Here is a 55,850-nt window from a genome sequence, read left to right as displayed (position 1 = left end):
CTTCCTTCTTTTTCTGACCCGGCGCCTTGCCCTCGTATTTGGCAAAGAAGGCATCGACGCCGTCCCAGTGCTCGCCATCCACCACGCCGGGGGCGATGGCATTCACGTTGATCCCGTGTTTGATCAGGTTCAGCCCCGCCGATTGGGTCAGGCTGATCACCGCCGCCTTGCTGGCGCAATAGACCGCCACGAGCGGCTCGCCCCGGCGGCCGGCCTGGCTGGCCATGTTGATGATCTTGCCGCCGGTACCCTGCTCGATCATCTGGCGCGCGACTGCCTGCATCGTGAACAGGGTGCCGGCGACGTTGATGTCGAACACGCGCTGGTAATCCGCGCGGATGATTTCCACGATCGGGGCGGCGGTGAAGATCGCGGCGTTGTTGGTCAGGATGTCGACCCCGCCCATCCGCGCCGCGGCGTCGGCCACGCCCGCCTCGATGCTGTCCTGCTGCGAGACATCCATTTCGACCGCAATCGCCTGCGGCCCGATCTCGCGCGCGGCCTTGCGCGCCTGCTGCACGTCGATGTCGGCCAGCGCTACCTGCGCGCCCTCGGCGGCATAGGCCTGGGCAAAGGCCAGCCCGATGCCCCGCGCCGCCCCGGTGATCAGGGCCCGTTTTCCAACCAGCCGGTTCATGCGATCCGCAGCCCCGCCGCGTCGAACCGGTGGATCTTGTCCTCCTCCGGCGTCAGATGGATCGTGTCGCCGTGACGCAGGCCGACCTCGCCGCCGGCGCGCACGGTCATCGGCTCGGCGAAGCCGTCCACATGGACGTGAAAGAACGTGTCCGAACCCAGATGTTCGGACACCCCGACCGTACCTTTCCACAGGCCCTCGCTGGGCGAGGCGGCAATGTGCTCGGGGCGGACGCCGATCGTGTGGGCGCCGTGTTTATCGGCCTCGGGGCCTTCGATGAAATTCATCTTGGGCGAGCCGATGAAGCCGGCCACGAACTTGTTGCGCGGCGCGCGGTACAGTTCGAGCGGCGAGCCCACCTGTTCAATCACCCCCGCCTGAAGGACCACGATCTTGTCGGCCATGGTCATGGCCTCGACCTGGTCATGGGTGACATAGATCATCGTGGTTTCCAGCCGGTTGTGCAGCTCGGAGATCTCAAGCCGCATGCCCACGCGCAGCGCGGCGTCCAGGTTCGACAGCGGCTCGTCGAACAGGAAGGCCGCCGGTTCGCGCACGATGGCGCGGCCGATGGCGACCCGCTGGCGCTGGCCGCCCGACAGCTGGCCGGGGCGGCGGTCCAGATAGTCGGTCAGGTTCAGAACCTCGGCCGCCTGTTCGACGCGGCGGTCCTGCTCGGCCTTGTCCAGCCCGGCCATGCGCAGCGGAAAGGCGATGTTCTTGCGCACGGTCATGTGCGGATAAAGTGCGTAGGACTGGAACACCATGGCCAGGCCCCGCTTGGCCGGTGGCACCGCGGTGGCGTCCTGATCGTCGATCAGGATGCGGCCGCCGCTAACGTCCTCTAGCCCCGCGATCAGGCGCAGCAGGGTGGATTTCCCGCAGCCCGATGGGCCCACGAACACCACGAATTCGCCGTTGTTGATTTCCAGATCCAGCGGCGGAATGACTTCCACGTCGCCAAAGCTCTTGCTGACTTTCTCAAGTACGATGCGTCCCATGTGTCTTTCCTTACTTCACGGCGCCGAAGGTCAGGCCGCGGACCAGTTGTTTCTGACTGAACCACCCAAGGATCAGGATCGGGGCGATGGCCATTGTCGATGCCGCGCTGAGCTTGGCGAAGAACAGGCCCTCTGGGCTGGAATAGCTGGCGATGAACGCGGTCAGCGGGGCCGCGTCGACGGCGGTCAGGTTCAGGGTCCAGAACGCCTCGTTCCAGGCCAGGATGAAATTCAGCAGCACGGTCGAGGCGATGCCCGGCACCGCCATCGGCGTCAGGATGTATAGGATTTCCTCTTTCAGCGTGGCGCCGTCCATGCGCGCGGCTTCCAGGATGTCGCCGGGGATTTCACGGAAATAGGTGTACAGCATCCAGACGATGATCGGCAGGTTGATCAGCATCAGAACCACCACCAGCCCGGCGCGGCTGTCCAGCAGGCCAAGTTGGATGAACAGCAGGTAGATCGGGTACAGAACCCCCACCGCCGGCAGCATCTTGGTGGACAGCATCCACAACAGGATGTCCTTAGTGCGCGCCGAGGGCACGAAGGCCATGGCCCAAGCGGCGGGTACCGCGACGATCACGCCCAGAAGGGTGGACCCGCCCGCGATGATGATCGAGTTCCACAGATACCGCATGTAGTTCGACCGTTCCTGAACCACGGCATAGTTCTCCAGCGTCCAGTCGAAGTTCAGAAAGATCGGCGGGCTGGCGATGGCCTGGGCCTCGGTTTTGAAGCTGGTCAGGATCGTCCAGAGGATCGGGAAGAAGATCAGCAGGCCGACAGCCCAGGCAAAGGCGGTGTTGATCAGCTTGCGTGGTGTGGTGACGGTGCGGGCCATGATGTCGTTCTCCTCACGCGTCCAGGTTTTTGCCGACGATGCGCATCAGGAAGATGGCGACGATGTTGGCAAGGATGATGGCATAGACCCCGCCGGCCGAGCCCAGCCCGACATTCTGGCTTTCCAGCACACGCTGGTAAATCAGGTAGGTCAGGGTGCGGGTGCCGAAGGCGCCGCCGGTGGTCACGAAGATCTCGGCGAAGATCGACAGCAGGAAGATCGTCTGGATCAGGATGACGATCGTGATCGCACGGCTCAGATGCGGCAGGATGATGAAAAAGAAGCGTTTCAGCGGTGGCGCACCATCCATTTCGGCGGCCTCCAGCTGTTCGCTGTCCAGCGACTGGATCGCGGTCAGCAGGATCAGGGTGGCAAAGGGCAGCCATTGCCAGGACACGATCATCACGATCGACGGCATCGACGCCTCGGACAGCCACGAGATTGGCTCGGCCCCGAAGAACCGCCACAGATGGGCAAACAGGCCGTTGACCGGATCCATGAACATGTTCTTCCAGACCAGCGCCGAAACGGTGGGCATTACGAAGAACGGGGCGATCACCAGAATGCGCACCACGCCCTGGCCCCACATCGGCTGATCCAGCAGCAGCGCCAGCAGGATGCCCAGCACCACGGTGATGGCCAGCACACCGCCCACGATCACCAGCGTCGCCTGAACGGCGGGCCAGAAGGAACTCGAGGTCACGAACCGGACGTAGTTGTCGAACCCGACCCAACCCAGGTCACCGCCGCGCAGCGGCAGGTATTTCTTGAAGGAAAAATACAGAGTCATCGTCAGCGGAACCAGCATCCAGCCCAGCAGCAGGACCACGGCGGGCGCCATCATCAGGCGTGCGACGGATCGGGAGTGTTGAGTTGCCATGACGCAAGACCTCTCTGTTCAGGCGACTTGTTGCCTGCGAGACTAACACGGGTTGTGGAAGGGGGAGAGCGGGGGACAGAAACCTGCCCACCCGCCGGGAGGAGGCCTCAGTACCCTGCGGCTTCCATTTCTTCGGCCGTGAAGGCCTGTGCCTTGGCCAGAGCTTCGTCAACCGACTGCTGTCCGGCATAGACCGCCGAGAATTCCTGGCTCACCTGGGTGGCGATGCCCGCGAATTCGGGGATGGCGACGAACTGGATCCCGGTATACGGCGTCGGCTTGACGCAGCAGTTTTCCGGATCGGCCGCAAGGATCGACTTCAGCGTCATCTGCGCGAAGGGGATGTCCTTGTAGTCGGGGTTCTCGTACAGCGAGGTGCGCGCACCCGGCGGAACGTTGGCCCAGCCCTCGTTCTCGGCAACCAGTTCGATGTATTCCTTCGAAGTGGCCCATTCGATGAACTGCTTGGCGGCGTCCTCTTTCTGGGTGCCGGCCGGAATGGCCAGGGCCCAGGCCCACAGCCAGTTGGCGCGCTTGTCAACGCCTTCCGAGTTCGGCGCCAGAGCAAATCCAACCTGATCGGCGACAGTCGAGTCGTCGGGGTTGGTCACGAAAGACGCGGCAACGGTGGCGTCGATCCACATGCCGCATTTGCCCTGCTGGAACAGCGACAGGTTTTCGTTGAAGCCGTTGGTGGCATACCCGGCGGGGCCGGATTCGTTCATCATGTCTACGAAGAAGGTCAGCGCCTCTTTCCACTCGGGCTGATCGAACTGGGGTTTCCAGTCTTCGTCGAACCAGCGCGCGCCGAACGAGTTCGCAGTCACGGTGATGAAGGCGCCGCCCTCACCCCAACCGGCCTTGCCGCGCAGGCAGATGCCGTTGATGTCGTTGTCGCGGTCCGTCATCGCAGCCGCCGCTTCGCGGATGAACTGCCAGGTCGGCGCCTCGGGCATTTCCAGACCGGCCTTCTCCATCAGGTCGGTGCGGTACATGATCATCGAGCTTTCGCCATAGAACGGCGCCGCATACAGCGTACCGTCGTGGCTGAGGCCGCCGCGCATGGCGGGCAGGATGTCGTCCACGTCGTATTCCGCGGACATACCGTCCAGCGGCACAAGCCAGCCGTTCGCGCCCCAGATCGGCGTTTCGTACATGCCGATGGTCATGATGTCGAACTGGCCGCCTTTGGTCGAGATGTCGGTGGTCACACGCTGGCGCAATACGTTCTCTTCCAGCGTGACCCATTCCACCTCGTGGCCGGTCGCTTCGGTGAACTTGTCGGTGTATTTCTGCATTCGGATCATGTCGCCGTTGTTTACGGTGGCGATCGTGATCGTCTCTGCAGTTGCGGCGCCGGCGGTCAAAGCCGCTGCGCTTGCCGCCCATAGAACGGATTTCAGGTACATTCTTTCCTCCCTGGTGTCGAATTACCTGGAGGAAAGCATCACGAATTATTTGGCGCGCGTCAACTAAAATTTTACGCGCGTAAAAAAGGTGTCGAAAATCAGGCCGAACTCCGCAGTATCAGACGTGCGGGAAACAGGGTTTCGGTGCGGGCGCTCAGCCGCCCACCGGATTCGACCAGTTGCGTCAGCGTCTCGACGGAGCGATTCGATACTGCGGTGTAGTCATGCGCCGCGGTGGTCAGCGACGGGCAGGTGAACTTGGAAAACGGATGGTCGTCATGCGAGGCGACGCGCAGGTCGCAATCCTCGCCCAACCCGACCCGCAGGCCCTTTTCATAGCAGGCCGACAGGAACCCGATGGCCAGCCGGTCATTGCTGCACAGGATGGTGCGCGAGGGCAGGCTGGGCTGATCCAACAGCTTGAACGCGCCCTGACGGCCGATTTCCTCGAACCCCCAGCCGCGACCGTCGACCTTGATCACCTGCGGCTCAAAGCCCAGGCTCTCCATTTTTTTGATGTAGGCGATGCGGCGTTTGTTGGCGTTGGGGTTGGCGGGGTGCCGCATCTCGAAGAACGCGGGCGGTTCGCCGCTGCGGCACAGGTAATCGACGGTCTGTTCGATGAAGCTCGCGTTGTCCGACCCGACAAAGGCTGCGCCCATGCCTTCCAGGTTGCTGTCGAACAGGATGGTGGGGATGTCCTTGCAGAATTTCTCGATGAACGACCGGTCGGAATCGCGTCCCAGCGGTGCCAGCAGCACGCCCGCCGGTTTCAGCGCGCGCAGGCTGTCGAGGATCTCGGCCTCCTGCGCGGGGTCGCCATAGGCGCTGTAGAGCGTCGGACGGAACCCGGCCTCGATGCATTTTTCTTCGATGTTGCGGGCGATCTCGGCAAAGAACGGGTCGGCCAGATAGGGCACCACGATGCCGACATTCTTGGTCAGCTTGCGGTTCTGGTTCATGGCAAAGATGTTGGGGCGATAGTCGAACCGCTCCAGCGCCTGCTCGATCCGTTCGCGGGTCGACCGTCGGACGCTGTCGGGATCGTTGAAATATTTCGATACCGTCGGGCGCGAGATCCCGCTGACCGCCGCAAACTCCTCCATGTTCCGGATTTTTCTGGGTGCCATGCCTTGCCTCTGGCGCGGGGCCAGGCCCGCGCCGCTCTGAATTTGTCGCTGTTTTACCTTTTCTTATCGCGCGACAAATTTCAACGGCAGAGTTCCAGAACGGCCATTCCGGTCAGATCAGCATCTCGAGCCGGGCGTCGGGGAAGCGTTGCAGAACCGGCGCGATCCGGTCGGCGGGCAGCAGGCACAGCGCGGTCGACAACCCGTCGGCCAGCGCCGCGTCAGGGGCCGAGACCGAAACCGCCCGATGCCGGACCGGCTGACCCTGCGGGCCCAGAATGTGGCCATGACGCCCGGCCAGCTGTGTCGCATCAGGGGCCGAGGTCGCCACCGCCCGGTCGCGCAGTTCGATGCGCCGGGTCACGCCCTCGGGGCCGGCCAGGCCGACGCGCCAGTCCGACCCGTCGGCGCGGGTGCCGATGGCGGCTATCTCGCCCATGTCGACCAGCACATCGGTCAGCCCCTGCGCCCGCAGCAGCGCCGCGATCCGGTCGGTCACGGCGCCCTGCGCGATGCCATTCAGCGTCAGCGCCGAACGGCCCGGATGGGGCAGGCGGATGCCGTCGGCCGAGACCGAAACCCCCTGCCAGCCGACCAGCGCCCGGGCCTGCGCCGCTTCGGCATCCGTCGCGCCGGTCGCCAGCGCCATCCACAGCGGTTGAACGGTCGGGTCGAACGCACCGCCGGTCGCGTCGTGCAGGGCGGCGCTTTGGGCCAGCACCTGCAGCAGCTCCGGCGCCGGGGCGGGCAGGGTGCCGTCCCGGTTCAGGCGGCTCAGCTGCGAGTCCGGCCGGTACAGGCTGAAGATATTCTCCAGACGGTCCAGTTCGGCCTCGAGCGCGGCGATGATCGGTTCGGCCTGCGCGTCACTCAACCCGACCAGTTGCAGGCTGGCGGGTGCCCCCAGCGCGGTGCCGCGCCAGCGGGCAACCGGTGCGGCGCGCGCCACGGTCGGCAAGGCGGCGCAGGCGGCCGAGATGGTCAGGAAACGGCGTCGGGACAGGCGGGTCATGCGGGTGTCTCCAGGGATTGGGTCAGATCGACGGGGCCAAGCGCCGCGTCGTCGGGAATGTCGGTCAGGGGCAGGGCGGTGCCGCCATAAGTTTCGATGAACCGCGCGGCGGCGTCCGGCGTGGCAAAGGGCACGATCTCGGGCGCGCCCATGCCGCCGGCCACGCCGGCGCCCACCACGAAGGTGGCCTGATCGGCGGCGACCCAGTTCGAGATTCCGGGCTCGTGCCAGCTGGGGGCCGCGCCCATGTCGCTGACATAGACCGCGGTGATCTCGGCATCCCGCTCGGGGCTTTTTAGATAGGCCACCATGTCGCGCACCTGGGCAAAGAACAGCGGCGCGGGATAGCCTTCCAGATGGATCTGCCCCTTGGGCCCGCCGTGTTCGGCCACGTTCATCTGGCAGAAATAGCTGAGCGCGGTTTCGGTCAGATCGACCGGATCCGGCGGGGCGGCGGCCTGTTCTTCCTTGCAGGCCGCCAGCGCGATCAGCGCGATCAGGGCAAGGCGTGTCATGGCTCGACCCTCCGGAACGCCAGCCGTGCAAGGGCAAAGCCCAGAATCGGCCAGACCAGCAGCGAGGCGGGCGCCGCCCAGACGGGCAGGGCCTGCGCCGCGCCGGTCATGCCGGACGCCATGGCCACACCCTCGGTCGCGGCGATGTTCCACAGACGGAAAGCGTCGGCCGGGTTGGCCACCATCACCCAGGGAAAGACGGATTGGGTGAAGACGCCGCCCTTGTCCATGACGACGGCTCCCAACAGCCCAAGATCATAGAGGACGACGAAGACCAGCCAGAGCCCGGCCGACAGACCTGCCGCCGCCGTTGCGCCCCTCGCCAGGGCAGACAGCAGGTATCCCAGCGCCAGAAACACGGCACCCAGCAGGATCGAGGTGACGATCAGCCGGCCAAGCGCGAACAGGCTGTCCGCGCCCGCGCCGCCGAACCACGCGGCGACCGCCCCGGCGGTGCCGAAACCGACCGTCATGGCAAAGGCCAGCGCCGCCAGATGGGCGGTGAATTTGCCCAGCAGAATTTCTCCGCGCCCCGCCGGATAGGACAGCAGCAGCGACAGGCTGCCCCGGTCCACATCGCCGGCGATGGCGTCAAAGGAAATCATCAGCGCCAAGAGCGGCGCCAGATATACCGACAGCGTGGTCATCGAGGCGACCGACACCGTCAGCATGTCGACCCCCAGCGTGCCGGTGGGCGCGCTGCCGGCAAAGGTCAGGGCCAGCGCGAACAGAACCATGATCAGCGTCGCCACCAATAGCCAGCGGTTGCGGCGCAGGATCAGCATCTCGGTGCGGGTGATGGCAAGGAAACGGGTCATTGCAGCGCCTCCCGAGCATAGTGGCGATAGAGATCTTCCAGCTTGGGCGGGGTCATTTCCACGTCGGCCACGGCATCGCCCAGCCCGGCGATGCGGCGCAGCGCCTGCATCTTGTCGGCGGGCGAACACAGCAATTCGACCGAGGCGCCGTTGACCCGGTTGCCGCCCAGTTCGGCGGCCAGCGCATCGGCATCGGCGCGGGCGCGGACCCGCAGCCGGATCGGCAGCCCGGCCAGCGCCGACAGGTTGGCCAGCGTGTCATCGGCCACCATCCGGCCCTTGCGCATGATGGCGATGCGGTCGGTGCGGGCCTCGACCTCGGTCAGGGCATGGCTGGCAATCAGCACCGCGGTGCCCTGCGCGGCCAGCTCGTCGATGATGGCGTACAGGTCCTGGCGCGAGATCGGGTCCAACCCCGAGGTGGGTTCGTCCAGCAGCGCCAGTTTCGGCTGGCCCAGCAACACCTGCGCAAGGCCCAGCCGCTGCCGCATCCCCTTGGAATAGGCACCGATCCGGCGGTCCATCGCATCACCCAGCCCGACACGGTCCAGCAGGGCGGGCACGTCGGCTTTTGTGCCTGACAGCTTGGCAAACAGGGTCAGCTGCTCGCGCCCGGTCAGGGCCGGGTGGAACGAGACCGCCTCGGGCAGATAGGCCGTGTCGCGGCGCGCCTGCGCGCTGCCGGGGGCGGCGGTGCCGATGCGGATCGTGCCGGCCTGGATGGGCGTCAGACCCAGGATCGACTTGATCAGGGTGGATTTTCCGGCGCCGTTGTGGCCCAGCAGCGCCACGCGCTGGCCGGGCTCGAGCGTCAGGGAGATATCGCTCAGAACGCGGGTCTTGCCGCGATCCTTGCAGACCGTTTCGATGGTCAGGGCCTTATCCGTCATGAGGCACCTTTTTCATGGCTGGGGGTTGAGGGGCTTGCATCAAGGGGTGGCTGTCGATCACGCCGCCCGGCAGCAGCGCCGGAAAGGCCGATTGCGACCAGCGCACCAGCTGCACGGCGGGCGAGCCGAGCAGCAGCTTGGCTGCGGGTTGGGTCCACAGCACATGGTCCATGCTATCGTTGGGGCGATAGGGGGCGTCGGCGATGCCGTCGCCGTTCACGTCATAGGCGGCAAAATCGGACCAGTAGTTGCCGCGGCCGTCCTCCGACCACTCGACCCATTTGGTCGAGACGTATTTTACCTGTGTCCGGTTGCCGACAAAGGCGTTGCCGACGATCCGGTTGCGTTCGCTGCCGGCGGTGAAATGGATCCCGATGCCGCAGCCTTCGAACCAGTTGTCGGTGAATTCGTTCTTGTTGGAATTGTACAGAAAGGTGCACTTCTCCTTGGCGCCTTTCACCACGTTGCCCGAGATCACGCTGTCATTGGCATAGTTCAGCATGACCCCGTGTTCGCGGTCGCCGACCGAGACATTGTTGATCACCTGCACGTTCGAGGTGAACATCACCGCATAGCCCAGATCGTTGCCGATTGAGACATTGTCGCTGACGATGGAATCGTCGGCATACATGTAGTGCACGGCAAAGCGCAGGTCGCGGAAACTGTTGCCGATGAAGGTGTTTTTCTTCGACGAGTTCACGAAGATCCCGTCGCGGCCAAAGCGGATGTCATTGCCTTCGACCACAGCGCCCGGCGCGTTCCAGACATAGACCCCGTTGCCGCGGTCGTTCATCCGGCGGTCCTGCCGGCCCTCGATCCGGTTGCCGCGCACGATGCTGTCATCGGCACCGTGGATATCCACGCCATACAGATTGTCCAGCAGCACGTTGTTTTCCACCACGGCGGCGCGGGCCGTCTTGGTCAGCTGGATGCCGCTGTCGATCTCACCATGGTCCGATCCCGACCCGATCACGGTCAGGCCGCGCAGGGTGACGCCGGGCCCGGTCACGGTGATGACGCTGCCGGTGCCCTGGCCGTCGATGGTGGCCTGGCCCTGCCCGTCGATGGTGACGGGCCGGTCCAGAACCAGGTGTTCGGCATAGACGCCGGGGCTCAGGCGGAGGGTGTCTCCATCCGCCGCCTGCGCCAGTGTCTCGGTGATGGCCCCCGCCCGGTTGGGCACGTCCCAGTCCGCCGCCCAAAGCGGCGAGCCGAGCAGAAGCGGGATGAGCAGGGGCCAGCGCATGGGTCAGGCTCCTTGCGGTTCGACCAGCATCCGGCCGCGCATTTCCATGTGGAGCGCGTGGCAGAACCACTGGCAATAGAACCAGTGCACGCCCGGACGGTCGGCGGTGAAGGTGATCGATGCGGTGGCCTGCGGCGCGACCTCGAAGGCGATGCCGTAGTTGCCCAGGCAGAAGCCGTGGGTCACATCGTCCACGTCATCCAGGTTGGTGACGTAGATCGTGACCTCGTCGCCCTGTTTGACGGTGAACTTCTCGAGGCTGAAGGTCGGGGCCTGCGAGACCATGTAGACCCGCACCTTGTTGCCGTCGCGGATGGGCTCTTCGGCGCCTTCCTCCAGATCGACGCCATCGGCCTCGGCCTGTTTGCGCGCATCTTCCCAGGTCGGGTCGTTGCGGTCCCAGACGTTGACCGGGTTGACGATGTCGCGGCGCACGATGATCGAGTCATGCGGCTCGGCGAAGGTCGGGCCGTCATGCACCACCTTCATCTCGTCGGTCGAGATGTCGATCACCTGCTCGTTCTCGGGCTTGAGCGGGCCGGTGTTCAGGAACCGGTCCTTCGAGAACTTGTTCATCGAGATCAGCCACTTGCCGTCGGCCTCTTTGGTCTCACCCATCGAGGTCGAGTTGTGGCCCGGCTGGTAGTGCACGTCGACCTTCGAGATGATCGGGTCCACGTCCTCGCCATTGTAGGCGCGGATGGCCTTGTCGATGTTCCATTTGACGATCTGGCTGTCCAGGAACAGCGTGGTGAAGGCGTTGCCCTGACCGTCATAGGCGGTGTGAAGCGGGCCAAGGCCCAGTTGCGGCTCGCCCACGATGCACGACCGCGGATCGGCGTCGCTTTCGAACAGCGCGTCCAGCTTGGTGACGTCCATGATCGACACGGTCGGCGACAGCTTGCCGTTGATGCAGACGTGTTTGCCGTCGGGCGCAGTGTTGATGCCGTGCGGCGAGTTCGGGATCGGGATGTAGCGGGTGTATTTCTTGTTCGACCCCTTGCGCCCGTCCAGAACCTTGACGCCCTTGATCTCCTGATAGTCGCCCGCGGCGATGCCGGCCTCGATTTCCTTGAGGTTGAAGACGACCACGTGGTCCATCTCGCTCTCGGTCATCTCGGCCAGGTTCATGCCCATTTCCGAGTTGTACGAGGTCGAGAAGGCGTATTTGCCCTGATAGTCGCAATCGGTGTTGTCGAGGTTGCCCGACACCATCACCTGCCAGGCGATCTCCATCGTGTCACCGTCGATGGCGGTGAAGATGTTGACGTATTGCGAGGGATCGTCCAGCACGCTGCCGTCGTTGATCAGCGGGGTTTCGTCCTCGCCATTGGCAAAGACATAGCCGGTGCGCGGGAATTTCTGCGGGCGCAGACCGTGGATCGCCTTGGCGTTGGGGATCTCGATGATCTTGTCGCATTTCATCACGTCGCAGCGCACGCGGGCCACGCGGGTGTTGGCCTTGTCGTTCATGAACAGATAGCGGCCGTCATAGGTGCCGTCGGTGAACGACATGTGCGGGTGGTGCAGGTCGCCGTTGTCATAGGTTTTCATGCCGCGCTTGGCCAGGAACTCCTTGGTTTCCGGCAGCAGGCCCTCGGTCAGGATCTTCAGCGACTCGTTGGTCTGGCCCCAGCCGGTGGCCGAGCAGCGGTTGAACACCGGTACCCGCATCAGCTCGCGCATGGACGGGAAGCCCATGATGCGCAGCTCGCCGGTCTGGCCCGAGGACCAGAAGCCGTAATATTCGTCCAGCTCGCCGGGGGCCAGTTCGACCTTGGCGGCGGCGCTGGCCTGTTTGGCGGTCATCAGCGTGCCGCCGACGCCCAGCCCGGTTCCGGCCAGCACGGCCCCGGTGGCCGAGGCCCCCAGCAACCCGCGGCGGGTGATGTTCAGTTTGGTGTCATGATCCGACATGATCGTTCCTCCTTTTAGGAAACGGTTTGCGGTTTGGCGTTCGGATGGTTCGCCGGTGGTTGTCCGAGGGGGGTCTTGAGTTTGACCGACCCGGTCTTGGCCCGCCGTTTCAGCTGGCGGATGACGACGGGACATTTGCTCTCGGACTGGTAGAGCACCTGACAATGCAGGCAGGTGACGCACTCGTTCGGGTTGATCTCACCGGTGGGGTGGATGGCCTGAACGGGGCATTCGTTGGCGCAGGTCTGACAGGGGTTGCCGCAATCCTTGTAGCGGCGTAGCCAGTCGAACATGCGGATACGGGCGGGGATCGCCAGCGCCGCGCCCAGCGGGCACAGGTAGCGGCAATAGAACCGTTCGATGAACAGACCGATCATCAGCAGACCCACTGCAAAGACTACGAAGGGCCAGTCGCGCATGAATTTCAGGATGATCGCGGTCTTGAACGGCTCGATTTCGGCGTATTTCTCGGCCAGCGGGATCGACACGATGCTCAGGCCGAACAGCGCCAGGAAGATCATGTACTTGATCGGCCACAGGCGCTCGTTCAGGCCCCAGGGCAGGGTCCATTGCGGGACTTTCAGCGCGCGGGCGATCTTGTTTGTCAGCTCTTGCAGGGCGCCGAAGGGGCACAGCCAGCCGCAATAGGCCCCGCGTCCCCAGAACAGCAGCGCGGCGGCCACGGCGAACCATTGGATGAACACCAGCGGGTCCAGCAGGAAGGCATCCCAGGTGAAACCGCTGCGCAGGCTGCCGGCCAGCGCCATGATGTTCACCACGCTCAGCTGCGCATTGGCGTACCAACCGATGAAGAACAGCGTCATCGTCAGGAACCCGATGCGGAACCAGTAGAAGACCCGTGCGTTCATCGTGGCGTGGAACTGGAAGAAGAAGGTGGCCGTCAGCACCAGCAGCATGGCGCCCAGCACGGCGATCTCGAACTGGCGGTCCTTCCAGATGCGCTGCCACAGGGCCGACTTGGCGGCGGCCTCGCCGGTGGCATCGTCCACGACCTTGGGCGCGGGAGCGACCGGCAACAGGTACTGTTCGGGCAGCTTGTAGCCCAGGTCGAAGGTTAGGAAGGTCTTTTCCACCGCGCCGATGGCACGCTGCACCAGCAGTTGCAGGCGGAACGGTTCGGTCGGGTCGAACTCGGCATCGGCAGGGATCTTGAAGATGTCCAGCTCGGTAAAGCTGGGCGCATCCTCGGCGGCCACCGTGCCCAGGCGGCGATGCTGACGGTCGAAGAACCGCACCGAATTGTCGCCCTGGATCAGTTGGATCCGGTCGAAGATCCCGCCGCGCACATAGCCCGAGCCCTTGAAGCTGTACTTGCCACGGCCCAGCACCAGGATGGCGTGTTCGCCCTCGTCCAGCCAATTGACCAGGTTCTGGTACTCGGCCTCGCCCAGCAGCGACTTGCCGATCGAAGGCACCGAGACCAGCGCCACATGCATGTCGATGAAGGTGTCCTCGGGGTTGCTCTTCTCGGGGCGTTTGATCGCGCGCTGGTCGCCGGTGGCCTCGAAGGCGGCGTTGACCTGACCCACGTCCAGCGTCAGCCGCCGGATCGAGCCGTCGCCCGAGAGCGTGGCCCAGTCATGGGTGTCGGCCTTGGCCATGTCGACTTCGCGCTTGGGTCCGTCCGCCTGAACCTCGGACAGCCCACCCAGACCCATGGCACGGGCCACCTTGATCCCGGCGCGCACGACGCTGTCGTCGATGACCATCACCGTCACCGTCGCACCCGAGATGATGTCCAGATCATGCCCCTCGCCGCCGGTCTCGACCTCGCGCTTGAGGTCCAGCCCGGCATAGCCTTCGGTCAGCTCGACCATGCGCGCGTTGGGAATGCCGATCAGAACGATGGGTTCGGAATGTTTGACCAGCTTGACGCCGGTCAGCACCGCATCACCGTCGATGGCGGCGACGACGTGAATGGGCTTGCCGGAATAGCCGGTGGTGCCCACGAAATCGGATGTCAGGAAGGCCCAGGCGACGGTTTCACCGCCCTTCAGCACCGGGGCCACCGGCACGTCGTCGCGGACCGGACCGATGGCATCGGCACCGGGCGCCAGTTCGGCGGGTTCGATCTCGGGCAGGAAGCTGGCCAGGCTGTCGGCCCGCGCGCCAAGCGCCAGCAGGCAGAACAGGACAAGGGCCACAAGGAAATGGGCTGCGCGGGTCACGACCACGGCGCACCTCCTTCAATTCGGGTTGACGCCATGGACGCGCGCGGCGCGCGTTCGGTTCTGATTTCGGGCGCGGCCGGGGGGGCGCGGGTTTCGGGCCACAGCCGTCGGGACTCGTACGGTTCGATCAGATCGGGAAATTTACACCGTGTGATCTGTACAAATTCGGGCTGCTGCAGCTGCGGCAGGTCCGGGACCGGTGCCGCCGCCGCAATTGCGCACAGGGCGCAATCGGCACATTTCGGGCAGGGCGCGGTCGGGTCGCCGGTGTCGTCTTCCAGGTCCACCTGGACCCAGACCGCTCCTGCCTCCGAGCAGATCTCCATCCAGGTGCCCTGGCCGGGACTCGCCAGCGCTGGCCCAAGCACCTGCAACATTAAAAGAAAAATGCCCGCCAGCCCGGCTGCCACGCGTGTCGCGCGGACAGGGAGGCTGTGGTTTTGGCGGGCGGCGGGCATGGAGACTCCGACTCGGATTTGATGTTGCCCGAGTCGTAAGGGATCGCGGATACCGGCTACTTGACTTCGGTTAGGCGCCGCGAAATTCCGGCCTTGCTCAGCCCTCGGCCTCATCCATCAGCCGCCGCACCCAGCGCCCCGCCAGCCAGCTGGCCGGAACCCCAAGGGGCACACACCAGATCAGCGCGGCCACCGGTGTCACGGCGCCGAACCCCAGCGCATGGGCGATCAACCCGGCCAGAAACAGGTTGATGGCGACGGTCAGCGCCGTCGCCGGATACAACAGAATGGCAAGTTTCCAGACCGGCCAGCGCCCGTCAGTGGCTGGTGCCTTCCGAGAAGGTGATCTTGTTCCAGACATTGTATTTCCCCGAAGGTTTGCGCATCGGCAGGCGTTTGATTTCCTCGAGCGTCTGCGCGTCATAGACGATCACCGCGCCGTCATCCTCCCAGATTGACACCAGCGCATGGGCGCCGTCGCGGGTGAATTCCACATGCGCCACGGTCTTGCCCGGCGCAGGCCGCAGGGTTTTGACGATCTCGAGGCTCTGCTTGTCGATCAAATGCATCGCGTCCTTGTTGGGGCCGAAGAACACGTCGGCCCAGACATAGGGCGAGTTCTCGTGGCTGCGCATGAAAAAGCCCGGGCCTTCGGTCTCGATCCGCCTGATCGTTTCCCAGGTGCCCATGTCGATGACCGAGATGGTGCCTTCGGTCAGGTGCGGCGTCGCCATCACCGTGGTGCCGTTCCGTTCCCAGGTGATGCCCGAGCCCAGATGCGGCATGCCGGGCAGGTCCAGATCCGCCACTTTCTGCCCGATAACAAGGTCGATCACCTGACCGCCCTTGCCATCGCGCGACGCGCCCATGACGTATTCATAGCTCTGGTCGAAAAAGAAATCGTCCAGATAGTCGGGCGTGGTGATCTTGCGGACGGGGAAGGGGTCGGGGTTCTTGAACTGCCCCTCGATCCGGAAATCATGGCCCAGCCCGAATTGCGGCGGGTTGTCGCCATAGAACACTTCCCAGATCTCGGGCACGTCCTTGAGCGCCAGCACGAAGCTTTCGCGCGGCGGGGCCTGGTACACGGCCGAGACCCGGCTGGGCTTGCCCTTCTTGCCCTTGACCTCGACCACCCTGGCCACCGACAGATCCTCGGTCGACAGCAGGGTCAGGCTGTTGGGCAGATAGTTCGCAACGGCCAGCCACTTGCCGTCGCCCGACATGGCGATGTTGCGGCTGTTCAGGCCGGCGCGGATGCGGCCCACCTGTTTCAACGCCCAGATGTCGTATTTCTGCACCCAGCCATCGCGCGACATGATGAATACATAGCGCCCGTCGGGGCTGAACTTGGGGCCGCCATGCACGGCAAAGGGGGTCTCGAACCGGTCCAGAACCTCGAAGGTGTCGCCGTCCAGAACGCTGACATGGTGATCGCCGGTTTCCACCACCAGCGTGATGTTCATCGGGTCGCTGTCCCAAACCGGCGCATCGACCGGTGCGTAATCGGCATCCAGAGTACGGCTGGCCATGATCTGTTCGGCATCCCATTCGGGGTCCACCTCCAGCGGAGATTTCAGCCAGCCCGCCAGTTCCTCGATCTGCAGCGCGTCGAGTTCGTGTGCGAAGGCGGGCATTTGGGTGGCCGGACGCCCCTCGGCGATGACGGCGGCTACGCGGGGGCCGCGCATGCGTTTGAGCGTTTCGGGGATCAGCGCCGGGCCGACGCCGCCCAGCCGCGCCTCGCCATGGCAGCTGGCGCAATGTTCGGCGTAATCTGATTGAGCATCCGCCCAAGCCGTTCCAGCTAGCAACACCGAGCACAAAGTACCGAATTTGAGTGCCTTAAAAGAACTGATGCGCCGGATCATGGCTTTTCCCCCGGAAAGGCGTGACCTGCAGGCGCTCGCCCGCGCCGTCCACGCCGATTTCGTCATTGGTCAGGTAGCAGGCCGGGTCTTCGGCCCACGGATCGCCGGTCAGTTGCAGGGCCCGGATGCGGGTATTGCCGCCGCAGACATCCTGCAACCGGCAGGTGCCGCACCGCCCCTTCAACGGGCGCGGCCGCGTGCGCAGCAGGGCCAGCATCGGGTCATCGCCGGACCACAGCTCGGAGAACGGAGTGAGCTTGACGTTGCCGACCGTGTAGTCCGACCAGTAGGTATCGGGATGGACGCGGCCCAGATTGTCGATATTGGCCACGCCCAGACCGCTGGAATTGCCGCCCCAATGGGCCAGATGTTCGCGCACATGCGCGACGGTATCGGCGTCGAACCGGGCGGCGGCCCAGTTCAGGAAATACCCGGCATCCGCGTCGTTGTTGCCGGTCACGATGTCCAGCGGGCGTCCGCCCGAGGCGGCCTCCCATGCGCGGTTCAGCAACAGGTCAAGCCCCTGCCGGGTGCGCTGATGTTCCGCGTCCTCGCCCCGGTTCTTGTCGCCGCGCCCGGCATAGACCAGATGCGAGAGATAGAACTTGTCCACCCCCTCGTCGTCGCACAGTTTCAGCAGGTCGGGCAGGTGGTGCTGGGTGCCTTCGGTCAGGCAGAACCGCAGGCCCACCTTGATGCCGCGCTTCTTGCATTCGCGCACACCGCGCAGGGCGTCATCAAAGGCGCCCTCGACCCCGCGGAACCAGTCATTCGTGGCCCCGATCCCGTCGAGCGAGATGCCGACATAGTTGAAACCCACGTCGGCGATCATGTCGGCCGTTTCGTCGTGGATCCGCGTACCGTTGGTCGACAGGGCCAGCATCGGCACCAGCTGTCGCGCGCGTCGGGCGATGTCGAAGAAATCAAACCGGTCCAATGGCTCCCCGCCCGAGAGGATCAGGGCCGGGACGCGAAACTGGCCCAGATCCTCAAGGGTGACCATGGCTTGCTCGTGGCTGAGCTCGCCCGGGAAGGCCACATCCGCAGACACGGTGTAGCAATGGCGGCATTTCAGGTTGCAGCGCCGGGTCAGGTTCCAGATCACCACCGGCTTCACCGGTCCAGAGCGACGTTTGCGCACCGGCGTTGGGTTGACCAGCTGCTGCATGTATTCGGTCAGGCGGAACATCGGTCTCAGCCTTTCGTTTTCAGGCGCAGCCCGGTTTTCTTCAGGATGCGCGTGGAATAGAGGATGTCGCTGCCCCGGCAGGCCGATCCAAGGATTGCGGCGATCTGGCCGCGTTTCTGTTCGACCTCATCGGGCGAGCTGCCGTGAACCATGGCGAACAGGTTGTAGGGCCAGTCGGGCAGAGCGCGGGGCCGTTCGTAGCAATGGGTGACAAAGGGTAGCGCTCCGATTTGCGCGCCGAGTTCGCCGATCAGGTCGTCCTGCACGTCCCAGACCGTCATGCCGTTCGATGTCATGCCCAGCTTGTAGTGGTTGGGGGCCGCGGCGATCCGCCGGATCACCCCGCGCGCCTTCAACGTGGCCAGCCGATCCAGCAGGGCGGCTTCCTCGATCCCCAGATCGTCGGCGACCTGCGCATAGGGCGCGGGCACCAGGGGCAGCCCGCCTTGGAGAGCCTCGATGATCCGTCTGTCGGTTGCGTCGATCATGCTGCCACCCGGAAGCCGATGAAAAATTCCTGCAGTTTCGGGAACCGGTGAACCGTGAGTCCCGTCTTGCGTTCGATCGCGTCGGCCGTGGCGGTGATCGCCTCGGGCGTTTCGGTCGCCAGAACGAACCACATGTTCAGCCGGTGCGTGCGTTCATAATTATGCGCCACCTCGGGGTGCGCATTGATTTTGGTCAGGACGGTTTCAAACTCGGCCTCGGGCACAGCCATGGCGCACAGGCAGAAATCCCCTCCCATGGCGGCGGCGTCGAAGAACGGGCCGAACCGGGTGATGATCCGGTCGGTCTTCATCCGCGCCAGCCGGTCCAGCAGGTCCTGCTCGGTGATCCCCAGTTCGGCCGCCACGTCGGCATAGGGGCGGGGGGTCAGCGGCAGGTCCTCCTGCAGGCGGTTCAGCAGGCGGCGGTCGGTGTCGTCCAGCGGGGTCATGCGGCGGCCTCATTTGGTTTGATCAATGCGCCGGTCTGTTTGAAGCAGCGGGTCGAGAACAGAACCTTGTGCGCGGCGCCCGCCAGTTCGGGCAGGGCGGCGGCGCCGGCCAGGATGCCCCGCGCCTCGGAGCGCGACCGGGCGTGGATCATGGAATAGAGCCGGTAGGGCCACACGCCCTCGACCGGCTGGCGTTCATAGCAAAGGGTCACGCCGGGATGCGCGGCCAGTGCGGGGCCCGCGTGGTCGATCCGCTCGGCGGGCAGGTCCCACACGACCATGGCGTTGGCCGACCACCCCAACGCCCGATGCCGCACGATGACCCCAAGGCGTGAGATGACGCCTGCTTTGTGCAACCCCCGGATACGGTCCATCACGTCTTCGGGGGCCCGGTTCAGGGATTGGGCCAGCGCCGCGTAGGGGTCGGCCATCAGCGGCAGCCCCGCGCTGAGCGCCTGCAGGATGTCGCGGTCGCCTTGCCGCAGAACGCTCCGGTCGACCGTACGCGGCCGAGGCACGCGGCGCGAACAATCGGACATGCGAAAACCCAGATCGACGTTGAACGGGCGGACCAGACGCAGATCCAGCACGCGCAGCCCGGTGCGGTCGCTGATCCGGGCCAGTGTGGCATCCACATGCGCCCGGTCGGGGCCGGTGGCCACGAACCACAGGTTCCAGTCATCCTCGCGCTGGTAATTGTGGTTCACGCCCGGTTCGGCGTCGATCAGGGCGGCGATCTGTTCCACCTTCTCCTCGGGCGCGGCGACGGCGGCCAGGGTGCTGGCCGAGGCCACGCCGGGCGCGACCGTCGCGCCGACGCGGGTGATGCGCCCGGCGGCGCGCATGCGGTCCAGGCGGTCGATCACTTCGGCCTCATCCAGCCCCAGCGCCGCGGCCAGCACTTGGAACGGCCGGTCGGTGACGGGAAAATCGCGCTGCCAGTCATCCAGCAGCCTTCGGTCGATCGGGTCGGTGATATGGCACATCGCTTACAGCCCCGTTCTGTGCGCACGCGCGGTGAAGAAGATGCCCGAGGGGCTGTCGGCCGGGATTTCCCGCAGCTTTTCAAAGCTGTGGGTGTCATAGACCATGATCTTGTTGGCATCGCGCACGCTGATCCAGACCTCGTGCCCACGCGGGGTGAACTCCATGTGCAGCACCGCCGGGCCGGGTTTGAACTCGTGGATGACCTGTTTGCTGACCGTGTCGATCACCTGGATCGTGTCGTTCAGCGGGTGGGCGAAGTTCACCCAGACCTGCCGGCCGTCGGGCCGCGCCATGGCAAAGACGGGCTGGCCATACGTCTGGGTGCGCCCGGTTTCCGTGAGTGTGTCGGCATCGACCCAGAGCACCTGGTGATGGCCGACGGCCGGCAAGACGAATTCGGCGCCCGTATGCGCCCAGCCTTCCAGATGGGGCATCTTGTAGACGGGCATCTCTTGTTGGCCGCGCCCATATCCGGGCAGTACCCGGATCGGTTCGGGGGTGTCTGCCCACAGGTCCAGCGCGGTCAGCCCGTCCTGCCCGAACAGGCCGGTGATGTAGGTGCGGCCATTGGCGGTGATCAGCGCGTCATAGGGGTTTTTGCCCATGTCGGTGATCTTGATGATCTGCGGGTCGGTGCCGCGCGCGAAATCGGCGATCCAGGTTTCGCCCGTATCCCACATGGTGAACACGAAACGGCGGCCGGGCGCATCGACCAGGCCGATGGTCTTGCTGCCGGTGGGGATGTCGGCCACCAGATCCAGCGTGTCGGCGTCAAAGACGTGCACCCCGCCGGGTTCATAGTTCGACACCGCCACCAGCGTGCCGTCATCAGAGATCGCCCCGCCGATGGCGTTCCCGGCCTGCACGACGCGCTTGGCGATTTGACGGGTCACGATATCGACCTTGGTCAGCCCGCCGTCGCGCCCGAACACATAGGCGAAGCGTTCGTCGGGTGAATAGACCAGCGAGGCATGGGACAGATCGCCCAGCCCCTCGATCCGGGCCAGCGCGGCGCGGTCGGACTGATCGACCAGCAGGACCGAGCCGGCGGCCCGTTCGATCACCAGCCCCAGGTCTCCGGTGGCGGTGGGTTCGGCATGGGCTGCGGTCATCAGCAACGAGGCCGCGAGGCCAAGGACAAACTGTTTCATTGGGCCTCCGGTTTCAGCAGATAACGGGCGATCCATTCGGCCTCTTCCTCGCTGATGAGGGGCCGCCACGGCGGCATGGCCGTGTCGGGGATGCCGTCCAGGATTACGCCGGTCAGGATTTCGGGGTCATAGTGCTGCAGGTTTCCGGCTCGCAGATCGGGGCCCAGCCCGCCTTTCAGGGTCAGGCCGTGGCAGGACCCGCAATCCTGATGCACCAGACGTTTCAACGCGTTGGGGTCCAGCGTGTCGGCGGCAAAGGCCGAGGTGGCCACCAGCACGGCGGCGGTCAGCACCGCGCGCCCGGGCCAGTCCCGGCGGGCCGGTTCAATGGGCAGAGTCCTAGCCATGAGCGTGCTCCAGCAACTCGGCAACCGGCCGTTCGGCATAGAGCGACACGACCTTGCCGATGATGAACAGGGTAGGGGCGGCCAGACCGGCCGCGCGCACGTCGGCGGCGACACGGTCCAGACGCGAGACAAGGCGGCGCTCGTCCGGGGTGGTCGCCTTGCCGACGGCCAGGACGGAGGTCGATCCCGGCAGGTTCTCGGTCATCAGGCCCATGGCGATCTGGCCGATATTGGCGACGCCCATGTAGATGACCAAGGTGGTGTCAGGGTCCGCCAGGCGCTTCCAGTCGAGGTCCAGCACCTTGTCGGCCTGACGATGGCCGGTGACATATTGAACCGAGGTGGCCAGCCCGCGATGGGTCAGCGGCACGCCGGTCGAACAGCTTGCCCCCTGCGCCGCGGTGATGCCGGGCGCGTATTCAACCGCAATGCCATGGTCCATCAGAAACGCCGCCTCTTCCGAGCCGCGGCCAAAGATCATCGGATCGCCCCCCTTGAGGCGGGCAACCCTGTGGCCCGCGCGGGCCTGTTCCAGCAGGATCTGGTTGATCCGGTCCTGCGGCACGGTATGGCATTTGGGCGCCTTGCCCACGGGGATCAGCCGCGCACCGGGGGCGTGCATGGCCAGGATCTCCTCCGAAACCAGACGGTCGTAGACCACCACATCCGCCTCGCGCAGCATACGCAAGGCGCGCAGGGTCATCAATTCGGGGTCTCCGGGTCCGGCGCCGATCAGAAAAACCTTACCGCTCATGGTGCAATCTCGCTTGGTCTGAATGTCATCGGGACCCGGGTGTTCCGGTCGGTTCCGAGCGCGGACAGAGCGGCGGATCGGGACGTTGCTGGGATGGCCGGGCGTGTCATGGCCGCAGACTGGCGCATTCGCAAAGAGGCCTCCTTGACATAAGTTAAGGAGCGCGGGATTTGCGCCCGCGCTCCTTTAGTTTGCCTGTATGTCTGCCTGCGTTCAGGGCTCGACGGTGACCATGCCGACCATGTTCTGCGTTTCCCAATGCGGGCCGCACAGATAGTTCTGCGGGCCGGGTTCAAGGAACGTCATCTCGACCGATTCCTCGGGGAAGATGCGGTCGGATTCGGGCTGGCTGCCGTCCTTCAAAAGCACCGAATGGCTGGTGCGCTTGTCCACGTTGACCCAGCGCACCGTGGTGCCGGGCTTGACCGTGATCTGGGCCGGGCAGAAGTGGTACTTGTACATCAGCACCACCTCGGCATCCAGCACGGCGTCGGAAGGATCGCCGAAGAGTTCGACATAGCTTTCCTCGGCCTCGGCGCAGATCTGGTCGGCTTCATCGGCTAGGGCTGGCAGAACCATCGCTAGGGTCAGGACTGCGGTCAGAAGGGGCTTGGTCGTCATGGTCGCGTGTCTCCTCGGCCGTGGAAAAGGGGCCGTATCGCCGGCCCCTTTTCGTTACTGTTTGACCACGTTGATGTCCGCGCTGTCGTCATCCAGCGCGAGGCTGGTGTTCAGCGTGACGTGGTGGAACCGTGCGGCCGAGTGGTCATCGTGGATGGCAAAGCCCACCGTGTAGGTCTTGCCCGGCTCCAGCGGCACGTCGCCCGGTGCGCCCGAGTTCAGCGGCCGCGAGAACACCACCGTCCACATGCCGCCCGACAGGCTGGCCGAGGCCGAGATCTCGCCATCGTTGACCACGCGCTGTTCCAGCAGATAGCCGTTGGTGGCGCTGCCATCGGCATAGACGCGCATCAGGTCAAGGAAAGTGCCGTCCTGCAGGTACTGCGCGATCTGTTCTTCGGCCTGTAGCTTGTCCCAACCGCCCAGCGGCTTGCCGCGCCGGCCTTTGACTTCGACCTCGGTGCGGCTTTCGCTGATGTACTTGGTGACGGTGTCCTTGGCCGTCAGGCGAGCGGCCACGTCCGTGTTGGCGGCGATGGTTTCGGCATCGGGCGCAAAGGGCATATAGGTGTTGTCGGCGTGGCACGAGGCCCAGCACCCCACCTGTTCGCCCAGCTCGATCCCGGTGCCGGTGATCATCATGGCGACCTTGATCGGGTTGTCCGGGTCCATCTTGCCGCCGTCGACGAAGGGCGCGGGATTGTGGCCCGCATCCGCCCATTGCAGCCGGATATACAGGTTTTCGTCGTCATGCGCGGCCTGAACCGTAGCGTCGATCACCCCGCGCTTGCCGGGGATGGGGGTCGGTTCGAGATCACCGCCAGCGACGATCTTGTTGCCGATCGCGTCCAGCTCCTTGGCGTGGCAGGTCGAGCACTGGTCGCCACCCTTGGTCAGAGGGCGTGCGCCACCGTGGGTCTTGCCGTTCTGCACCCATTCGAACGAAGCCTGTCCCGGATAGAACAGTTTCAGATCGGTGCTGGCCACGGCGTTCCAGTCGATGTTGCCACCAACGTCGCTGCCGCCCGAGGCCGCGGCGTCGGTTGCTGTGCCATCGGCCTTGGCGCGTTCCTCGGCCAAGGCGGTGTCGACCGCTGCAGCGATCTGCGCCTGCACCGCCTCCTGCTGGGCTTTGCGGGCGGCTTTCTCGGCTTCGGCCTCGGCGGCCTCCTTGGCTTCGATCCGCTCCAGGCTGGCCAGGTATTCCGGCGGGACCGGACGGGCGAAGGCCGGGTTCGGGGCTTCGAGCTCTTCCAGAAAATCTTCGGGTGCGCGGTCACGGATGTTCGAGTGTGCGATACCCTTGTGGCAGTCGATGCAGGTCTGGCCCACCTCCATCGCGTTCAGGTGCTGCTGCCGCGCGCGTGGCTTCTGGAACTCGGGCATCATCGACTCGAAATCGTGGCAGTTGCGGCACTCGCGCGAGTCGGTCTTTTTCATCCGCTGCCATTCGTTCATGGCCAGATGGATGCGCTTGGCCTCGAATTTCTCGGGCGTGCTGATCGAGCCAACCATCTTGCCGTACAGCTCTCTCGAGGCTTTGATCTTGCGGATGATCTTGTGCGTCCAGTCCTTGGGTACGTGGCAGTCCGAACAGACCGCGCCCACGCCCGAGCGGTTCACGTCATGGATCGTGCCCTTGTACTCGGTGTAGATATAGTCGCGCATCTCATGGCACGAGACACAGAATTTCTCGGTGTTGGTGGCTTCCATGGCGGTGTTGAACCCGCCCCAGAAGATGATGCCGGCGACAAAGGCCGCGGCGATGCCGGCCACGGGCATTCCCCACAGGAAATACCGGCGCCAGATCGGTTTTTTCTTTTCCGGTTCGGACTGGGTCATGTCCAGGCTCCGTTTTGGCTGTCATGTCTGGCCTTGGATTTCAGGCCGGTTGGAATGGTGGTTGGGATGCCGGGCAGGGCGCCGCGGACAAACGTGGAAAGGGCGGGCGAGGGGCCCGCCCTTTCCTGTGCTTGCTGCCAACCCGTCAGGTGACGTGGTTCGAGCGGTTGTAGACGTTGAACTTGCCGGTCGGCGCATAGAGCCCGTCGATGCGGCCGATCTCTTCCAGCGTCTTGGCGTCGAAGATCACGATCTGACCGTTGGGTTCCTTGGAGTCAGACAGGTTCCACTTGGAGACCCAGACCTCGGTGCCGTCGGCATTGAATTCAAAGTGAACGGCGGCACTGCCTTCGTCTTCGGTGATCTGGATCGTTTTCACGATCTCGCCGGTCTCTTTCGAGATGACTTGCACCGACTGCTGGATTTCCGGCTCGGGGTGTTTGGTCTGGTCAGCCCAGATGTAGTCCGAGTTCGGGTGGGTGCGGACAAACAGGCCGGGGCCGTCCGTCTCTACTTCGTAGCAGACCTTCCAAGCCTGATCCGGGTGGCCTTCGGGGTCGTTGCCCCAAACGGTCACGGTACCCACACCCAGGTGGGTCGTGCCGGCAACCGGTCCACAGTTCGGATCGACCCAGTTTGCGCCCGGTCCGGGGTGCGGCAGGGCGGCGGTGTCGATCATCGCCTCCAGCTTGTGGGTCTCGGTATCGACGACCACCATTTTGTTCGACGCGTTCGCGGCGATCTGAAAATAGCGGCCCGTCGGGTCAAAGAAACCGTCATGCAGGAACTTGGCGCTGTCGATCTTGTCGATGCGCAGGTTGTCGAGGTCCGTGTAATCGACCTGCCACAACTGGCCCAACTCTTTCACGGCGACGATCCAGGTCGGTTCGTTCGGTGTCGTGTAGATCGCGGCCACGCGGCTTTCTTCGACATAGTCGCCGTCCACGTTCACGCCGCGGGTCGAAACGACCTTGAGCGGTTCCATGGTTTTGGCGTCAACGATCGCGAAGTGCGGCGGCCAGTAACCACCACCGATGACGTATTTGCCATCGCCGGAAACTGCGACGTCGCGGGCGTCATAGGCGATCTTGACCTCAGAGACCAACATCTTGTCCGGAGTCTGCCAGAGGTCGATTTTGGTCATCTTGCCGTCGCGACCCATGGTGTACCAGAAACGGCCGGGATGTTCCGGTTCGGTCAGGCTGTGGTGTTCGGACGCTTTCAGAACGTGCACGGCATAGCCGGTGGGGATGTGGGTCAGCACCTCTTTGGTGTCGCCGTCGATTACGGCCACCTTGCCCACGTCACGTTCGATGACGACGAAGAAGTTCTCCCAGTTGCGACCATGCAGAGGCTCGGTCGGATAGTCTGCCTCTTCGACATAGACCTTGCGGGTCGCCTTCATCTGCTCCAGCGACATTTCCGGCGGCTTGGGCGGATCCATCATGATGTAGGTCGCCATGTCGCGGATCTGCTCCTCGGTCATGATGTCCGAGAAGTTGTTCATACCGCCTTCGGTGCCCCACGCGATGATCTTTTCAAGTCGCTCCTGGCCCAGTTGCAGGGTGCCGCCTTCGGTCACGGTGCCGTCGGCTGCGGTTTTCTTCCAGTGTGGCTCGAGGTTCTTGCCGGTGGCGCCCTTGCGCAGCACGCCGTGGCAGCCGGCACATTGTTCGAAGTAGAGCTGTTTCGAAGCCTCGAAGGCTTCGTCGCTCAGGGTTGGCTCTTCGGCGAATGTCGGAGCAGCGACGCTGCCCAACAACATGGCCAGACCGACCCTGAAGGCGCGGCCGGTGGTGTAATGGCTGATTCCAAGTGACATGATCACTCTCCGTTTGCTGGTGAGGCAGGCCGGACACTGCGCCGGGACGGGCGTCTTCTCCTTGACGAAAGTCAACGGAGGGGGCGTTCAGACGGAAATGGGGCCGAAAAAAGCCATGAAAATAAGTGCTTTTTGGGGTCATGTTTTCGCCGACGCTTGATTTTGGTTAAGGGGCGCGGGCCCAGCGGTTGCTAGTGCTTGGCCATCGAACAGCTTGGCCAAGGAGAGCAGGCATGCCATCGGCAATCACGCGCGTTATGGGTGAGGGGTTCCGGGTCTTTTTTCTGTTTGCAGGTCTTTACGGCGTGTTTGCCGGTCTGGCCTGGGGAGGGTGGCTGGCAACGCTGGCCGGGGTCGAAATGTGGACCGAGGCGCCCTATGCCATGAGCCCGCCGATGTGGCACGCGCACGAGATGATTTTCGGCTATGCCAGTGCCGCAATGGGCGGGTTCTTTCTGACCGCCGTTCCCAACTGGACCGGTGCCCCTGAGGCGCGGCGTTTGTTTATTGCCGCTGCAGCGGCGCTGTGGTTGGCCGGGCGCGTGGCGCTGTGGTTTTCGGGCGTGATCGACCCGGTGATTGTCGCGGTGCTCGATCTCGCCTTCGTGCCGGTTCTTGCGGCCAAGATCGCCACCCAGCTGATCCGGCGACCAAAACCGCAGAACATGATCTTTCTTCTGTTGCTGGCCTACATCTGGGTGTCCAACCTGTTGACCCATCTGGACTGGATCGGTGTGACGGTCGGAACCCTCGATGTCGGTCTGCGTACAGGACTGCTGGCCTTGTGTTCCATGATCTCCATTCTGGGTGGTCGGATCACTCCGGCCTTTACGCGCAACGCAATGAAGCGCGCAGGCGTGCTCGAAGCTGAGTGGCCTGTCAGTCGCGATTGGATGGAAAAAAGCAACATGGTGCTGGCCCTGCTGCTGCCCGCTGTGATGCTGATCTTCGGGGCCGGGCACGCGGTCGCGATTTTGGCGCTGGTCCTCGGAGCGATACAGGGCTTGCGCCTGTCAGGTTGGCGGGGGGCTTGGGCTGTCCGGCAGCCGATTCTGTTTGCGCTGCATCTGGCCTTGGGGATGCTGGGCCTTGGACTGGTTCTGTGGGGAATGGGCTTGTTGGGCCTCGGCAGTGAACTTGGTGCGCTGCATGTGTTGGGCATCGGCTGCGTCGGTGGCATGACGCTGGCGGTCATGAGCCGCGCGGCGCTTGGCCATAGCGGACGGGCGCTGGTCGCCCCCGCGCCGGTGGTCGTCGCCTACGGAGCTATGGCTCTGGCTGCGATTCTGCGCTGGATTGGGTCCGGGTTGGACGCGCAATTCTTGACTGCCATGCTGGTTGCCGACGGGCTGTGGATCAGCGCGATGGCGCTGTATGTGGTGGCGATGTGGCCGGCCTTGGTGGGTCCGCGTGCGGTACCGTCCTGAGCGGCTCAGGTCCGGTCGATCAAAGGTCGCGCGTTTTTGACATGCCGATGGATCATGTGCCGCGCACGCTTGCCGGTTTCGGGAATGGGCCGAGCGGCGATCGGGACATGATCCGGGTCGTCAAGCTCGGGGAAAATCTCGAAGATCTCGTCTCGGGCATCGCGGCCAATGCTTTTGAGTGCTTCGGGCCCGGTGTACAGGCTTTCCGACGGAGCCCCTTCGGCGGTCACGATTTCATGGCGGTCGAACAGAATGTGGTAGTACGTCACGCTGCTGACGGTTTCATCGGCATGAACGCCGGGAACGCCGACCAGCTTGTGGGCTGGGATCAGCACCTCTTGGGCGTCGAACATGCGCACGGCAATCGCCGAGCGAACCAGCATCCGGTGCTGCGGAGAGACCCGCAGGTCACGCCGCGGCAGGCCGGCCCCCAGCGCTCCGGCTGACACGCAGATCGGACGCAGGCGTGGGTTGGCCTGCAAATCGATCGACGTCAGGATGCGCGAGCCGATCCAGCGAATCGGTTGCGGGCCGTGATCGAGCGTCAGAACCAGGTCGCCTTCGGCCAGATCTTCTATCGCCTTGGCGCCGGTGGGTGTTTCGATCAGCGTACCGGCGGTAAAACAGGGCACGTCGACAATGGCTGTGGGATCGGTGGTGTCCGGAGCGTTTGAAGGGGTCACATTCGAACGAATGAAGGAATAGGCGGTACCGGGTACCAAAGGTTCGGACGTGATGTATCCGACAAGATTTCCTTCAACCTCGACCCGGAAAACATCGATCGTACCGCCGCCCGGTTTGGTCAGGGCATAGGATTCTTCCAGATAGATAGCGCCGGAATCAAAGGTGGTTGATCCGTCAAGGCTGGTGACGACGCCTGTCTGTGTCAGGTCATCGCCGACTTCGTTGTTGAAACGGTCGCCGTTGAAATCAGTTCCGTTGTCCGGATCTCCGTTCACGAGCGTTCCACCGGCCGCGTCGGTTACGTCAAATACCCGGCGATCGGTGTTCGGATCATAGCCTGAACTCAGAGTGATGGTACCGGAGTTAAACCCGGTAAAACTAAGTGAAATCACCCCTGGCGCGTAGCCGATATAGGAATAGTTCGCCATCTCTTACTCGTTCACTCGCTCAATCAAAGACACCGGAACAGCACATCACGGATCCGGAAACTCCATCTGACTTCGCACCCTGATAACAGCGGTTCAAGGCGATTTCGGGGCATTTCACGCTTATTTTAAGGGAATGTAGCCTATTGGCCGTGTGCCAGGACAGAGTCTTGACTTTCGTTAAGGCGGCAAACCGCCCATCCCGCCATTGTCCCCCCACCAGCAAAGCGGCGCAAAGGAGAGCGCAATGCGAGAAGTCATGACCAAGAGCATGGCCCGCAACATATTCTATGGCGGGTCACTGTTCTTCATCTTAATCTTTCTGGCCCTGTCGGCCCACTCACACCTGTACATCGTCAATTCGCCGAACTCGGCGAAGCTGGATGAGAGCGTGATCCGGGGCAAACACGTCTGGGAAAAACACGCCTGCATCAACTGTCACTCGATCATGGGTGAGGGTGCCTATTTCGCCCCCGAGGTCGCCAACGTGATGACCCGCTGGGGCGTTCTGGACGACCCGGAATCGGCCTTTGAATCCCTCAAGGGCTGGATGGAGGCGCAACCCACCGGCATTCCCGGTCGCCGGCAGATGCCAAGGTTCAACCTCAGCGACGAAGAGATCCGTGATCTGGCCAACTTCCTGATCTGGACGGACAACATCGACGCTCAGGACTGGCCCCCGAATGACGCGGGCTGAGAAGGGAACGGAGCAATGAAATACGAATCCCAAAAAGTGGCCTATGCCTATTTCGCATTCGCAATGGGCCTGTTCGCGATCCAGGTGATCGGCGGTCTGCTGGCCGGCTGGATCTATGTATCCCCCAACTTTCTGAGCGAGCTTCTGCCGTTCAACATCGTGCGGATGCTGCACACCAACGCGCTGATCGTGTGGCTGATCACCGGCTTCTTCGGCGCGGCCTATTTCCTGATCCCCGAAGAGGCCGAGCGCGAGATCCACTCGACCAAGCTGGCCTATATCCAGCTTGCGATCCTGATTCTGGGCACGCTGGGCGTGGTGGTGACCTATGTCTTCAACCTGTTCGAAGGCAACTGGCTGCTGGGTAAAGAGGGGCGCGAGTTCCTTGAGCAACCCAAATGGGTCAAGGCCGGCATCGTCGTGGCGGCGCTGATCTTCCTCTACAACGTGTCGTTGACCGTTCTGAAGGGCAAGAAGACGGCCATTACCAACATCCTGCTGCTGGGCCTGTGGGGTCTGGCCCTGTTGTTCCTGTTCGCCTTCTACAACCCGGGCAACCTGAGCCTCGACAAGCAGTACTGGTGGTATGTCGTCCACCTGTGGGTCGAAGGCGTGTGGGAGCTGATCATGGCCTCGATCCTGGCCTACCTGATGCTCAAGCTGACCGGCGTTGACCGCGAAGTGGTCGAGAAATGGCTGTATGTCATCGTCGCCGCCGCGCTGTTCTCGGGCATCCTGGGCACCGGCCACCACTATTACTGGATCGGCACGCCGGGCTACTGGCAGTGGATCGGGTCGATCTTCTCGAGCCTCGAGGTGATCCCGTTCTTTGCGATGATGGCCTTTGCCTTCGTCATGGTCTGGAAGGGCCGTCGGGACCACCCCAACAAGGCCGCGCTGCTGTGGTCGCTGGGCTGTGCCACGCTGGCCTTCTTCGGTGCCGGTGTCTGGGGCTTCCTGCACACGCTGCACGGGGTGAACTATTATACCCACGGCACGCAGATCACGGCGGCACACGGGCACCTGGCCTTCTACGGCGCCTATGTCTGCCTCAACCTGGCGATCTTCACCTATGCGATGCCGATCCTGAAGAACCGGGATCCGTACAACCAGGTGCTGAACATGGCCTCGTTCTGGCTGATGACCGGCGGCATGGTCTTCATGACCTTCGTGCTGACCTTTGCCGGCACCGTCCAGACGCACATGCAGCGCGTGGTGGGTGACTACTACATGGATGTGCAGGATCAGGTCGCGATCTTCTACTGGATGCGCTTCGGCTCCGGTCTGGTCGTGGTCATCGGTGCGCTGCTGTTCATCTACTCGATCTGGGTTCCGCGCAAAGAGGTCATCGAACCCGGCGTCGCGGAAACTCCTGCGGAGTGATGGATATGGACGGCTCCATGAAACTGGGAACGGGGGCGGCAGACGCCCCCTTCTACCTGCCCCAGGGCGACGAATGCGACGTGTTCGCCGCCGCCTATACCAACAAGCTGCCGGTCCTGCTGAAAGGCCCGACAGGTTGCGGCAAGACCCGCTTCGTGTCCCATATGGCCGCCAGTCTGGGTCGGCCGCTCTATACCGTGGCCTGCCACGACGACCTGGCCGCCGCCGACCTGATCGGGCGCTACCTGCTGAAAGGCGGCGAGACCGTCTGGGTCGATGGCCCCTTGACCCGCGCGGTTCGCGAAGGCGCGATCTGTTACCTGGACGAGGTGGTCGAGGCGCGCAAGGACGTGACCGTGGTGCTGCACCCGCTGACCGACGACCGGCGCATCCTGCCGATCGACCGCACCGGCGAAGAACTTGAGGCCGCGCCCGGCTTCATGCTGGTGGCCTCGTACAACCCCGGCTATCAGAACATTCTGAAAACCCTCAAACCCTCGACCCGGCAGCGGTTCATCTCGCTGGAGTTCGATTTTCCTTCGCCTCAGTTGGAGGCCGAGGTGGTCGCGCAGGAAAGCGGACTGCCACTGGACCGCTGCAAGCCGCTGGTGCGGCTGGCGGGCAAGCTGCGCGGGCTCAAGGGTCAGGACCTCGAGGAAGGCGTATCCACCCGCCTGGTCGTCTATGCCGCGACGCTGATCGCGCAGGGCATGTCCACCGACCGCGCCATCCTTGCCGCCATGATCGAACCTCTGACCGATGATGAGGATATCAAACGCGGGCTCCTCGATCTTGTCACCGCCGTCTTTGGGTGAGGCCGGCGATGGTCAGGATCGACTTTGAGCCATGGGAACCCGAAGAAACCATCGGGAAACTGTGGCACACCCTTGCCAGCCGCCTTGATGCACCAGAGGTGCACGAAGGAGCCGCGGTCGACCTGTCGCAGGTCGCGGGGCGGCTGGTCGTTCTTTTCCGGGGGCTTGGGGGCAGTCCGGGCGTCGAGCTGCGCCCGGTGTCGCCCGAGCTCTCGCGCCACCGGCTGGGCTGGCGGCGCAAGCTGGCCACCGAGGCCGAGTTGATCCCGCGCGCTAGTTTTGACGGCGAGGTCCTGCGCCTGCCCGACCGGCTGGCGGTGTTTCCCGCGCGCGAAGCCAACGGCGCGCTTTACGTCTGGCTGGCGGCGGTGGCCGCCCATGCCGGAACCCGCATCGACGAGGACGATCCCCTGCGCGCCGATCTGCGCGCCCTGCAGGCGGCCCGCGCGATGGTCGCCGCAACGCTCGAGGACGCGCCGGGTCTGCGCCCGCTTTACACCGAGCTGTGCAAGGGTGTGCTGTATCAGCGTGACCTGCCCGGCCTGCCTCCGGCCGAGGCCGCCGTCGAGGGCCTGATCCGCTGGATGCTGGGCGACCCGGCCCCCCTGTCCGCCCGCGCCCAGGCCTACGACGCCCTGGGCGACGACGTGGCCGCCCCGCGCGGGTACCAGCCGTTTCGCCCGGTGCCCCTGTGGCCCGAACTGCGCGCGGTCGCCTTTTCCGAACACACCGAGGTCGAAAGCCGCGACACCGACGGCCCACCCGAGGAATCGGGCGAAAAGACCCACCGCGCCCGCCGCCGCAAATCCGACCAGGCCGAGCGGCAGGACAGTCTGATCCTGCACAAGTTCGAAGCGATCCTCAGCTGGGCCGAATTCCTGAACCTCAACCGTCGTATCGACGATGACGATCCGGACAACGCGAAAAAGGCCGCCGATGATCAGGACGAAATCGGGCTGGGTCAGATATCGAAGGCGCCGCCGACGCGGCTGAAGCTTCATCTCGATCTGGCGCCCGAGGACGTGAACCGCGAACGCCTTTCGGGGCGCGTGCTGTACCCGGAATGGGATGTGCGCACGGGGCAGTACCTTCCCGATCACGTCAACGTTCTGACCTCGGATGCCGAGATCCGCGAGGATGCCGCCGAGTTCGGCAAGGACCCGGCCACCTCCCGCCGCATCCGGGCGGTCAAACGCCAGTTCGAGGCGCTGCGTCCCGGCCGGGTGATGGCCCGCGGCCATCTGGACGGCGACCAGCTGGACATCGAGGCCGCCGTGCGCAGCGCCGTGGACCGCCGCGCCAATGGCGAGGGCAACGAGCGCATCTGGATGCAATCCCGTCCCGAGGCGCGCGACTTGGCGGTGTCGATCCTGCTGGACATAAGCCGCTCGACCGAAAGCGCGGTCGCGGGGCGTGCGGTGATCGATATCGAACGCGAGGCACTGGCGGCGCTGGCCTGGGGCCTGAACGCCTGCGGCGACGATTTCGCCATCCACGCCTTCAGTTCGCTGAAACGCCAGCGGGTCTATGTGCTGCGCTGCAAAAAATTCAATGAGCCCATGACCGCCACCGTGGAACAGCGCATCGCGTCGCTGCGGCCGGGCCATTACACGCGGCTTGGGGCGGCGATCCGTCATGCCTCGGCCGATCTGGCGGCGCAGGCGCGCAAACGCCGGCTGCTGCTGGTGATCACCGACGGCAAGCCCAACGATCTGGACCACTACGAGGGTCGCCACGGCATCGAAGACACCTGCATGGCCGTGCGCGAGGCGCGCCGGGCGGGGCAGTCGGTCTTTGGCGTCACCATCGACAAGACCGGTAAAAGCTGGTTCCCGCGCATGTTCGGGCAGGGCGGGTTTGCGGTGATCCCCGACCCCAACCGCCTGACCATGGCCCTGCCGCAGATCTATCGCCAACTGGTCGGCGCATGAGCGATACGTCCCTGATCGACGAGCTGCCCGGCGAATTGCTGATGTGGGTTCTGATCGTCTCGGAACTGTTGGTGTTCGGGGCCGGGCTGATCGCCTTCATGGGCGTCCGCCTGACCGACCCGGCAGGCTTTGCCGAGGCGCAATCGCATCTCTACCGCACCGGGGCCGCGCTCAATACGGGGGTTCTGGTCACCTCGGGTTTTTTGGCGGCGCAGGCGCTGTGCTGGCGACAGGCGGCGCGCCGCGGCGCCGCGCGGCTGGCCCTGATCGGCGCAGCCCTGCTGGGCGTGGTTTTCCTGATCATCAAGGGCGCGGAATATGCCGGCAAGGCCGCGCAGGGCATCAGCTACGAGACCCACCCGTTTTTCCTGTTCTACTACCTTCTCACCGGGTTCCATGCCGCGCATGTGCTGGCCGGGGTCGCCATTCTGCTGCTGGTCGCCTGGCGCGACGATCCCCGCAATATCGAGGCCGGCGGTCAGTTCTGGCACATGGTCGATCTGGTCTGGATCCTGCTGTTTCCGGTGATCTACCTGTTGGGGTGACGCGATGCCGTGGTTTTTCTTTGCCCGAGACACCCATGCGGATCGCCTGACCCTCGCCTGGGCCGGCCTGATCGCGCTCAGCCTGGCCTCGGCCCTGCTGACCCTCATGCCCGTTGGGCCTCGGCTGGTCGGGGGCGGCATTCTGCTGCTGGCCTTGTTCAAGGCCCGCATCATCCTGGCGCGGTATCTCGACCTTGAACGCAGCCCGGCCTGGCTGCGGGGCTTCACGATGGTGCTGAGCAGCTTTGCGGCACTGATCTTCGCGCTCTATCTGGTCTGAGGCAAAAAGAACCGCCGCGCACAGGGGCACGGCGGCTTGCCAGTTCAGGGACAGAAATCTATTGCGCGGCCATCGGCATCCGGGCGATCTGGCACCGTTGCCACAGCGCCGAGAGCGCGCCGACCAGATGGTCGATATCGGCATCGGTGTGCACGGGTGAGGGCGTGATGCGCAGCCGCTCGGTTCCTTTGGGCACGGTGGGATAGTTGATCGGCTGGATGTAGATGCCGAACTCTTCCAGCAGCGTGTCCGAGATGAACTTGCACTTGACCGGGTCGCCCACCATCACCGGGATGATGTGGCTGGGGTTGGGCAGATGCGGGATGCCCTCGGTGTCGAGCCGGGCGCGCACCTGGGCCACGCGCGCCTTCTGCAGGTCGCGTTCCGCATTCGATTGTTTCAGATGCCGGATCGAGGCCGCCGCCCCGGCGGCGATCGCCGGGGGCAGGGCGGTGGTGAAGATGAAGCCGCTGGCAAAGCTGCGCACGAAGTCGCACAGCGCACCCGACGCGGCGATATAGCCGCCCACAACGCCGAAGGCCTTGCCCAGCGTGCCCTCGATCACGGTCAGACGGTGCATCAGACCCTCGCGCTCGGCGATGCCGCCGCCGCGGGGACCATAGAGGCCGACGGCATGGACCTCGTCCAGATAGGTCATGGCGCCGAATTCATCGGCCAGGTCGCAGATTTCCTTGATCGGTGCGATGTCGCCATCCATCGAATAGACTGATTCAAAGGCGATCATCTTGGGCGCCTCGGGGTCGGCGGCGGCCAGCTTGGCGCGCAGGTCGTCCAGATCGTTGTGCTTCCAGATCACCTTCTGCGCCCGCGAATGGCGGATGCCCTCGATCATCGAGGCATGGTTCAGCGCGTCCGAGAACACGATCAGGCCGGGGATCTTTGCCGCCAGCGTCCCCAGCGCCGCCCAGTTCGAGACGTAGCCGGAGGTGAACAGCAGCGCCGCCTCTTTCCCGTGCAGGTCGGCCAGTTCGTGTTCCAACAGGACGTGGTCATGGGTGGTGCCGGAAATGTTGCGGGTGCCGCCCGCACCGGCGCCGCAGCGGTCCAGCGCATCATGCATCGCCGCCAGAACCGACGGGTGCTGGCCCATGCCCAGATAGTCGTTCGAACACCAGATGCGCACGTCCCGTGCCGCCGCGCCATCGGTCTGGCGGGCATTGGGAAAGGCGCCGCATTTGCGCTGCAGGTCGATGAAGACACGATAGTTGCCCTCGGCCTTCAGGTCGCTGAGGCTCTGGCTGAAAAAACGCTCGTAATCCATGTCTCGATCTCCCCGGAAAACTGGCTGTTGGCAGGCAGACTATGGGCGCGCGCACGCCGGGAACATGACAATAGTCAAGCGACGCCGGGAAAAGGGTGGTGCGCGGCGCGCGGGTTTGGCATAGGCTGGCGCAGGGATGGATGAGCCGGGTTTTCGGCCGGACAAAAGGGGATGCCTTCGTGGCGCATGAAGCACAAAAAGCCATTGCGCGGCAGTCGCTGCTGCTCAAGAGCCTGCCGGATCAGCATGTCGAAACTCTGCTGAGCCACGCGATCTGGCGTCAGTATGACCGTGGCGAGACGATCTTTGTGCAGGAGGAAAGCGCCCAGGCCGTGCATGTGGTGCTGGCCGGATGGGTCAAGCTGTTCCGCATGTCGCCCACCGGGGCCGAGGCCGTGGTCAGCGTTTTCACCCGCGGCGAAAGCTTTGGTGAGGCGGTGGCGCTGCGCAACGTGCCCTATCCGGTTTCGGCCGAGGCTGTCTCGGCCTGCGAGATCATGCACATTCCCAGCCCGGTGCTGATTTCCTTGATGAAGACCGATCCCGAAATCGGGATCTCGATCCTGGCTTCGACCTTCACACATTTGCATTCGCTGGTGTCCCAGCTGGAACAGCTCAAGGCCCAGACCGGGGCGCAGCGGGTGGCCGAGTTCCTGCTGAACCTGTGTGACTGCGACGAAGGCGCCTGCGAAGTCGAGCTGCCTTATGACAAGATGCTGATCGCCGGGCGTTTGGGCATGAAACCCGAAAGCCTGAGCCGTGCGTTTTCGCGGCTCAAGGCGGTGGGGGTGAAGATCAACCGCAACCACGCGGAAATCTCGGACATTCCGCAGCTGCGCGACTATGCCGACAGCGACCCGGCCGACAATTGGGGGCGCTGAACGCGCCCGGTCAAAGCCGCAACCCGTCCTCTCCGAACGTCAGTGCATTGGCCGGATCATAGTCGATGCCGACCTGTGTTCCCGGGGACACCTGATGCTGACCAAAGGCCCGAACGGTAAAAGGCTTGTCAGTACCGATATCGACCAACACGTTGGTATCTGCGCCAAGGTTTTCCACGTGAACGACTGTGCCCGAAAGCGGACCCGACTGCCCAAGGCGAGCGTATTCAGGGCGAATGCCGATGAGTTGCCGGCCAGATCCACCGATCCGATCGGCGGGCACGAAATTCATCGCGGGAGACCCGATGAACTCGGCCACGAACCGGTTGGCGGGGTTGTTGTACAGCTCCATCGGGCTGCCGATCTGTTCGACCCGGCCGTCCCGCAACACGACGATCTTGTCCGCCAAAGTCATCGCCTCGGTCTGGTCGTGGGTCACGTAGATCATGCTGGCGTCGATCTGGCGGTGCAGGTTTGCGATTTCGACCCGGGTGTTCAGGCGCAACGCGGCATCCAGGTTCGACAGCGGTTCATCGAACAGGAACAGTTTGGGGTTGCGCACGATCGCGCGGCCGATCGCGACGCGCTGGCGCTGACCGCCGGACAACTCGGCCGGGCGACGTTCAAGATAGGGATCCAGCGACAACATGCGGCTGGCTTCGGTGATGCGGCGCGCGATTTCGTCCTTGGGATGCCCGGCCTGCTTCAAGCCCAGTTCCATGTTCCCCCGAACAGTCAGATGCGGATACAGCGCATAAGACTGGAACACCATTGCGATGCCGCGCTTGGCGGGTGGGACCTCGTTGACGGTCTGGCCATCGATTTCGACCGTTCCCGAGGTCGCCTCTTCAAGCCCCGCAATCACGCGCAGCAGGGTGGACTTGCCGCATCCCGAGGGGCCTACAAAGACCACGAATTCGTTTTCCTCGACGGTCAGATCGATGTTTTTCAGCACGTTTACCTGTCCGAAGGACTTGCACACATTGGTCAGTTTCAGGGCGGTCACGTCACGTCTCCTTCAGGTCGACCGGCTGGCCGGATCGAATGCTTTGGTCGGCGGCAAGGCAGATCCGCAGGGATTGCACCGCGTCATTCATATGGCGGGTCAGGTCGATGTCCTGCGCGATGGTTTGCAGCATGTAGGCTTGTTCGGCGTCGCACAGTTCCTGGTGGCCGGGTTCGCCATCCATCTCGATCAGGGTGTCGCCGCTGGCTTTGTGCACCAGAATGCCGCCTACCTTCGTGTGGCCGTCCACATCGTCGGATGCGCCCTTGTTGCCCTCGGTTATGGAAACCGCGCCATTGGGTGAAACGATGTCTTTCACGAAGAACGCCGTTTCGGACATCATAGGACCCCAACCAGCCTCGTACCAACCAACCGAGCCATCTTCGAACACCACCTGAAACTGGCCGTAATTGTACATGTCGGGCGCGATCTCATCTGACAAACGCAGGCCCATGCCGTTGACCCGAACGGGCCGGGCATCGGTAATCTGGCACATGACGTCGACGTAATGCACACCGCAGTCCACGATGGGTGAGGTGGTTTGCATCAGCGCCTTGTGCGTCTCCCATGTCGGGCCGTCGGACTGCTGATTCAGGTTCAGGCGAAAGACATAGGGGCCGCCCAGGTCGCGCGCCTCGGATATCAGCCGCATCCAAGAGGGGTGATGCCGAAGGATGTACCCAACCACCAGCTTGCGGTTGGCTTCAGTGGCCTTCTCGACGACACGGCGTGCGTCCGCGACGGTGGTGGCCAAGGGTTTCTCGACGAACACATGCGCACCGGCGTCCATTGCGGCACAGGCATAATCGGCATGGCTGTCGGAATAGGTGGCAATCACGGCCAGATCAGGGTTGGTGTCCGCAAGCGCCGTATGGAAATCGGTGAAGACCGGATACCCCTGCAAATCCGGGTGATCCACTGTCCCGGATCGGTTCACCAGACCCACGATCTGGGCGTCGGGATGGTGATGATGCGCCAGCGCGTGGCTGAGACCCATGTTGCCCAAACCTGCGATCAGAACCCGGATCATTTTACCGCCCCCGAAGTGATCCCGCGGATCAGTTGCCGCGAGAAGATGACATACAGAACCATGACCGGCAGGATCGCCATGCTGAGCGCGGAAAGCACCGCGTTCCAGTCGGTGACGAACTGCCCGATAAAGACCTGGCTACCGAGGGTCAGGGTCTTGGTCTCTTCGGCCGGGGCCAGGATCAGCGGGAACCAAAGATCGTTCCAGATAGGTATCATGTTGAACACGGCCACGGTCGCCATCGCCGGACGTACCAGCGGCAGAACAAGGCGGAAGAAGATGGTATATTCGCTCAGCCCGTCGATGCGGCCTGCATTCTTGAGGTCGTCGCTGACTTGCCGCATGAATTCGGACAGGATGAATACGGCCAGCGGCAGGCCCTGTGCGGTGTAGACGAGGATCAGCGCCATCAGCGTGTTGACCAGACCGGTCGCCACCATCATGTCCAGGATCGCAACCGTGCCGATGCGGATTGGAATCATGATGCCCAACGCAAGGTACAGGCCCATCAGCGTATTGCCCTTGAACCGGTATTCGCTGAGCGCGAAAGCCGCCATTGCGCCGAACAGCAGGATCAGGAACAGCGACACGACGGTGACAATCATCGAATTCTGGAAATACAGGAAGAAGTCGCCCTGTTTCATTACCGTCTGGTATCCGATCATCGAGAACGAGTCGGCATCCGGCAGCGCCAACGGTTCACGGAAGATCGCCTTTCGCGATTTGAAGCTGTTGATCACGATCACGAAGACCGGAAACAGGGCTATCAGCGTATAGAGAATCAGCGCGCCATGCATGGCGGCGATATTGAAGGGGTTTCTGCGGGCTTTGTTCATGCTCTTCGGGCCCCTCAGAACTGATATCGGCGGATGCGGGTCTGGATCAGGAACAGATAGATGCAGACCCCCGTCAGGATGATGGCGAACATGCCCGTTGCGATGGCCGATCCCATATGCGGGTCACCGAGCTGCAATTGGAAGCCGAAGAAGGTTCGGTACATGAACGTGCCAAGGATGTCGGTCGAGAAGTCCGGCCCCGCCAGCGCACCCTGAGATGCGTAGATCAGGTCGAACGCATTGAAATTGCCGACAAATGTCAGGATCGAGATGATGCCGATCGAGGGCAGGATCAGCGGAAGCTTGATCTTCCAGAAAGCGGAGATGCCGGTGATGCCTTCGACTTCGGCAGCCTCGAGGATCTCTTCGGGGATCGACAGCAGGGCGGCATAGATCAACATCATCGGAATGCCCACGAACTGCCAGACCGAAATCAGGGCCAGCGTGGTCAGTGCGTATTCCTCTTTGCCCAGCCAAGGCGCGAACAGAGATTTGAGTCCAACCGCGGCCAGCATATCGGGGGCGATGCCCCAGATCGGCGACAGGATCAGCTTCCAGGCGAAGCCAACGATCACGAAGGACAGGATCGTCGGGATGAAGATGGCCGAACGGTAAAACGCCGCAAAGCGCAGGCGTGGGTGGCTGAGGATCGCCGCCAGTGCGATCCCGATCGGATTCTGCACCAGCATGTGAATGAAGAAGAACCAGAAATTGTTGCCCAGTGCGTTCCAGAACGCATCCGACCAAATCGGGTCGCCGAACAGGGTGCGGAAGTTGTCCAGGCCTACGAACACACGGGCCTGATCGACCTCGGTGTACAGTGCCAGCCGCAGCGTGTTGAAGAGCGGAAAGACCATGACGGCCGAGTAGACCAGCACTGCGGGTGCCAGAAACACCACGATGTGCCATTTGATCCGGCGATTGCCCATGTTGTTCCTCGAAAGCTCAGGGTGGCTCTGGCCGTCTGGCCAGAGCCGTTTGCGTTACGAAAGACGGGTTACTGGTGCGGGGCGTACCAGCTGGCCAACCCGTCCTGCAGGCGCTTGCCGGCGTCCTCGGGCGATTCCTCGCCCTTGATCACCTGAGCCGATGCGTTCCAGGTCTCGTTCTCAAGGTTGGGCGTTCCACGCGACAGGATCTGATAGGTGGACCGGATGGTCGAGTTGCACTCGTTCCGCCAGCTCACGAATTCCTGTGCCAGTGGGTCCTCCATCGCTACATCGAAGCTGGAGAGAGAGAAGAAGCCGGGCAGCGCGTTTGCATAGATCTGCGCGAATTCCTCGGACCCGACCCAGTTCAGGAAGGTGCGTGCCGCATCGGCGTTCGGCGATGCTGCGTTCAGGCCAATGGCGATGTCGGTGTGGTCCGAGATATAGCACTCGTCCCCGGCATTCTGGACCGGCGGCTTGAAGGCGCCCATCTCGAAATCGGCCAGGTTGTTGAAGCCGCTGATCTCCCAGCTGCCGGCCGGATAGATGGCGGCGCGGCCCAGTGTGAACAGGTTCTGGCTGTCGGGATAGGTCTGCGCTTCGAACCCGTCGCCCAGATAGGCACCCCATTTGGCCAGCTGGCGGTAGGGGGCGACCCACGGCTCGTCCGTCAGTTTCTGAGAACCTTCGATCAAGGCGAGGCGACCTTCTTCGCCCTTCCAGTAGTTCGGCCCGATGTTGTTGTAACCCATGGTGGCCGCTTCCCACTGGTCATTGGTGCCCATGGCCATGGGGATATAGGTGCCGTCTTCCTTGATCTTGTCCAGAACGGCAAAGAACTCGGCTTCGGTTTCCGGAACCGACAGGCCCAGCTCGTCGAACGCGTCCTTGTTGTAGATGAATCCGTGGATCACCGAGGCCATCGGCACGCAGAAGGTGGCCGATCCGTCATCGGTCTGCCACGCCGATTTGGCGACGTCCGAGAAATTTGCCATGCCTTCCAGGTCAGAAAGATCGGCCAGTTTGCCTGCCTCGTACAGGCCAAGTGAGGTGTCGAAGGGACGGCAGGTAATCAGGTCTCCGGCCGAACCGGCATCCAGTTTGGCGTTCAGGGCGGCGTTGTATTCCGCCGGGGCCGACGGGGTGAACTTGATCTTGATGTCGGGATGCTCGGCCTCAAAGGCCGGGATGATCTTTTCTTGCCACAGGGCCAGGTCGTCGTTGCGCCAGCTCTCGATGGTCAGCGTGGTTTCGGCCATTGCCGCACCGGCCAGGGCCGATGACGCCAGTAGCACGGCGGTCAGTGTGGTTATTCTCATGATGTATTCTCCCTTTGGTCTTCTTCTTGGTTCAAATCTGGTCCAACGCAGGGCGCAGATGGCCGCCCGATGCCGTCAGCAGTTCACGGGCCTGCGCCCGTGTTTCGGCGCCGGCGGCCAAAAGTACGGCAAGCTTCAGGTTGCCTTCGGCGCGATCGAGGGCATCAGCGGCGTGCTGAGCTGTGGCGCCGGTTATGTTCCGGATGATTCCTTCCGCGCGCTGACGCAGCTTGGCATTGTCGGCGACTACGTTGACCATCATGCCGTCATGCACATGTCCCAACCTGACACCCATGAGTGTCGAGAGCATGTTGAGCGCCGCCTTTTGCGCGGTTGCGGCGCCCAGTCGGGTCGATCCGGCAATGACTTCGGGCGGGGTGTTCAGGCAAATTGCGCAATCGGCGTGCTCGAACAGCGGAGCGTCGGCGTTGTTGGCGATGCAGATGGTTTTGGCGCCGCGGGACTTTGCAATTCCGGCAAAGGTCAACGGGTAGGGCGTGGTGCCGCTGGCGGATATCGCGATCACCGTGTCCGTGGGGCGGAGGTCGGCGGCGGCGATTTCGGCCGTCCGAGTGTCATCTTCGGTGTGGCCCGGCATCTCTGCCCCGGTTGGTATGCCGCCGGCCATGCAGATGGCGATTGAATCTGGCGACAGGCCGAATGTCCCCGGTATTTCCGCCCCATCGGCCAAGCCCATCAGCCCGGACGACCCGGCGGCGGCATAATAGAGCCGCCCCCCGGCGCGGATGGTTTCTGCCATCAATGCCGCACCTTTCGAGATATCCGGAAGGCAGGCATCCAGCCCGTTCAGCGCGGCTTTCTGCGCATCCAACAGCAGGCGCAAAACTTCGGTGTCCGGGCGCAGGTCCAGCCCCTCGGATTCGTCGCGCAGCATTTCGGTTTGCGGCAGCATTTGCGGCGTCATGTGATTCCCCTTTGGCACCAAAGATAATACCTATATAATACCTTTTGTCTACCATTCGTTTTTAATCACCAAATATCCGCTGAAAAGCACGAAAAATCAGAACCTCAGCTCATAAGAGGTCTTTTTTTTGGCTCAAAGGTATTGTAAAGGTATCTATATGGATGAGTCTCTCCCATATCTCATTGCAATTGACGGTGGCGGTACGCGCTGCCGGTTTGCCATGGCCGGCCCCACCGGGCGGCATGATCTGATTCTGGGAAGCGCCAATGTCTATTCTGATCGTGCGGCGGCTATCTCAACGCTGAATGCCGGGCTGCGGGCTCTGGCCGAGCGTGCTGCGATGCCCGAAGCGGCTTTGACCGGGATTCCGGTCTACGCTGGGTTGGCAGGCGTGACCGACGCGGACACAGGCGCTGAAATCGCACGGCACCTGCCATCGCGCATTGTGCAGGTCGAGGATGACCGCCGCTCGGCCGTGGTTGGGGCGTTGGGGGCGGTCGATGGATGTTTGATCGGGATCGGCACTGGATCGTTCCTGGCGCGGCAAAGCGAGGGCGAAATCCGGTTGATTGGCGGATATGGGGCGCTCATCGGTGATGATGCGTCCGGGTATTGGCTAGGACAGCAGCTGCTGCGGCGGGTGTTGCTTGCAGCGGACGGAATAATCCCCGACAGCGCGCTGACACGATCCGTACGCAGACGTTTTGACGAAGACCCGATGCAGATCGTGCGATTTGCGGGGCAAGCGCGGCCAGCCGAAATCGCAGATTTCGCGCCCGAAATCATTGCGGCGGCTCAAAAAGGCGACGTGGTGGCCGTGGCCTTGATGCGCGAGGGCGCCGACTATGTCGCTACAGGGCTTCAGGCCCTTGGTCGCGATGATGCCGAGCCGGTCTGTGCAGTGGGCGGGGTGGCATCGCATTACATCGCCTATCTTTCCGCCGAGGTGCAGAGCGCGATGATCGACCCGGCGGGCACCGCCCTTGACGGGGCGCTGCAGCTCGCCGCACAGCTGGCCGAGCGCGCCAGATTGGGGGCAGCATGACCGCCGAAACGATCGAAACCTTCCTTAGGACCGGTGACTGGATGCAGCAGGCCGTGGGGCCGCGGTACGTTCGATTGCGCAAGCGGATCGAAGAGGGCATCGAGAATGGTCTGCTGGCGGAAAGTGCACCGCTCCCGGCCGAACGCGAGATCGCAAACCTCACGGGCCTTTCCCGCGTCACTGTGCGTCGGGCGATGCAGGATCTGGTAGATCGGGGAATCGTCATTCAGCGCCAGGGCTCGGGCAGTTTCGTGGCCGACGGCACGCCTCGGGTCGAGCAATCTCTGTCACGGCTGACCTCGTTCACCGAGGACATGAACCGGCGCGGTCTTGAATCCTCAAGCGAGTGGCTTGAGCGCGGTGTGCACACTCCGTCGCCCGAGGAGGTGATGGCGCTGGCCCTGTCCTCGGGTGAAGCGGTTGCGCGCATCTCGCGCCTGCGTATGGCCAATGATCGGCCCATGGCGATCGAACGGGCCTCGCTGCCGATCGACATTCTGCCGCGCCCGCAAGAAGTCGAAGCCTCGTTGTACGAAGTCCTGGAGCGGGATGGAAACCGGCCAGTACGGGCGCTGCAGCGGATATCGGCGATCAATCTGGACAGCGCCGACGCGGGCTTGCTTGGGGTCGAACCCGGTGCGGCCGGACTGCGCATCGTTCGAACATCATACCTGTCCAATCGGCGGGTCGTTGAATTCACTCGGTCGATCTATCGCGGCGACGCCTATGATTTTGTCGCCGAATTGCGGTTGGCCAACAGCTAGGACACATCATGCAACAGCAGATCACCCGGATGCGCCGGGAAATTGATGAAATCCCTGTGGCGGTAGAGCGGCTTCTGAGCCGGGGTCAGGCCGATATTGAGGCGGTCGCCTCGGTTGCCCGCGAACTGGACCCGACATTTGTCGTGACGGTCGCACGCGGGTCTTCCGATCACGTCTGCACCTATCTCAAATACGCGTCGGAGATCCTTTTGGGTGTGCCGGTGGCCTCGGTCGGGCCGTCGATCGGATCGATCTACGACTCGGTTCTGCGCATGCGCCAGGCGATGTGCCTGTCGGTGTCGCAATCCGGCAAAAGCCCCGACATCGTGGCCATGGCTCGCAATGCCCGACGCGACGGCGCATTGACAGTAGCGTTGACCAACGACGCGGCTTCACCGTTGGCCGAAGTCAGCGATCACGCCATAGATATACAGGCGGGCCCCGAACTGAGTGTTGCGGCCACCAAGACCTTCGTCACTTCGGCGGTGGCCGGCTTGTGGCTGTTGGCAGAGTGGGGGCAGGATGCGGCGTTGCTGGCCGCGTTGCGCGACCTGCCCGAGCAGCTGGATCAGGCGGCCCGGATCGATTGGCCCGAAGTGCGTGACGCTATCGGTGCTCACCCGTCCTTGTTCACGCTTGGCCGAGGTCAGGCACTGGCCGTATCGAACGAAGCTGCGCTGAAGTTCAAGGAGACCTGCCAGTTGCACGCTGAAAGCTATTCTTCGGCCGAGGTTCTGCACGGGCCGGTGTCCATCGTCGAGGACGGTTTTCCGGTACTCAGCTTTGCAGCGGCAGATGCGGCGGAGCCTGCGTTGGCGGAGGTGGCCGACGCAATCAGCGCCAAGGGTGCCCGTGTCTTTGCGACCACGGACAGGGTTACTGCCGCGACGCGCATTCCGCATGTCCGCACGGGGCATGCTCTGACCGACCCGCTGAGCCTGATCGTCTCCTTCTACGCGATGGTCGAGGCCTTTGCCGCTTCGCGCGGGATCGACCCGGACGCACCGCGGCATCTGAACAAGGTGACGGAAACCGTATGACCAGCGAACTGCAGGCTCTGGCGGGCGCGGACATTCTGACCCCTGCAGGTATCCTGCAGGATCATGCCCTTCTGTTCGCGGAAGGGCGTATCGAGGGCGTGACGCTTGTCTCGGATATTCCTGGCACAGCGAGGGTGTCGCGGCTGGATGGTGGCCTGCTGGTTCCGGGCTTCGTCGATCTGCAGGTCAATGGCGGCGGCGGGGCAATGCTGAACAACGCCCCCGATCTGGACACGCTCCGCACCATGTCGCGGGCGCATGCTCGTATCGGAGCAACGTCGATCTTGCCAACGCTGATCACGGATACGCCTGAGGTCACGCGCCGGGCCATCGCGGCCACGATTGCCGCCGTGAACGAAGGTATTGCCGGCATTGTCGGGCTTCATCTGGAAGGCCCGCACCTGTCCCAAGCCCGCAAGGGCGCACATGATGCTGCCCTAATCCGACCGATGGCGCAGGCTGATCTGGATTTGTTGCTGGATACAGTCGCGCGGTTGCCGATTCTCAAGGTTACGGTGGCGCCGGAAAGCGTGACCGATGATCAGATACACGCCATGACCCAAGCGGGGATCGTCGTCTCGCTGGGCCATACGGATGCGAGTTTTGAAACCTGTCAGAAAGCGGCTCAGGCCGGGGCGCGTTGCGTCACACATTTGTTCAATGCTCAGAGCCAGATGGGTAACCGAGAGCCCGGCGTCGTAGGCGCGGCGCTGGCGCTTGGCGAGCTGTCTGCGGGCCTGATCGCTGATGGAATTCACGTCCACCCGGTTTCAGTGCGCAATGCCATCCGGGCAAATAATGGGCCGGGTAGTGTCTTCCTTGTTAGCGACGCGATGGCGACCGCCGGGTCGGATATCGACAGCTTCCTGCTGAACGGACGGCAGATCTTGCGCGACGGCAACCGGTTGACCCTCGCCGATGGAACGCTCGCCGGTGCGCATCTCGAGCTGTTGGACGCGGTTCGCAACGTGGTTGCATTTGCGCAACTGCCTTTGCAAGCTGCTTTCGACATGGCGACCCGGTTGCCTGCGGACTTGATCGGTAGATCAGATCTTGGCCGTTTGGCGGCCGGTGCCCGCGCCAATGTGCTGCATGTCTCCGATCATGGGCTTCTCCGGGTCTGGCAGGAAGGTCAGGCACTGGACTGACGGTGTCCACGGCGACCCATGGTCGTCTGATTTTCCTCGACATGTCGGACCCTGGGCCGTTCATGTCGGGAATCTACATTGTGCACATCTTGTATTTTTCTTAGCCTTGGTGTCGGGTGCAAGCTTCACGCGTGCCCGGCAAGAGGATTGAGATGACGCCCGTGTTCAGATTTCAGGGGATCTATACCCCGGTGGTGACGCCCTATGCGGATGATTATAGCGTCGATTGGGATGCCTTGGCCGAGGTGATCGAATACCTGGTCGAGAATGGCGTGCACGGTCTGATCTCGGGCGGATCCACCGGCGAAAACTATGCCCAGACCGTCGATGAAAGGCTGGAACTGGCGCGTTTTACCCACCAACGACTGAAGGGTCGGCTGCCTTTGGTGGTCGGGACCGGCGCGATGTTGACGCCGGATTCGATCGCGTTGGCCCAAGGCGCGCGCCAGATCGGGGCCGATGCCATCCTGCTGGCCAGCCCGCCCTATTCGGTGCCGACTGACCGGGAAAACGCCCTTAATGCGCTGGCCATCGACAAGGCGGCCGATCTGCCGGTGATGCTGTACAATTATCCGCACCGCACCGGCACGATGATGGGGGCTGAGTTCCTCGACCGTGTGGGGCGCAGCCGCAATTTCTGCGGCATCAAGGAAAGCTCGGGCGACATCAACCGCGTACACATGCTGGCGCGGGACTATCCGCATATCCAGCTGGGCTGCGGCATGGACGATCAGGCGCTGGAATTCTTCGCGTGGGGTGCGCCGTTCTGGGTCTGTGGCGGGTCGAATTTTCTGCCGCGTGAGCATGTAGCGCTGTATGAGACCTGCGCGCTGCAAGGCGATTTCGCCAAGGGCCGCCGGATTATGTCGGCGCTGATGCCGTTGATGCGGGTCCTCGAACAGGGCGGCAAGTTCATCCAGACCATCAAGCATGGGGTCACGATGAACGGCATCCCGGCGGGCGCGGTTCGGCCGCCTCTGAAGGGGCTGAACAAGGATGACAAGCGCGCGCTGGAACAGGTGACCCGCGTGCTGAAACGCAAGATCGCAGACATCATGGCGGAGGGCTGAGGCATGGGCTTGCTGACACGGGACGAATACGCATCCATCGCCGCCGGGCTGGACCTGCCCGCAGGCGCCTTCATCGACGGCGGCTATCGCCCGGCGATCTCGGGCGCGGTGTTTCCCACCGTGAACCCGGCCACCGGCGCGATGCTGACCGAGGTCGCGGCCTGCGCCGCCGCCGATGTGGACCTGGCTGTGGAAAAGGCGCGCGAGTCCTTCGACGACGGCCGCTGGTCGCGCCTGCACCCGTCGGCGCGAAAGGACGTGTTGATCCGCCTGGCCAAGCTGATGACCCGCAATGCCCGCGAACTGGCGGTGATGGAAAGCATCGACAGCGGCAAGACCATCTTTGACTGCGAAACCGTGGATGTGCCCGAGGCGATCCACTGCCTGAAATGGCATGCCGAGGCGATCGACAAGATCTATGACCAGGTCGCGCCCGCCAGCGACGACCACATTGCGATGATCCTGCGCGAGCCGATCGGGGTGGTGGGGCTGGTGCTGCCGTGGAACTTCCCCCTGCTGATGCTGGCCTGGAAGATCGGCCCGGCGCTGGCGGCCGGGTGCTCGGTTGTTGTGAAGCCGGCGACGGAAACCCCGCTGACCGCCCTGCGTCTGGCCGAACTGGCGGCCGAGGCCGGGCTGCCGCGCGGGGTTCTGAACGTGGTTCCGGGTGGCGGCGCCGAGGTGGGCGAACCCATCGGGCGGCATATGGATGTCGACATGGTGTCCTTCACCGGCTCGACCGTAACGGGCAAGAAATTCCTGTCCTATGCCGCCGAAAGCAACGCCAAGGAGGTGGTGCTGGAGATGGGCGGCAAGAACCCGGCCATCGTGCTGGAGGATGCCGAGAACCTCGACCGGGTTGCCGCCCATGTGGTGAACGGGGCGTTCTGGAACATGGGCGAGAATTGCTCGGCCACGTCGCGCCTGATCGTGCACCGCGCGGTCAAACCCGAGTTGCTGGAGCGCATCGCCCATCACGCCCGCCAGTGGACTGTGGGCGATCCGCTGGACCCTGCAACCCGGCTGGGCGCGCTGGTCAGCAAAGACCATTTCAACAAGGTCTGCGGCTATCTGGACAAGGCACCGTCAGTTCTTCTGGGCGGCAAGGCCGAGAACGGGTTCGTCGAAGCAACCGTGGTCGAGATTCCGGACAATGACGCGCTGCTGGCGCGCGAGGAAATCTTTGGGCCGGTCCTGTCGGTGATCGAGGTCGCGGGGTTCGATGAGGCCATCGCGATGGCCAATGACACGCCATATGGGCTGTGCGCGTCGCTATTCACCGCCAATGCCAAGCGTGCCCTGCGCGGTGCCCGCGCGATCCGGGCCGGAACCGTGACGGTGAACAGCTTTGGCGAGGGCGACATCTCGACCCCGTTCGGCGGCTACAAGCAGTCGGGCTTTGGCGGGCGGGACAACGGGCTGCACGCGCACGACCAGTACACGCAGCTGAAGACGCTGTGGATCGACCTGTCGGATGATGCCGACGAGGCGGTGGATTGACGCGGTTCACCGCTTGCCGCCTGCCGGTGCAGCGCGGCCCGGCGGCGTGGAATGCCCTGCTGGACCCGCAACCTGCCGCGCGTCAGCTTTCGGACAAAATCACCGCAGATTTCACCATCGTGGGCGCAGGCTTTTCCGGCCTGTCTGCGGCGCGGCGTCTGCGGCAGCTGGTTCCCGATGCGCGGATTGTGGTGCTTGAAGCAGGGCGCGTGGCGGAAGGCGCGGCGGGGCGCAACTCGGGCTTCATGATCGATCTGCCGCATGATCTGGCCTCGGACGACTATGCCGGGGCGGGCGATGACCGGGCGATGATCAGGCTGAACCGGCAGGCTATCGCCTTTGCCCGTGCGGCGGTCGAGGAGTACGGCATTGACCCCAATTATTTCGATCCGGCGGGCAAGGTGAACGGCGCGGCCAGCCCGGCGGGACATGCGCACAACCAAAGCTATGCCCGCCATCTGGACAGCCTCGGCGAGCGGTCCGAGATGCTGGACCGGCAACAGATGCAGGAACTCACCGGGTCCGGGCACTATGTCTCGGGGTTGTATACGCCGGGCACGGTCATGCTGCAGCCTGCGGGCTATGTGCGCGGGTTGGCGGCGGGTTTGGCGACCGATGGGGTGCAGATATTTGAAAACAGTGCGGTCACGGGGTTCCAGCGCGACGGGGCGGGCTGGCGCGTGCAGACGGCGCGCGGGCAGGTCTCGACCGGCCGGCTGATCCTGTCGGTGAACGGTCATCTGGAGAGTTTTGGGGTGGAACGTGGCCGGCTGATGCAGCTGTTTCTGTTCGCGGCGATGACGCGCGAACTGGATGTTGATGCGCTGGCCCGGTTGGGTGGCCAGCAGCGCTGGGGCGTGACCCCGTCCGATCCGATGGGCACCACCATGCGCCGGATCGACACCGGGCAGGGCGGCAACCGGATCATCACCCGCACCTGCGCCGTGCTGCGCCCGGGCATGGAGGCGCGGGCAGCGGACCTGCGGCGCGCGGCTGCGGTGATGCGGCGCAAATTCGACCGACGCTTCCCGCAGTTGCGCGGCATCGCGATGGAGTACGAATGGGCCGGTCATCTGTGCCTGAGCCTGAACGGCGTCTCGGTCACCCGCGAGATCGAGACCGGTGTTTATTCCGCCTGCGTCCAGAACGGGTTGGGCACCGCGCGCGGCACCCTGACCGGGATCGCCGCGGCCGAGATGGCCTGTGGCGTGCGGTCCGGGATCAGCGAGCATTTCGGAACCGAGGACCGGCCCAAGCGCCTGCCGCCCCGACCGTTGTCTGAGGTCGGCGCCAACATGGTGCTGCGCTGGAAGGAATGGCGCGCGCGCAACGAATGAAAAAGGCCCGCCTGACAGGCAGGCGGGCAAGTGGAGTGTTTCCTAACAGTGCTGGTTCAACTCGTCGGCGGCGGGGATCTCCCGCTCGCGCCGGGCGATGTAGTCGCGCAATGCCTCGTCGGTGGCCGGGTCCAGGCGGGGCTCTTGATACTCGGCCAGCAGCTTGCGGGCGTGGTTCAGGGCGCGCTCGGTGATCTCGACTTCGCCCTCGGCCACCCATTGTTCGATCGAGTTGTTGTCGAACAGTTCGGGCATGAAGAACGCCTCCTGGAATTTGTCCTGCGTGTGCGGATGGCCCAGGTAATGCCCGCCGGGGCCGATATCGGATACGGCCGCAACGGCCTCGTCGAAATCGTGCCACTTCGGGCCCTCGGCCATGCGGTAGGCCATGGCGCATTGCTCGGCATCGACAACGAACTTGGCGGTCGAACAATGCATCCCGGCCTCGTTCCAGCCCGCCGAATGCCAGATATAGTTGGCCCCGGCATGGATCACCGCCGACAGCGTGGTGGCGGATTCATATCCCGCCTGCGCATCGAATGTCTTGGCCCCGCCCAGCGTGTTCGAACTGCGCCACGGCACGCCGTAGTGCCGGGCCATCTGGCCGATCATGAAGTTCATCAGGCTGATCTCGGGCGTGCCCGCCATCGGCGCGCCGGACTTCATGCTGACGGTCGACAGGTAATGCCCATAGATCGCCGGACAGCCACGCCGGATCACCTGCGTATAGGCCAGCGCGCTCAGCGCCTCGGCGTTCAGCTGCGCGACCGTCGCCGGCACGCTGGCCGGCGTGTTGGCCCCGCCCAGCACGAAGGGCGAGCACAGCACCGGCTGGTTGCGGCGGCAGAAGGCGCGCATCGCCCCCAGCATGGTCTCGTCCCAGACCAGCGGCGAGTTGCCGTTGCAGTTGCCGGTGGTGACGGGGTGATCCTCCATGAACTCTTCGCCGAACAGGATCGCGCACATCTCCATCACGTCCTCGGCGTTTCTGGGCGAGGTGGTCATGCCCATGAAGGTCTTGTCGGAATATTTGATCGACGAATAGGTGATGCGCAGGTGGCGCTGGCTGATCGGGTGATCATAGGGTTCCACGATGTGGTGAGCCGAGGAATGCAGCGCGGGCAGCATGTGGCTGAGCTTGTGGAACATCGCCAGGTCGTCCAGTGTCGGATTGCGGCGCACGTCCTCCAGATCGCGCAGAAACGGCGCGCCGGTCATCGGCACGAAGATCGCGTGCGGACCGCCCAGGCGCACATTCTTGCGCGGGTCACGGGCGTGATAGATGAAGTCCGAGGGGATCGTCGCGATCAAGTCGCGGACCAGCCCGCGATCAAGATACACCCGCTCGCCGTCAACCTTGGCTCCAGCCGCCTTCCAGTCGGCCAGCGCAATCGGGTCGCGGAACTGCACGCCAACGTTTTCGAGGATGTCCATCGAGGCTGCGTCGATCCGCTCGACCTGTGACCCGTCCATCACTTCGCACAGCGGGATGTTGCGGGTCAGGACCGGCAACATGTCAAAGCTGGGCGCGGTGCGCAGGGCGCGGCGGGCGGCGCGGCCTCCGGTGCGGGCGCGAGTGGCGGTCTGGGTCATTCTGGGCCTCCTTTGACACCAGTCTGACCAGCAACTGGGGGCGCGACCTGCAGGATTGCGAAATACTGTTGCGGAATGCGACATCGGACCCGTGCATTGCCCGCAACAGCTGCTAAGCTGCGCTCCGCATGATCAGGAACAATGCACAGAGCAGACCGAGAATGAATTCCGCCACATCTGAAACCGCCCGGCTTGAGGGTGAATACGACTATATCATCGTAGGCGCAGGTACCGCAGGCTGCGTGCTGGCCAACCGGCTGACCGAGAACCCTAAAACACGGGTTCTGCTGCTCGAGGCGGGCAAGTCGGACAACTACCACTGGGTCCACATCCCGGTGGGGTATCTGTACTGCATCGGCAATCCGCGCACCGACTGGATGATGAAAACCGCGCCCGAGCCTGGGCTGAACGGGCGGTCGCTGGTCTATCCGCGCGGCAAGGTGCTGGGCGGGTGCAGCTCGGTCAACGGGATGATCTACATGCGCGGGCAGGCGGCCGACTATGACCAATGGCGGCAGTTGGGCAATGCGGGCTGGGGCTGGGACGACGTGCTGCCCTATTTCCTGAAATCCGAAGATCACCACGCCGGCGACAGCGAAATGCACAGGTCCGGCGGCGAGTGGAAGGTTCAGAAACAGCGGCTGAATTGGGAGATCCTGAAAGCCGTGCAGGACGGCGCGCGCGAGATCGGCATCCAGCCGCGCGCCGATTTCAATGACGGCAACAACGAAGGCTCGGGGTTTTTCGAGGTCAACCAGAAGAACGGCGTGCGTTGGAACACGGCCAAGGGATTTCTGCGCCCGGCGATGAAACGGCCCAACCTGCGGGTCCTGACCGAGGCCGAGACGCTGGGCCTGATCCTGGAAGGCAAGGCCGTGCGCGGCGTGCGCTTTGCCCGCGGCGGCACCGAATACCGGGCCCTGGCCGGGGCCGAGGTTCTGCTGGCAGCGGGGGCGATCAACTCGCCCAAGCTGCTGGAACTGTCGGGGATCGGCGACCCTCAGGTGCTGGCGGCGCATGGAATCGCGGTTCAGCATGAAAGCGCGGGTGTGGGGGCGAACCTGCAGGACCACCTGCAGATCCGAACCGTGTTCAAGGTGCAGAACGCCAAAACCCTGAACACCATGGCCAACAGCCTGTGGGGCAAGGCGCGCATCGCGGCGCAATACGCCCTGACTCGGTCGGGTCCGATGGCGATGGCGCCCAGCCAGTTCGGCATGTTCACCAAGTCCGACCCGATGTTGGCCACGCCGGATCTGGAATATCACGTGCAGCCGCTGTCGACCGACCGGCTGGGCGATCCGTTGCATCCGTTCCCCGCGATCACCGTCTCGGTCTGCAATCTGCGGCCCGAAAGCCGGGGGCACTGCCACATCACCACGCCCGATCCGACGGCCCAGCCCGAGATCGGGTTGAACTACCTCTCGGCCGAGCGCGACCGGCAGGTGGCGGTCAAATCCGTACAGCAGGCCCGGCAGGTGATGGCCGCGCGGGCGCTGGCGCCCTATCACCCGCAAGAGGTTCTGCCCGGCCCCGAGATCAACGACCAGCAGGGCCTTCTGGATGCGGTGGGCGACATCGCCACCACGATCTTTCACCCGGTCGGCACCTGCCGCATGGGCAGTGACGCCGCCGCGGTGGTCGATCCACGGTTGCGCGTTTGGGGGCTGGAGGGGCTGCGCGTGGTCGATGCCTCGGTCATGCCGAAGATCGTGTCGGGCAATACCGCCTCGCCCGTGATCATGATCGCGGAGAAGGCTGCCGACATGATACGCGGACGGGCATGAAAACGGGGCTTGCGCCTTGGCCTGCCGGACATAAATGACCGCCAGCCTCATCAACCGGAAAAGCTGAACCGATGCAGGACACATTGATTTTTGAACGCCGGTCGCTGAACGCGGCAAAATGGGCCAGCCTGTTCATGGCGGGTGCCGGGGTTGTGGCCGGGTTGCTGGCGAACTCCGATGCGCTGTTGTTGGACGGGCTGTTCTCGGGGCTCAATTTCGCAACGGCTGTGGTGGCGGGATGGGTCGCCGCCTCGATCCGACGCGCCCCGGACCAGAACCGCCCCTTCGGATACGAGATTGACGAATCCGTCTTCGTGATGTTCCGCAGCCTGCTGCTGTTCGGGATCATCGTGATGGCGGCGGGTTCGGCGGTGAACCGTCTGCTGGCCTATGCCAAGATGGGCGAAGCCGCGCCGGTGGTTCTGGAATGGATCCTGATCTATGCCGGGGCGATGGCGGCGATCTGTCTGACGCTGTTCGCCTATCATCGCTGGAACTGGCGCCGCACCGGCAAGACCAGCGATCTGCTGCGGGTCGAGTCCCGGGCCGCGATGGTCGACGGTGTGCTGAGCCTTGGGGCCGGGGCGGCGTTTTTCGCGATCAACCTGCTTGAGGGCGGGCCGCTTGCCGGTCTGGTTCCGGTGTCGGATGCGCTGGTGGTGTTGTTGCTGTGCCTGGCGCTGCTGCCGCAGCCCATCAAGGTGTTTCTGGGCGCGCTGCGCGATATCGTGGGTGTGGCGCTGCCGGCCGATGCCCGGGCCGAGATCATTGAGCAGGCCCGCCGGATCTGTGCAGACAGCCCGTTTCAAGTGCTGGACGTGGCGACGGTGCGCAGCGGGCGGGCGCTGTTCCATCTTGTCTATCTGAAACCCGCCGAATCCGTGACGATCGAAGCCTTCGAGGCCGTCCGCGACCGGCTGGCCCAAGCCGCAAGCCCGGGCCGGGTCGCGTTGACGCTGGCCTCCGACCCGCCCTTTGGTCGAGCCCCGCGCGTTCAGTAGTCGGCAACCAGCAGGAATTCGGGCGCGGTGTCTTCCTCGATCGTGGCAAAGCGCGGGATCGGCTGTTCGAACACGTTGTCGGTGCGGTCGTCATTGACGGTCGAGACCTCGCCGATCAGACAATCGCCCTTTTCCGCCCAGAAGGCGTGCCAGATGCCGGGCATCAGCGTGACGCTTTCGCCCGGTTTCAGGCGCAGATGCTCGCCCGGCTGGATGGTCACCGGGCAGGCGTCACTGGGTACGGTGACGGGGGTGTCGCGGTCGATGCTGCCATCGGGGGCCGAGGCGTAGATCTCCATCACCAGATCGCCGCCGCCGCGGTTGATGATGTCTTCGGCCTTGACGATGTGGCGATGCATCGGCGACAGCTGTTTGTCGCGTGAAATCAAAAGCTTCTCGGCATAGAGCATGCCTCGGCCCGCGCTCAGGTCCTTTTCGTCGCCATTGCGCAGGGTGAACAGGAACAGGCCCAGTTCGTCGAACCTGCCCTGGCCATAATCGGTGATGTCCCAGCCAAGGCCGCGGGCGCGGATACCGGCGGCCTGCGGGCTGCGCATCTGCTCAGGCGTCCAGTCGGCAAAAGGCGGCAGGGCAAAGCCGAACGAATTGATGAAGGCTTGCGCCTCGGCTTTGATGCGGTTGATCTCGGATCGTTTCATATCGGTGCTTTCGATGACTTACAGCTCGTGCGCCCAGGGCGGGT

Annotated in this window: 54 protein-coding genes (2 of these 54 running past the window's edge); 17 read left to right on the top strand and 37 right to left on the bottom strand. The window is 63.8% G+C overall.

Translation table 11 applies throughout. The features are described 5' to 3' along the window. The 26 genes from ACR0LD_RS17010 to ACR0LD_RS16885 all read right to left on the bottom strand — a co-directional run. Window positions 1-637, bottom strand: the 5' portion of a protein-coding gene (locus ACR0LD_RS17010; protein WP_480638148.1) for an L-iditol 2-dehydrogenase. Its footprint begins 137 nt before the window's first position; the window shows 637 of its 774 coding nt (coding positions 1-637); its start codon is at window positions 635-637; its stop codon lies off the left edge, out of view. Then, window positions 634-1,638 carry an ABC transporter ATP-binding protein gene (locus tag ACR0LD_RS17005; protein WP_480638146.1) on the bottom strand — a complete coding sequence of 335 codons (1,005 nt, stop codon included), beginning with the start codon at window positions 1,636-1,638 and terminating at the stop codon, window positions 634-636. The genes ACR0LD_RS17010 and ACR0LD_RS17005 overlap by 4 nt, the downstream gene beginning before the upstream one ends. Window positions 1,639-1,648: 10 nt before the next feature. Further along, window positions 1,649-2,479, bottom strand: coding sequence for a carbohydrate ABC transporter permease (locus tag ACR0LD_RS17000; protein ID WP_170341115.1), 831 nt, complete (start codon window positions 2,477-2,479; stop codon window positions 1,649-1,651). Window positions 2,480-2,492: 13 nt separating this feature from the next. Further along, the gene (locus ACR0LD_RS16995) at window positions 2,493-3,359 is read right to left on the bottom strand and encodes a carbohydrate ABC transporter permease (RefSeq protein WP_149775359.1); all 867 of its coding nucleotides are present in this window, start codon (window positions 3,357-3,359) and stop codon (window positions 2,493-2,495) included. 107 nt (window positions 3,360-3,466) lie between these two features. Beyond that, complete coding sequence (locus tag ACR0LD_RS16990) at window positions 3,467-4,768, bottom strand: ABC transporter substrate-binding protein (RefSeq protein ID WP_170341744.1); 1,302 nt, start codon at window positions 4,766-4,768, stop codon at window positions 3,467-3,469. 98 nt (window positions 4,769-4,866) lie between these two features. Continuing rightward, on the bottom strand, window positions 4,867-5,898 hold the full coding sequence (locus ACR0LD_RS16985) for a LacI family DNA-binding transcriptional regulator (RefSeq protein WP_480638144.1): 1,032 nt from the start codon (window positions 5,896-5,898) through the stop codon (window positions 4,867-4,869). A 112-nt stretch (window positions 5,899-6,010) separates the two neighbouring features. Then, window positions 6,011-6,910 (bottom strand): FAD:protein FMN transferase, encoded by a 900-nt coding sequence (locus tag ACR0LD_RS16980; RefSeq protein WP_480638142.1) that lies wholly within the window; start codon window positions 6,908-6,910, stop codon window positions 6,011-6,013. Beyond that, window positions 6,907-7,425, bottom strand: a complete 519-nt coding sequence (locus ACR0LD_RS16975; protein ID WP_480638140.1) for a nitrous oxide reductase accessory protein NosL — start codon at window positions 7,423-7,425, stop codon at window positions 6,907-6,909. Before ACR0LD_RS16975 ends, ACR0LD_RS16980 begins: the two co-directional genes overlap by 4 nt. Continuing rightward, entirely contained in the window at window positions 7,422-8,243 is an 822-nt protein-coding gene (locus ACR0LD_RS16970) for an ABC transporter permease (RefSeq protein ID WP_170599811.1), read from the bottom strand. Before ACR0LD_RS16970 ends, ACR0LD_RS16975 begins: the two co-directional genes overlap by 4 nt. Continuing rightward, window positions 8,240-9,133 carry an ABC transporter ATP-binding protein gene (locus tag ACR0LD_RS16965; RefSeq protein ID WP_480638137.1) on the bottom strand — a complete coding sequence of 298 codons (894 nt, stop codon included), beginning with the start codon at window positions 9,131-9,133 and terminating at the stop codon, window positions 8,240-8,242. The genes ACR0LD_RS16970 and ACR0LD_RS16965 overlap by 4 nt, the downstream gene beginning before the upstream one ends. Next, window positions 9,123-10,379, bottom strand: a complete 1,257-nt coding sequence (locus ACR0LD_RS16960; RefSeq protein WP_480638136.1) for a nitrous oxide reductase family maturation protein NosD — start codon at window positions 10,377-10,379, stop codon at window positions 9,123-9,125. Before ACR0LD_RS16960 ends, ACR0LD_RS16965 begins: the two co-directional genes overlap by 11 nt. A 3-nt stretch (window positions 10,380-10,382) precedes the next feature. After that, window positions 10,383-12,296, bottom strand: coding sequence for a TAT-dependent nitrous-oxide reductase (nosZ, locus tag ACR0LD_RS16955; RefSeq protein WP_170359675.1), 1,914 nt, complete (start codon window positions 12,294-12,296; stop codon window positions 10,383-10,385). A gap of 14 nt (window positions 12,297-12,310) precedes the next feature. Beyond that, the gene (locus ACR0LD_RS16950; RefSeq protein WP_480638134.1) at window positions 12,311-14,491 is read right to left on the bottom strand and encodes a 4Fe-4S binding protein; all 2,181 of its coding nucleotides are present in this window, start codon (window positions 14,489-14,491) and stop codon (window positions 12,311-12,313) included. Further along, window positions 14,482-14,946: a DUF2946 family protein gene (locus ACR0LD_RS16945; RefSeq protein WP_480634111.1), complete on the bottom strand. Its 465-nt coding sequence runs from the start codon at window positions 14,944-14,946 to the stop codon at window positions 14,482-14,484. The genes ACR0LD_RS16950 and ACR0LD_RS16945 overlap by 10 nt, the downstream gene beginning before the upstream one ends. A 97-nt stretch (window positions 14,947-15,043) precedes the next feature. Further along, a complete protein-coding gene (locus ACR0LD_RS16940; RefSeq protein ID WP_170421601.1) occupies window positions 15,044-15,307 on the bottom strand; it encodes a hypothetical protein in 264 nt (87 codons plus the stop codon). Then, a complete protein-coding gene (locus tag ACR0LD_RS16935; RefSeq protein WP_480638131.1) occupies window positions 15,264-16,817 on the bottom strand; it encodes a cytochrome D1 domain-containing protein in 1,554 nt (517 codons plus the stop codon). Before ACR0LD_RS16935 ends, ACR0LD_RS16940 begins: the two co-directional genes overlap by 44 nt. Beyond that, on the bottom strand, window positions 16,792-18,006 hold the full coding sequence (gene nirJ / locus ACR0LD_RS16930; RefSeq protein ID WP_480638129.1) for a heme d1 biosynthesis radical SAM protein NirJ: 1,215 nt from the start codon (window positions 18,004-18,006) through the stop codon (window positions 16,792-16,794). Before nirJ ends, ACR0LD_RS16935 begins: the two co-directional genes overlap by 26 nt. Window positions 18,007-18,011: 5 nt before the next feature. Beyond that, window positions 18,012-18,494: a siroheme decarboxylase subunit beta gene (gene ahbB, locus ACR0LD_RS16925; RefSeq protein WP_480638127.1), complete on the bottom strand. Its 483-nt coding sequence runs from the start codon at window positions 18,492-18,494 to the stop codon at window positions 18,012-18,014. Beyond that, a complete protein-coding gene (locus tag ACR0LD_RS16920; RefSeq protein ID WP_480638125.1) occupies window positions 18,491-18,943 on the bottom strand; it encodes an Lrp/AsnC family transcriptional regulator in 453 nt (150 codons plus the stop codon). Before ACR0LD_RS16920 ends, ahbB (ACR0LD_RS16925) begins: the two co-directional genes overlap by 4 nt. Continuing rightward, entirely contained in the window at window positions 18,940-19,929 is a 990-nt protein-coding gene (ahbB, locus tag ACR0LD_RS16915) for a siroheme decarboxylase subunit beta (protein ID WP_480638123.1), read from the bottom strand. Before ahbB (ACR0LD_RS16915) ends, ACR0LD_RS16920 begins: the two co-directional genes overlap by 4 nt. A 3-nt stretch (window positions 19,930-19,932) precedes the next feature. Beyond that, window positions 19,933-21,081: a cytochrome D1 domain-containing protein gene (locus ACR0LD_RS16910; RefSeq protein WP_170457576.1), complete on the bottom strand. Its 1,149-nt coding sequence runs from the start codon at window positions 21,079-21,081 to the stop codon at window positions 19,933-19,935. Continuing rightward, window positions 21,078-21,428 (bottom strand): c-type cytochrome, encoded by a 351-nt coding sequence (locus ACR0LD_RS16905; RefSeq protein WP_170391604.1) that lies wholly within the window; start codon window positions 21,426-21,428, stop codon window positions 21,078-21,080. Before ACR0LD_RS16905 ends, ACR0LD_RS16910 begins: the two co-directional genes overlap by 4 nt. Continuing rightward, a complete protein-coding gene (gene cobA, locus ACR0LD_RS16900; RefSeq protein ID WP_170367425.1) occupies window positions 21,421-22,182 on the bottom strand; it encodes a uroporphyrinogen-III C-methyltransferase in 762 nt (253 codons plus the stop codon). Before cobA ends, ACR0LD_RS16905 begins: the two co-directional genes overlap by 8 nt. Window positions 22,183-22,395: 213 nt before the next feature. Continuing rightward, complete coding sequence (locus ACR0LD_RS16895; protein ID WP_170359694.1) at window positions 22,396-22,803, bottom strand: cupredoxin domain-containing protein; 408 nt, start codon at window positions 22,801-22,803, stop codon at window positions 22,396-22,398. A gap of 54 nt (window positions 22,804-22,857) precedes the next feature. Further along, a complete protein-coding gene (locus tag ACR0LD_RS16890) occupies window positions 22,858-24,645 on the bottom strand; it encodes a NapC/NirT family cytochrome c (RefSeq protein WP_480638120.1) in 1,788 nt (595 codons plus the stop codon). 145 nt (window positions 24,646-24,790) lie between these two features. Beyond that, window positions 24,791-26,467, bottom strand: coding sequence for a cytochrome D1 domain-containing protein (locus ACR0LD_RS16885; RefSeq protein ID WP_170359698.1), 1,677 nt, complete (start codon window positions 26,465-26,467; stop codon window positions 24,791-24,793). 233 nt (window positions 26,468-26,700) lie between these two features. On the opposite strand from ACR0LD_RS16885, the gene ACR0LD_RS16880 reads away from it, so the two are divergent. Next, complete coding sequence (locus ACR0LD_RS16880; protein WP_480638117.1) at window positions 26,701-27,894, top strand: NnrS family protein; 1,194 nt, start codon at window positions 26,701-26,703, stop codon at window positions 27,892-27,894. Between the two features lie 5 nt (window positions 27,895-27,899). Here the strand turns inward: ACR0LD_RS16880 and ACR0LD_RS16875 are convergent, their stop codons facing one another. After that, window positions 27,900-29,006: a Hint domain-containing protein gene (locus ACR0LD_RS16875; RefSeq protein WP_480634123.1), complete on the bottom strand. Its 1,107-nt coding sequence runs from the start codon at window positions 29,004-29,006 to the stop codon at window positions 27,900-27,902. A gap of 244 nt (window positions 29,007-29,250) precedes the next feature. On the opposite strand from ACR0LD_RS16875, the gene ACR0LD_RS16870 reads away from it, so the two are divergent. Genes ACR0LD_RS16870 through ACR0LD_RS16845 form a run of 6 tightly spaced genes read left to right on the top strand, consistent with a single transcriptional unit; the run spans window position 29,251 to window position 34,654 of the window. Then, window positions 29,251-29,700 (top strand): c-type cytochrome, encoded by a 450-nt coding sequence (locus tag ACR0LD_RS16870; protein ID WP_005977183.1) that lies wholly within the window; start codon window positions 29,251-29,253, stop codon window positions 29,698-29,700. A gap of 15 nt (window positions 29,701-29,715) precedes the next feature. Then, window positions 29,716-31,083: a cbb3-type cytochrome c oxidase subunit I gene (locus ACR0LD_RS16865; RefSeq protein WP_170371929.1), complete on the top strand. Its 1,368-nt coding sequence runs from the start codon at window positions 29,716-29,718 to the stop codon at window positions 31,081-31,083. Further along, complete coding sequence (locus ACR0LD_RS16860) at window positions 31,083-31,898, top strand: AAA family ATPase (protein ID WP_480638240.1); 816 nt, start codon at window positions 31,083-31,085, stop codon at window positions 31,896-31,898. The genes ACR0LD_RS16865 and ACR0LD_RS16860 overlap by 1 nt, the downstream gene beginning before the upstream one ends. Before the next feature lie 8 nt (window positions 31,899-31,906). Next, entirely contained in the window at window positions 31,907-33,829 is a 1,923-nt protein-coding gene (locus tag ACR0LD_RS16855) for a nitric oxide reductase activation protein NorD (RefSeq protein ID WP_480638115.1), read from the top strand. Then, window positions 33,826-34,374, top strand: coding sequence for a cytochrome c oxidase subunit 3 (locus ACR0LD_RS16850; RefSeq protein WP_480638113.1), 549 nt, complete (start codon window positions 33,826-33,828; stop codon window positions 34,372-34,374). The genes ACR0LD_RS16855 and ACR0LD_RS16850 overlap by 4 nt, the downstream gene beginning before the upstream one ends. 4 nt (window positions 34,375-34,378) lie before the next feature. Further along, on the top strand, window positions 34,379-34,654 hold the full coding sequence (locus ACR0LD_RS16845; RefSeq protein ID WP_480638111.1) for a cytochrome C oxidase subunit IV family protein: 276 nt from the start codon (window positions 34,379-34,381) through the stop codon (window positions 34,652-34,654). Window positions 34,655-34,712: 58 nt separating this feature from the next. Here the strand turns inward: ACR0LD_RS16845 and hemA are convergent, their stop codons facing one another. Further along, complete coding sequence (gene hemA, locus ACR0LD_RS16840; protein WP_480638109.1) at window positions 34,713-35,936, bottom strand: 5-aminolevulinate synthase; 1,224 nt, start codon at window positions 35,934-35,936, stop codon at window positions 34,713-34,715. 179 nt (window positions 35,937-36,115) lie between these two features. On the opposite strand from hemA, the gene ACR0LD_RS16835 reads away from it, so the two are divergent. Then, entirely contained in the window at window positions 36,116-36,817 is a 702-nt protein-coding gene (locus ACR0LD_RS16835; RefSeq protein WP_093963736.1) for a Crp/Fnr family transcriptional regulator, read from the top strand. Window positions 36,818-36,827: 10 nt separating this feature from the next. Here the strand turns inward: ACR0LD_RS16835 and ACR0LD_RS16830 are convergent, their stop codons facing one another. The 6 genes from ACR0LD_RS16830 to ACR0LD_RS16805 form a co-directional block, all read right to left on the bottom strand. Further along, the gene (locus tag ACR0LD_RS16830) at window positions 36,828-37,823 is read right to left on the bottom strand and encodes an ABC transporter ATP-binding protein (RefSeq protein WP_170457586.1); all 996 of its coding nucleotides are present in this window, start codon (window positions 37,821-37,823) and stop codon (window positions 36,828-36,830) included. Between the two features lies 1 nt (window position 37,824). Continuing rightward, window positions 37,825-38,853 (bottom strand): Gfo/Idh/MocA family protein, encoded by a 1,029-nt coding sequence (locus ACR0LD_RS16825; protein WP_170444861.1) that lies wholly within the window; start codon window positions 38,851-38,853, stop codon window positions 37,825-37,827. After that, window positions 38,850-39,689 (bottom strand): carbohydrate ABC transporter permease, encoded by an 840-nt coding sequence (locus ACR0LD_RS16820; protein WP_170341791.1) that lies wholly within the window; start codon window positions 39,687-39,689, stop codon window positions 38,850-38,852. Before ACR0LD_RS16820 ends, ACR0LD_RS16825 begins: the two co-directional genes overlap by 4 nt. Before the next feature lie 14 nt (window positions 39,690-39,703). After that, window positions 39,704-40,618 (bottom strand): carbohydrate ABC transporter permease, encoded by a 915-nt coding sequence (locus ACR0LD_RS16815; RefSeq protein WP_170391614.1) that lies wholly within the window; start codon window positions 40,616-40,618, stop codon window positions 39,704-39,706. 68 nt (window positions 40,619-40,686) lie between these two features. Beyond that, entirely contained in the window at window positions 40,687-41,937 is a 1,251-nt protein-coding gene (locus ACR0LD_RS16810) for an ABC transporter substrate-binding protein (protein WP_480638108.1), read from the bottom strand. Between the two features lie 31 nt (window positions 41,938-41,968). Continuing rightward, on the bottom strand, window positions 41,969-42,862 hold the full coding sequence (locus ACR0LD_RS16805; protein ID WP_480638106.1) for an N-acetylmuramic acid 6-phosphate etherase: 894 nt from the start codon (window positions 42,860-42,862) through the stop codon (window positions 41,969-41,971). 157 nt (window positions 42,863-43,019) lie between these two features. Here ACR0LD_RS16805 and ACR0LD_RS16800 point away from each other — a divergent pair, with 157 nt between their 5' ends. From ACR0LD_RS16800 to ACR0LD_RS16770, 7 genes are all read left to right on the top strand, one after another. Further along, window positions 43,020-43,907 (top strand): glucosamine kinase nucleotide-binding domain-containing protein, encoded by an 888-nt coding sequence (locus tag ACR0LD_RS16800; protein WP_480638104.1) that lies wholly within the window; start codon window positions 43,020-43,022, stop codon window positions 43,905-43,907. Continuing rightward, window positions 43,904-44,671, top strand: a complete 768-nt coding sequence (locus tag ACR0LD_RS16795; RefSeq protein ID WP_170341797.1) for a GntR family transcriptional regulator — start codon at window positions 43,904-43,906, stop codon at window positions 44,669-44,671. Before ACR0LD_RS16800 ends, ACR0LD_RS16795 begins: the two co-directional genes overlap by 4 nt. Window positions 44,672-44,679: 8 nt before the next feature. Next, window positions 44,680-45,711 (top strand): SIS domain-containing protein, encoded by a 1,032-nt coding sequence (locus tag ACR0LD_RS16790; RefSeq protein WP_170421532.1) that lies wholly within the window; start codon window positions 44,680-44,682, stop codon window positions 45,709-45,711. Beyond that, on the top strand, window positions 45,708-46,859 hold the full coding sequence (nagA, locus tag ACR0LD_RS16785) for an N-acetylglucosamine-6-phosphate deacetylase (RefSeq protein WP_480638102.1): 1,152 nt from the start codon (window positions 45,708-45,710) through the stop codon (window positions 46,857-46,859). Before ACR0LD_RS16790 ends, nagA begins: the two co-directional genes overlap by 4 nt. Before the next feature lie 152 nt (window positions 46,860-47,011). After that, window positions 47,012-47,929: a dihydrodipicolinate synthase family protein gene (locus ACR0LD_RS16780; protein ID WP_170444875.1), complete on the top strand. Its 918-nt coding sequence runs from the start codon at window positions 47,012-47,014 to the stop codon at window positions 47,927-47,929. Window positions 47,930-47,932: 3 nt separating this feature from the next. Beyond that, entirely contained in the window at window positions 47,933-49,429 is a 1,497-nt protein-coding gene (locus ACR0LD_RS16775; protein WP_480638100.1) for an aldehyde dehydrogenase, read from the top strand. After that, window positions 49,426-50,766, top strand: a complete 1,341-nt coding sequence (locus tag ACR0LD_RS16770) for an NAD(P)/FAD-dependent oxidoreductase (protein ID WP_480638098.1) — start codon at window positions 49,426-49,428, stop codon at window positions 50,764-50,766. Before ACR0LD_RS16775 ends, ACR0LD_RS16770 begins: the two co-directional genes overlap by 4 nt. A 42-nt stretch (window positions 50,767-50,808) precedes the next feature. Here the strand turns inward: ACR0LD_RS16770 and ACR0LD_RS16765 are convergent, their stop codons facing one another. After that, window positions 50,809-52,359, bottom strand: a complete 1,551-nt coding sequence (locus tag ACR0LD_RS16765; protein ID WP_480638096.1) for a trimethylamine methyltransferase family protein — start codon at window positions 52,357-52,359, stop codon at window positions 50,809-50,811. A gap of 161 nt (window positions 52,360-52,520) precedes the next feature. Here ACR0LD_RS16765 and ACR0LD_RS16760 point away from each other — a divergent pair, with 161 nt between their 5' ends. Continuing rightward, entirely contained in the window at window positions 52,521-54,146 is a 1,626-nt protein-coding gene (locus tag ACR0LD_RS16760; RefSeq protein ID WP_480638094.1) for a GMC family oxidoreductase, read from the top strand. 71 nt (window positions 54,147-54,217) lie between these two features. After that, entirely contained in the window at window positions 54,218-55,147 is a 930-nt protein-coding gene (locus ACR0LD_RS16755; protein ID WP_480638092.1) for a cation efflux transmembrane domain-containing protein, read from the top strand. Here the strand turns inward: ACR0LD_RS16755 and ACR0LD_RS16750 are convergent. Both ACR0LD_RS16750 and ACR0LD_RS16745 read right to left on the bottom strand, forming a co-directional pair. Continuing rightward, window positions 55,141-55,806, bottom strand: a complete 666-nt coding sequence (locus ACR0LD_RS16750) for a D-lyxose/D-mannose family sugar isomerase (protein ID WP_170359737.1) — start codon at window positions 55,804-55,806, stop codon at window positions 55,141-55,143. The two genes, ACR0LD_RS16755 and ACR0LD_RS16750, sit on opposite strands and share 7 nt — an antisense overlap. A gap of 18 nt (window positions 55,807-55,824) precedes the next feature. Continuing rightward, window positions 55,825-55,850: the 3' end of a carbohydrate kinase family protein gene (locus ACR0LD_RS16745; protein WP_170367402.1), read on the bottom strand. Its footprint extends 901 nt past the window's final position; only the last 26 of its 927 coding nucleotides appear in the window; the start codon falls outside the window, past its right edge; it ends in the stop codon at window positions 55,825-55,827.

Source organism: Ruegeria sp. BF8 (genome assembly GCF_056538625.1).
This window is presented reverse-complemented; position numbering and strand designations above follow the sequence as displayed.

Bases quoted from the DNA above. Each gene is read 5' to 3' on its own strand.
- ACR0LD_RS16845 (WP_480638111.1), top strand. From the start codon at position 34,379: ATGCCGTGGTTTTTCTTTGCCCGAGACACCCATGCGGATCGCCTGACC.
- ACR0LD_RS16860 (WP_480638240.1), top strand. From the start codon at position 31,083: ATGGATATGGACGGCTCCATGAAACTGGGAACGGGGGCGGCAGACGCC.
- ACR0LD_RS16940 (WP_170421601.1), bottom strand. From the start codon at position 15,307: ATGTCTGGAACAAGATCACCTTCTCGGAAGGCACCAGCCACTGACGGG.
- ACR0LD_RS16760 (WP_480638094.1), top strand. From the start codon at position 52,521: ATGAATTCCGCCACATCTGAAACCGCCCGGCTTGAGGGTGAATACGAC.
- ACR0LD_RS16975 (WP_480638140.1), bottom strand. From the start codon at position 7,425: ATGACACGCCTTGCCCTGATCGCGCTGATCGCGCTGGCGGCCTGCAAG.
- ACR0LD_RS17005 (WP_480638146.1), bottom strand. From the start codon at position 1,638: ATGGGACGCATCGTACTTGAGAAAGTCAGCAAGAGCTTTGGCGACGTG.
- ACR0LD_RS16820 (WP_170341791.1), bottom strand. From the start codon at position 39,689: ATGAACAAAGCCCGCAGAAACCCCTTCAATATCGCCGCCATGCATGGC.
- ACR0LD_RS16815 (WP_170391614.1), bottom strand. From the start codon at position 40,618: ATGGGCAATCGCCGGATCAAATGGCACATCGTGGTGTTTCTGGCACCC.
- ACR0LD_RS16895 (WP_170359694.1), bottom strand. From the start codon at position 22,803: ATGACGACCAAGCCCCTTCTGACCGCAGTCCTGACCCTAGCGATGGTT.
- ACR0LD_RS16875 (WP_480634123.1), bottom strand. From the start codon at position 29,006: ATGGCGAACTATTCCTATATCGGCTACGCGCCAGGGGTGATTTCACTT.
- ACR0LD_RS16885 (WP_170359698.1), bottom strand. From the start codon at position 26,467: ATGTCACTTGGAATCAGCCATTACACCACCGGCCGCGCCTTCAGGGTC.
- ACR0LD_RS16810 (WP_480638108.1), bottom strand. From the start codon at position 41,937: ATGAGAATAACCACACTGACCGCCGTGCTACTGGCGTCATCGGCCCTG.
- ACR0LD_RS16920 (WP_480638125.1), bottom strand. From the start codon at position 18,943: ATGACCCCGCTGGACGACACCGACCGCCGCCTGCTGAACCGCCTGCAG.
- ACR0LD_RS16910 (WP_170457576.1), bottom strand. From the start codon at position 21,081: ATGAAACAGTTTGTCCTTGGCCTCGCGGCCTCGTTGCTGATGACCGCA.
- ACR0LD_RS16790 (WP_170421532.1), top strand. From the start codon at position 44,680: ATGCAACAGCAGATCACCCGGATGCGCCGGGAAATTGATGAAATCCCT.
- nirJ (WP_480638129.1), bottom strand. From the start codon at position 18,006: ATGTTCCGCCTGACCGAATACATGCAGCAGCTGGTCAACCCAACGCCG.
- ACR0LD_RS16855 (WP_480638115.1), top strand. From the start codon at position 31,907: ATGGTCAGGATCGACTTTGAGCCATGGGAACCCGAAGAAACCATCGGG.
- ACR0LD_RS16995 (WP_149775359.1), bottom strand. From the start codon at position 3,359: ATGGCAACTCAACACTCCCGATCCGTCGCACGCCTGATGATGGCGCCC.
- ACR0LD_RS16880 (WP_480638117.1), top strand. From the start codon at position 26,701: ATGCCATCGGCAATCACGCGCGTTATGGGTGAGGGGTTCCGGGTCTTT.
- ACR0LD_RS16935 (WP_480638131.1), bottom strand. From the start codon at position 16,817: ATGATCCGGCGCATCAGTTCTTTTAAGGCACTCAAATTCGGTACTTTG.
- ACR0LD_RS16945 (WP_480634111.1), bottom strand. From the start codon at position 14,946: ATGCCCGCCGCCCGCCAAAACCACAGCCTCCCTGTCCGCGCGACACGC.
- ahbB (WP_480638127.1), bottom strand. From the start codon at position 18,494: ATGATCGACGCAACCGACAGACGGATCATCGAGGCTCTCCAAGGCGGG.
- ACR0LD_RS16775 (WP_480638100.1), top strand. From the start codon at position 47,933: ATGGGCTTGCTGACACGGGACGAATACGCATCCATCGCCGCCGGGCTG.
- ACR0LD_RS16865 (WP_170371929.1), top strand. From the start codon at position 29,716: ATGAAATACGAATCCCAAAAAGTGGCCTATGCCTATTTCGCATTCGCA.
- ACR0LD_RS16980 (WP_480638142.1), bottom strand. From the start codon at position 6,910: ATGACCCGCCTGTCCCGACGCCGTTTCCTGACCATCTCGGCCGCCTGC.
- ACR0LD_RS16750 (WP_170359737.1), bottom strand. From the start codon at position 55,806: ATGAAACGATCCGAGATCAACCGCATCAAAGCCGAGGCGCAAGCCTTC.
- ACR0LD_RS16765 (WP_480638096.1), bottom strand. From the start codon at position 52,359: ATGACCCAGACCGCCACTCGCGCCCGCACCGGAGGCCGCGCCGCCCGC.
- nagA (WP_480638102.1), top strand. From the start codon at position 45,708: ATGACCAGCGAACTGCAGGCTCTGGCGGGCGCGGACATTCTGACCCCT.
- nosZ (WP_170359675.1), bottom strand. From the start codon at position 12,296: ATGTCGGATCATGACACCAAACTGAACATCACCCGCCGCGGGTTGCTG.
- ACR0LD_RS16780 (WP_170444875.1), top strand. From the start codon at position 47,012: ATGACGCCCGTGTTCAGATTTCAGGGGATCTATACCCCGGTGGTGACG.
- ACR0LD_RS16985 (WP_480638144.1), bottom strand. From the start codon at position 5,898: ATGGCACCCAGAAAAATCCGGAACATGGAGGAGTTTGCGGCGGTCAGC.
- ACR0LD_RS16850 (WP_480638113.1), top strand. From the start codon at position 33,826: ATGAGCGATACGTCCCTGATCGACGAGCTGCCCGGCGAATTGCTGATG.
- ACR0LD_RS16805 (WP_480638106.1), bottom strand. From the start codon at position 42,862: ATGACGCCGCAAATGCTGCCGCAAACCGAAATGCTGCGCGACGAATCC.
- cobA (WP_170367425.1), bottom strand. From the start codon at position 22,182: ATGAGCGGTAAGGTTTTTCTGATCGGCGCCGGACCCGGAGACCCCGAA.
- ACR0LD_RS16870 (WP_005977183.1), top strand. From the start codon at position 29,251: ATGCGAGAAGTCATGACCAAGAGCATGGCCCGCAACATATTCTATGGC.
- ACR0LD_RS16905 (WP_170391604.1), bottom strand. From the start codon at position 21,428: ATGGCTAGGACTCTGCCCATTGAACCGGCCCGCCGGGACTGGCCCGGG.
- ACR0LD_RS16795 (WP_170341797.1), top strand. From the start codon at position 43,904: ATGACCGCCGAAACGATCGAAACCTTCCTTAGGACCGGTGACTGGATG.
- ACR0LD_RS16755 (WP_480638092.1), top strand. From the start codon at position 54,218: ATGCAGGACACATTGATTTTTGAACGCCGGTCGCTGAACGCGGCAAAA.
- ACR0LD_RS16825 (WP_170444861.1), bottom strand. From the start codon at position 38,853: ATGATCCGGGTTCTGATCGCAGGTTTGGGCAACATGGGTCTCAGCCAC.
- ACR0LD_RS16970 (WP_170599811.1), bottom strand. From the start codon at position 8,243: ATGACCCGTTTCCTTGCCATCACCCGCACCGAGATGCTGATCCTGCGC.
- ACR0LD_RS16890 (WP_480638120.1), bottom strand. From the start codon at position 24,645: ATGACCCAGTCCGAACCGGAAAAGAAAAAACCGATCTGGCGCCGGTAT.
- ACR0LD_RS16960 (WP_480638136.1), bottom strand. From the start codon at position 10,379: ATGCGCTGGCCCCTGCTCATCCCGCTTCTGCTCGGCTCGCCGCTTTGG.
- ACR0LD_RS16800 (WP_480638104.1), top strand. From the start codon at position 43,020: ATGGATGAGTCTCTCCCATATCTCATTGCAATTGACGGTGGCGGTACG.
- ACR0LD_RS17000 (WP_170341115.1), bottom strand. From the start codon at position 2,479: ATGGCCCGCACCGTCACCACACCACGCAAGCTGATCAACACCGCCTTT.
- ahbB (WP_480638123.1), bottom strand. From the start codon at position 19,929: ATGTGCCATATCACCGACCCGATCGACCGAAGGCTGCTGGATGACTGG.
- hemA (WP_480638109.1), bottom strand. From the start codon at position 35,936: ATGGATTACGAGCGTTTTTTCAGCCAGAGCCTCAGCGACCTGAAGGCC.
- ACR0LD_RS16965 (WP_480638137.1), bottom strand. From the start codon at position 9,133: ATGACGGATAAGGCCCTGACCATCGAAACGGTCTGCAAGGATCGCGGC.
- ACR0LD_RS16990 (WP_170341744.1), bottom strand. From the start codon at position 4,768: ATGTACCTGAAATCCGTTCTATGGGCGGCAAGCGCAGCGGCTTTGACC.